The following is a 57,671-nucleotide window of genomic DNA, read 5'->3' as shown; positions in this document are numbered from 1 at the left end:
TACGGGTTTTGGCATCGGATTTGATGAACATCCGCAGCAATGTCTCCAGCCCGAACAATATAAGCAGGGCAGGCCAGAGGTACCCCAACGCCTGGTAAGTTATCACATCAAATTGGGCCAATGCGATGATTACCCCCAAGATGATGCAGCCCAAGGCTGCGGTAAAACTGCCGATCTTCCATCTTGCCATTGTTATTTCCCCATTTCTCTATACTTTTGGATTTTTCTTCAGCATTCTCAGCCCGTAGCCGATCAGGCCCAGCGACAACAGGATGGATCCGATATTCATTTCGGTAAGCAAATCCCAGAGCCCCGGGAAGGTGGTGACGATCAGCAGCAGAATACCCGCAGCTACACAGCCGAAACCGATCCAGACCGGATTCACATCATCGTTCGGATAAGCCGGACTGGCGGGCATCCCCATACCCCAGGGCATCCCGTAGGCGTCCGGATGGAACATCATGCGTTCATGCTCTTCGGCGGATATTTTCATCCAGGCTGCTTTCTGAAGGGCATCAAATAATTGATAGAACCACAGCGCAGCCAGAGCGAACGGGAAGACCATTGGCATCGAGGGAATAAAGATAATACATAAGGATGCTCCAATCATATACTCAAGCCCCAATTTTTTAAAGCCTAAATACAGATGCCCGAGTCCCGGAACCATTGCCAGAAGAAAGGTGAGCCAACGTCTTTTTTTAATCATAAAATATCCTCCTATTTGAAGTTGCTGAATAGATCCGTTTATTTATTTACACTGTCAGGGTTAAGCCAGGCACTGACCGATGTGGACATATGCCCGTTTATCTCAGTAATGCCGTAAGCCATATCTTTGAACACCCCAAGCTGCAGCAGCAGGAAAGTCAGGCCGACCGCGACTCCATAGTGTACCCATGAGGTTCTGGGGGCTGTCCGGCGTCTTGCCATAGTTGCCCTAACCGACCGTTCCCGGCGTCCTGTCTCCAGCTGTTCAACTTGGGCCATGACATCAGCAGTGATATCTGGAATATCCAGAAAATCCAAAGGCTCCTGTCCGCTCTCCATTTCATTCCATAAAGCAGACATTTGCTTCGCTTCCTCCAGCCACTGAGCGCAATCGGGACAAGACTCGATGTGCAGACGGATTCTCAGCTCCGCTTCGGGAGACAGCAAGCCATCGATATAATGCGGCATCCATTCTTTTACTGTTGCACAATTCATCGCCATTCCTCCCCGTTTTTACGCATCATTTGTCTGGCCCTGTACAGTTGTGACTCTACCGTTTTGACTGAAATGCCTTTCTGCTCGGCAATCTCCTGATAAGAGTGTCGCTGAAAATAATACATCTGCACGACCGACCGGTACGGTTCTGTGAGATGGTTCAGATTCTCGCCCAGCTCCTCCGAAGCTTCCTTGCGGAGCAGCACTTGCTCTGGCGTCTGCGATGTCACCCAATCATTCTCTGTATAATCCGCCGTACTGCGGTGCCGCCACTCCCTGTCATTGGCCCGTTTCCAGTCCAGACAGGTCCGGTAAGCAATCCGGTACAGCCATGTGGAGAATGAAGATTGCCCTCTGAAGGAAGGGAGCGCCTTATAGGCTTTGATGAAGACCTCCTGAGCCATATCCTTGGCCGACTCAGCCTCACCTGTAATCTTGATGCATACCCGATATACCATGCCTTGATAACGTTCCACCAAATGCCCGAAGGCCTGATGCTGCCCGCTAAGCACGGCTGAAATCCATTCTGCCTCTTCCAGTATTCTCCCCTCCTTCAGCTACATAATATTAGACGCAGGACTTCTCTTTTCCCCTGCAAAGGATTTCAACTATTTTTCCGGGGAGGCAGAAGCCTCCCTATTTGAAGGAAATACTGTCTTCCTGTCGAAAATACATAACTAGCAAACCGTATATCCGTTTCTTAATTCCAACAGCCTTATTGTACCCGGAGTTCAACCTTCCTCCAAGCGGTTTGTCTGCAGCATGATAATCCTAAAAGAAGTGGTGGGATCGGAATGATACAAGCTCTGCTGGTGGATGATGAGCGGCTTGCCCTTATGAAATTAAAGCTGATGCTGGAAGAATTAACAACGGTAAATATCTTGGGCTCCTGCACGGACCCGGTCGAAGCCGTCAGCATCGCTACCCAGCTTCAGCCTGACGTTATTTTCCTGGATATAGATATGCCCGAAATGAATGGTGTGCAGGTTGCGGAAGCCATGCAAAGCCTGTATCCCGGCACCAGCATTGTGTTTGTGACCGCTTATAACAGCTATGCCGTGGAGGCTTTTGAGCTGTATGCCCTGGATTATGTGCTGAAGCCTGTCCGGCGTGACCGCCTGCTTAAGACCATCCACCGGCTGGAAGAACGAATCAGCAAGAAGGAAGGATCTGTCCATAAGCCTGAACAAGAGATCATGATCCGCAGCTTTCAGTCTTTGCGCTTTGAGCGTGCCGGCCAGCCGCTTCCTGCTATCCGCTGGCGCACCTCCAAAGCACAGGAATTATTCGCTTATTTGTTCCATAACCGCAACCGTTTTGTCAGCAAGGACAGCCTTATCGAGCTGCTGTGGCCGGATTTCAATCTGAAGCGGGCTTCAACTCACCTCTATACCACCATTTATCAGATCCGCCAAAGTCTGAAGCAGGCTGATATCGGGCTGCAAATCAGCAGCGCCAGCGGCGGGGAAGGTTATACTATGGAGACAGGCTCTCTGCTGGTCGACAGCTATGAATGGGAAAAGGGTATTCTCACTCTCGGGCCTATAGACGCGGAGAACTGCGAAAAGCATCAGCATCTCTTCTATTTCTACTCAGGTGACTATTTGAACGACTACGATTATTTATGGGCTGAGAGTGAGCGTCAGCGTCTTCGGACGATCTGGCTGCATCATGCCATGAGAATGGCTGAATTCTATGCTGCCAGGGGAAGAATTCCCGAAGCGGTAACGGTGTATCAGCGGGTGGTTCAGCTTCAGCCTTATTTTGAGCAGGGCCACTTGGGGCTGATGAAGGTGTATGACAGCATCGGAGAACGTTCGGCAATCGAGGAGCAGTATCAATATCTGGCAGACCTTCTGAAGCGTGAGCTGGACGTAGATATGCCCGATAACATTAAGACCTGGTATGAGGAATGGAAACAGCATAATTTCAAAAGCCTGTAGAGGCTGCCCGCAGCACTGAACAGTGAGGCCTGATCATTTAATTAGAATGCACTAAAAGACACCCTGGACTGATGCGCCCACGGGTGTCTTTGGAATGAATTTTAGTTAATGGTTACTTCGATTTTTTGTGGTTCTTGAACCTTCTGGACATGACGGCTCCCAGAATCATTAAGCCGCCGCCTGTCAAGTAAAGCGGTAATGGACTGTTTTCTCCGGTCTGCGGAAGTTGGCCAGGCAGCCCATTCCCCTCAGTGTCCGGTGTACCGGTTACAGTACCCTTCGGTACTTCATCTACACCTACTTCAATAGTTACTTCATCCTCATTGCCGTCTTGATCGGTAACGACAATTGTAAATTTGTCTTTACCGGTATAACCGGGATCAGGGGTATATGTCCATTTGCCATCCGGTGTAATCTTCACGGTACCATGTGCCGGCTCTTCACCGATGCCGGGAACCCCTCCCAATGGAATCTCCCCATCGATAGGAACATCCTCAACGGTGGTGAGTGCTGTGGGCTGCGGAGCAGCCGGTGTGCTGCTTACCGCTGGCGTCTGTACCGGTGAGGCAGCCGGCGTTGCCACTGGTGTCCCTGTTGGTGTTGCTGTAGGCGTTGGCGTCTCGGTTGCCGATGGTCCAGGGGTGACTACTGTTCCGGGCACCGATGAAGTCACTGGTGTCGGAGTTGAATAGTCGATCACTGGCGGCGTAGTCGGCGTTGGCGTTGCTGTCGGTGTTGCCGTTGCTGTCGGTGTTGCCGTTGCTGTCGGTGTTGCTGTCGGTGTTGCTGTTGGTGTTGCTGTCGGAGTTGGCGTCTCGGTTGGCTTCACAGTCGGTGTCGGCGTTGGCGATACAACCGGAGATGCCGTTGGCGACGCCGTCGGCGTTGCTGATGGTGTTGGTGTTGCTGCTTTTTGGTTATAAACTTTGAATTCTTCCACTATGGCTGTTGTGGAATCGAAAGTAACAGATTTTTTGCCCGAATCCAGAATATATCCGGAAGGTGCGCTGATTTCCTGCAGCAGATACTTACCCGGCCACAGGTTTTTAAATACAGCCTCTCCATTGGCATCTGTTGTAAGAGTATTAAAGAGCACTTCGCTTGAGCCTGACTTGCGGTACAGCGCAAAGGTTGCCCCGCTCAGCTTCGATTGATCCGCACCGTCAGCTTTGATAATTTTCAGTGCTTTTCTGGTGCCTGTGCCCACTCCATCCGCCGAAGACAGCGCAACTGTAATATCTTTGGTGCTAGTCTTCGTAATGGTTGTTGAATTCTTGCCGGTCAGCCCGACTTTGTTGGTTACCTTATCGTTATTGTTCGCTACAATCAGCGATTCGTACTCCAGAATATAAGCTTTTTCAATAGGTGCTTTGAATTTCAGCACAAACTGCTGTTTTCCGGTATCGGGGTCCGTAGTGATTGCCAGTTCATAATCTTTTCCATCAACCAATGGTGTTCCTGTTGTTGTTACATCTCCAGCAGGATTTACCGTAGTCGCATAGAGCTTGAAAGAATCCGATTGGAGGATTTGATTATCGCTGGGATCATCCGTGACCACCGCATCTTCGATATACGACTGGCTGTAGTTGATGTTGACGGTCCATTTGATCTTAGTATTGCTTTGGCTGCCGCTCTTCTGCACAAATTCATTAGCCTTGGGAATCGTCAGCGAAGCCGTAAGATCCTTCGATTCCTCCTTGCCTTCATTGTACAGCTTCGCAGTATTCGTAATTGTAGGACTGTCGACCAATTTTCCCTTTAGGCTTGTTTTGAAATGGATGATGTATCCAGATTCAATCTTCTTAGTGAACTTCACTTTAAGCAGCTTCGTGGTCTCGTTGTAAGAGACTGTATAATCCGTGTTAAGAGTGAGCTTGGCCGTTCCCTGACTGTAGTCGCCATTTTTGGCCACAATCAGATTGTAGATTTCTACAGACCCCGGAACATATACCTGCTTGCCTTCTATAGTATCGGTTACCTCGGCGCTGTTAAGCGGGTTGCGGTTATAATTGACCCCTATGGACCAGATAATTTCCTTGCCGGATGCATTATAGGAGCCGCTTTTGTAGCCGTTGGCTTTTTCTGCCGGTTGAGGATCAAAGGATGCGGTAACGGTTTTGGTGTTCACATCCGTGGAGCCCGGTTTGGTCCATTCCACTGCCGCCTGGTTCACAAACTTGGCATCCGTGGTCAACCAGTCGCTGCTGAGCCATTTATTATCAAAATAAGTTTCATAAGTAATGGTGTACGGTCCGGTAATCTGCGAATTAAACTTCACATCAAAACCGGTATCCGGTATTTCATTCTCAATCGAGAAGCCCGTGGTAATCACTGTATCGCCTTTCTTGACCACGATGCTGCCAGGGATGATTTTCAGCCCTTTGTTAGGGAAAATATCCTTGACGACTACATGATCCATCTGATAGCTGTCGGCATTGATGGTCACGGACCATTTTACTTTTTTGTTGGCATAGTCGATACCGCTGCTTGGCAGCGTTTTGGCAATAATCACCTGATTGATGCCGCGTGTGCCAGTTTCATAAGTGTCCCCGGAGTAAACGGTATTCGTGATGGTTGTATCCTTCTCAACACGGCCGATGGCCTGGGTCTTGTATTTGATTTTGTATGCACTGTTGATGTCACTGGTGAACTTCAGCTCAAAGCCGCTTTTCCCGCCAGGTGCAGCTGAAGGAGAGATCAGCGTATAATTGCCCGCAGGGGTGTCGCCTACTGTTCCTCCGGCATTCGTCAAAAAGTTAACCGGGAATACCTGCAGAGAACCTGCCACCAGCTTCTGTGTGTTGTCAAAATAATCCTTCAGCACAGCATCCGCCTGGGCAATCGGTATTTCATTGTAATTGTAATCAATCTCCCAAGTAGTGATCTGGGTATTAGGATCATATGCACTGGAGGTTTTCTTCAATGGTGTTCCATAGCCCACATTGACCGTTGCCGATGACTTCGATGCCGGCAGTCCGGTACCACTTAAAGAAGCTTCATTGGTAAAGCTTTTTTTCGCAAGATCTGTAATATCAGTAGTAAATTGAATACGGTATGCGCTCGTTATGGGAGATTGCTTGAAGGCTACCTTCAGATTTCCGGAAGGATCTGTCACAGTATACTGAGAAGCAGGGATTTCCGCTCCCTGTACCGCCGATCCGTCCAGCTTCACATTCAGCGCATACATTTTTACATCCAGCGGGTCCGTTAAAGCAAGGCCAGCCGGGAGGACATCCGTGACAGAGGCGCCATAGACACTCGACAGCACCTTGTTCACGTCGACCGCCCAAGTGATCTGCTTCGCATTCAGCCCGCCTGCATTGGTCCCCACAGGAGTACCGCTTTTCTGAAGGATTGAAGTATTATCAGGAATAAAATGAAGCGTTACAGTCTGGTTGCCTCCGTTAACCGGAAACACGATCTGCTGCTCAGTCGTTTCAGTAAAGCTGGCTTTATCAAATTTCGTTTTAATCGAGAAAGAGCCATGCACGCCAAAATATTTATCAATATCCTGGCCAAAGGTCATGATAACTTTATTGGGGTTACCCTTAAGCACATCAAAATGTCCCAAAGTAAGGCCGTCCGCCTGCAGCGGTGTCCCCATAATGTCGCTGGCCAGCACAAAGTGGTCCGGCAGCTCGAAACTGTAGGTATCCCCTTCCTGATAAGTATTATCCGGCAGCTCCCAATCATAAGTAAGCTTCACTTCTGCGCCCTGCTTGTAAACCACATCGGTTACGGGAACCCCGTTATCATACACGGCCATTGTCACGCTGGTGATGATATTATCCGTAATTTCCGCCGCATGTGCTTGTGTATTGAAGCCAAACCCGTAAGCAGTTTGTACTATGATTATAAGAACACTGAGTATGGCTGCTATTCTTTTTTTGAGCATCGTTACAGTAAACCTCCATTTCGATTCTAAAATTATGATTGTTTGGTTGGTTAAAAATTTTGCCCCGTCAATCCCCCATTCACTGATATGTATGTTGGCCTTCAATTACGTTTCTCCAGTGCATGTCTGATTGTATTCCCCCCTGTTGAACAATTTCTGAACAGATCTATCCCATTGGCCCTAATCCATAGCTTTTTTCGTAAATATGTCTTATAAAAGACAAAAAAAACGTGTAAATTCGCAAATTCGACAATATTTTTAGTAATTAAAATCACTGATTAATCGCTGATAAAAACCTTTGCAGACCTGCCGGACATGACAAAAAAGCTGCCCAAACCCTAGATTCCTCTACGGTCTGAACAGCTTAAATATGCGTAATGATTCAAATGTAAAAAGTTGCGGGAAAGGCTATCTTTGTATTAGCTCCGGTGGTTTTACAGGTTGGCGTGATCACGTCTGGTATAGGTTTTCCGTTTCTCCAGCAGTTTGTTCAGCGCGTTCAGATATGCTCTGGCGCTCGCCTCCAGAATATCGGTACTGAGCCCGCGGCCCTGCGCAGCAACCTCGCCCTGAGACAACACTACGTGAACCTCGCCCTGGGCGTCTTTGCCTCTGCTCACGGCCTTGATGGAATAATCGCCCAGCGTAACTTCCTCACGGGTCGCCTGATCAATGGCATTGTAGATAGCATCAACCGAGCCATTGCCTTCAGCAACCGCAACAATCGGCTGCGGCTCCGGCCCTTTAATCGTTATCTTCGCTGTTGGAGTGGCCTCATTGCCGTAAGTAACATAAATCGTCTGCAGGCTGAATACCTCTGGTGTATCGATCAGTTTTTCCTCCAGCAGCGCCAGAATGTCCTCATCAGATACTTCCTTTTTCTTATCGGCCAGATCCTTGAATTTGGCAAACGCAACGTTCAGCTCCTCCTCCAAAAGATCATAACCCAGATCGCTAAGCTTGTCGCGGAACGCATGGCGCCCGGAATGCTTGCCAAGCACCAGCTTGCTCTCTTTGAGCCCGATGGTTTCAGGTGTCATGATTTCGTAGGTGGTTTTCTCCTTCAGCATGCCGTCCTGGTGGATTCCGGACTCATGTGCAAAAGCGTTCGCCCCCACAATCGCCTTGTTGCCAGGGACGACCATGCCTGTCAGCTTGCTGACCAGGCGGCTGGTACGGGAGATTTCGGACAGCACCAGGGATGTCTTGGCATCAAAAAACTCGCTGCGTGTCTCCAGCGCCAATGCTACTTCTTCAATAGCGGTATTCCCCGCACGTTCGCCGATCCCGTTGATGGTACCTTCGATCTGGTCGGCACCATTCTGAATGGCAGCGAGCGTGTTCGCTGTAGCCATGCCCAAATCGTTATGACAGTGGGCGCTAAGCTGAACTTTCTCAATATCCGGCACGGTATCCTTAAGAAACTTGAAGATTGCACCATATTCTGATGGGTTCAGATAGCCTACAGTATCCGGAATATTGACTACATTTGCACCTTCCCGAATCGCCATTGCCACCATTTCAGCCATGAAGTCGCGTTCGGTGCGGCCGGCATCCTCAAGTGAGAATTCCAGCTTGGAGAAATATTTTTTGGCATAACGGATGGCTGCCTGTGCAGTCTCCAGCACCTGGGCCTTTTCCATACGCAGCTTATGCTGCCGGTGAATCGGTGAAGTCGCCAGGAACAGATGAATGCAGGGGTCTTGTGCCCCTTGAAGCGCTTCACGAACTGCATCAATGTCGCTTTCTCTGGAGCGGGAGAGGCCAATCAGAGTTACATTCTTCACAGCTCTCGCCACTGCATTCACTGCAGCCAGATCCCCTGGTGAAGCTGCAGGAAAGCCCGCCTCCATCCGGTCGATCCCCAGCTTCTCAAGCTGGTAGGCAATCTCTACCTTTTCCCGTGTATTGAGGTTCACCCCCGGCGACTGCTCCCCGTCACGCAGCGTCGTGTCGAATACATATATTTTCCGCAAAGCTGAGCACCTCCCCAACAAGATTGTGCTACAACCCTCAAATGCGGCCCGCAAAATACGGCCGCATCTGAGAATCACACTATAGTACGTTCATCATTGTAAGTATATGAGCCTATTTCTTAATCCAGTGCATCATTTCACGCAGCTGGCTGCCTACGACTTCAACCGGATGAGCGGCCTCATTGCGGCGGGTAGCAGTCAGGAATGCACGGCCGGATTGATTCTCAAGGATAAAGTCGCGGGCGAATTTACCTTGCTGGATATCGCTGAGCACTGCTTTCATTGCTTTTTTGGTTTCGTCAGTAATGATGCGTGGGCCTGTTACATAGTCACCGTACTCAGCAGTGTTGCTGATCGAATCGCGCATGGTAGCAAGTCCGCCTTCATACACAAGGTCTACAATCAGCTTCATTTCATGCAGACATTCGAAATATGCCATTTCAGGAGCATAACCTGCTTCAGTAAGCGTCTCGAAGCCGGCTTTGATCAGCGCGGATACGCCGCCGCACAGAACTGCCTGTTCACCGAACAGATCGGTTTCGGTTTCTTCACGGAACGAGGTTTCGATAACCCCTGCACGTGTACAGCCGATGCCCTTGGCATAAGCAAGGCCAATCGCCTGGGCATTGCCCGTTGCATTCTGTTCAATCGCGATCAGGCCGGGAACGCCGAAGCCTTCTACATAAGTGCGGCGAACCATGTGGCCCGGGGATTTCGGTGCTACCAGCAGCACATCCGCATCCTTAGGAGCCACGATTTGGCCGAAATGAACGTTGAAGCCGTGGGAGAACATTAACGCCGCGCCGTTTTTGAGGTTCGGTTCGATTTCATTTTTATAGACGGATGCCTGAGTTTCGTCTGGCATCAGAATTTGCACTACATCCGCACGGGATACTGCTTCAGCTACCGGCAGCACTTCAAAGCCGTCATTCTTGGCGGTTTCGAACGATTTGCCTTCGCGCAGGCCGATGACAACCTGAAGACCGCTGTCACGCAGGTTCTGTGCCTGGGCATGCCCTTGGCTGCCGTACCCGATTACTGCAATTGTCTTCCCTTTTAGTACACTAAGTTCTGCATCCTGTTCATAGTACGTTGTCACTGCCATTGTCAATATCCTCCTTTAATTTGGGACCCATCGTAAAGAGCGGGTGCTTCAAGAGAGCCTTCAGCGTTGAAAATGGGCCGGCTGCTCTTCAAGCCCCCGCTCTTTCGCGGGAATTGCCATACCATCATCTTATCAAATTAATGCTAACAAGCAGCAATTCGTTAAAGCCGCAAATTATAACGATCAGGCATTTCCCCGGATCATTGCTGTAACACCGGTACGGGACAGCTCCTTGATGCCATAAGGCTTAAGCAGTTCAATCATGGCATCAATCTTCTGCGTATCTCCAACCACCTGCACAAGCAGGCTGGTTGTGCCGATATCCACCACGGAAGCGCGGAAGGTTTCAACAACACCCATAATTTCCGGACGTTCGGCTGGTTCCGCTTTGACCTTAATGAGTGCCAGCTCACGGGCAACCATCGGCTTGGAGCCAAGGTCCACTACCTTGATCACATCGATCAGCTTGTAGAGCTGCTTCTCAATCTGCTCAAGCGTGTGCTGGTCGCCAAGTGTAACGATGACCATCCGGGACAGGCCGGCCTCTTCGGACTGCCCGACGGTGATGCTCTCAATATTGAAGCCACGGCGGCCGAACAGGCCTGACACCCGCTGCAGCACGCCCGGCTGGTCATTCACAAGCACAGCAATCGTATGTCTCATCACTGTCATTCATCCCCCATCAGCATTTGATCGATGGTCGACCCTTGAGTTACCATCGGGTAGACATTCTCGTCCTTAGGAACAACGAATTCTACCAGAACGGGTCCCGGCGTTTCCAGTGCTTCTTTCCACGCAGCGCCTGCTTCTTCCTTGTTCGTTGCCCGAAGTCCTTTTACCCCGTATGCTTCAGCCAGCTTTACGAAATCCGGGCTGCCTGCGAGGTCGGTATAGCTGTAACGCTTATCGTAAATAAGAGTCTGCCACTGCCGGACCATCCCCAGCACTTCGTTGTTGATGACCACGATTTTGACCGGGATATTATGGATCGCGCAGATCGCAAGCTCCTGCGAACACATCTGCATGCCGCCGTCACCATTAATGGAAACAACCAGCCGTTCAGGATGCGCCATTTGCGCTCCGATCGCCGAAGGGAACCCGAAGCCCATCGTTCCAAGTCCTCCGGAAGTAATCCATGAACGGGGATGATTGAACTTGTAATACTGGGCAGCCCACATCTGGTGTTGTCCAACATCGGTTGTAACAATAGCTTCACCTTTGGTGGTGTCATTAATCATCTGAATCACCCACTGCGGTTTGAGCTCTGTCTCGGAATCGTTGTAGCGAAGCGGATAATCCAGCTTCCACTGGGCAATCTGTGTTCTCCAGGCATCAGCATTCGCTGCACGGCTGACCTCAGGAATCAGCAGCTCCAGTACGGTCTTCACATCTCCGACAATCGGAATGTCAGGCGACACGTTTTTGCCGATTTCCGCCGGATCGATGTCGATATGAACGATCTTTGCTTTTGGCGCAAAACCGTCCAACTTACCGGTCACACGGTCATCGAACCGGGCCCCGATGTTGATGAGCAAATCGCATTGCTGAATGGCATTATTCGCTGTATACGTTCCGTGCATGCCGGGCATTCCCATCCACAGCTCTTCCGCACTCGGATAACAGCCCAGTCCCAGCAATGTAGTTGTAATCGGGATTTCTGTCCGCTTCACGAATTCATACATTGCTTCGTGAGCTCCGGAGTAGATCACCCCGCCGCCTGCAAGAATGATCGGACGTTCCGCCTCCGAAATGGCCCGGACCAGCTTATCCAGCTGGAGCTTGTTCGGAACCGTACGCGGGTTATAGCCGCGGAGGTTAACGCCCTGCTGCTTCACTGGACTATACAGTGTCTTGGCAGCCGATACATCCTTCGTAATGTCGATCAGTACAGGACCTTTGCGGCCGGTGTTCGCGATATGGAAAGCTTCATGAATGACGCGCGGAAGTTCTTCAACATCACGAACCAGGTAGCTGTGCTTCGTAATCGGCATCGTAATGCCTGTAATATCCGCTTCCTGGAAAGCGTCGGTTCCAATCAGGCTTGAGAAGACATTGCCGGTGATTACCACAAGCGGAACCGAGTCCATATAAGCGGTCGCGATTCCGGTTACCAGATTGGTTGCTCCCGGACCGGAGGTTGCAATACACACACCCGCTTTGCCGCTTGCTCTGGCATAGCCGTCAGCCGCGTGAATCGCGCCCTGCTCATGGCGTGTAAGGATATGCTTGAAATCCTTGAAGCCATGAAGCGCATCATAGATATACAATACTGCACCGCCCGGATATCCGAAGACAGTGTCAACCCCTTCCATTACAAGACTGCGCAGCAGGACTTCAGAACCCGTAATCACCTCGGGATTCTTCCATTTCTCACGTAACTGCTCTATAGACCGCACTTCAGGTGTTGGCGCGCTCATCAGTATTCCTCCCTTCAAAAGTTAACATTCAATATGGGAATGACAGACCGTCCATTAATTCAACTGTTAAGGTTCCTGGCAACAAAAAAACCTTCCGCCTCCCACGCGCAAAAGACAGCGCGTGAGGGACGAAAGGTTGATCTTCCGTGGTACCACCCATGTTTGCATTGCATCTCACGATGCAACGCCTTATCAGGATACAAAAATCCATCGATGTAGGCAGGGCCCAAATCTTTGTACCTGAAGTCCCTAACGCGGACCAAACGATTCCCCCTAATAATTCCGCCACTCTTGCCGGTGGACCTTTCAGGAAAACAGCTCCGAGGTGAGCTCGTATATAAGGGATTCTGGTGGAGGTTGCAGCAATTCCTCTCACTCTCTGAGCAAAAGAGCCCTTAAAACTTCGTCCTCATCATTGCCGATGACTTTATGTTCGTAAATGTTTAGACACATTATATGATTCCTCACACGGTTAGTCAATACCCTTCTTTTGGGCAATCGTCACAAAATGTTGTTCTTTCCTTGCCGGAACGCCCACACCCCTCAGAGCATATGATATACGACAATGCGTGAAGGGGGCGCTTTATGATTCGCTACCGCAGACCCAAGCAGGATGACGCCGTGATTCTTGACTTGATTGAAAAGCAACTGGTTCCGTTATCACATCTTCCACAGACCGTTATCAACCAGATCAGAAAAGATCTGCCCCGGCGTCTGGGGCAAGGGGTCACCCTTGTAGCTTGTCCGGATTATGAGTGCGATCCGCTGGGATTTGTACACTTTATGCTGCATGGGGATTTACTCTATATTGACATGCTGGCTATAGCCCCTGCCGCGAGACGCAAACGCTGGGGGAATATGCTCATGGACAGAGCAGAGCGCTTTGCACTATCACGCGGTTGTCTAAGGGCTAAGATATCTGTGGACGCCGGCAATGCGCCAGGCATTTCCTTTTATCAAAAATTGGGCTACAGCGTAGCCCGTTATCAACCGCAAAACTTCTGCTATGAGTTCGAAAAACTGTTAGCCAATAGATTCAGAGCTTAAAAGAAGCCAAACGGCGGAACGCCATATCCAGGTCCGTAGCCGCCATAGGGTCCAGGTACTGGGCCTGGCCCATACCCGCCGTAAGGGCCAGGGGCTCCTCCATAACCGTAGCCTCCGCCGTATGCATAAGGAGCCGTACCCACGGCCAGCAAATCAAACAGCACCAGCGGAATCAGTGCTTTGGTTTGCACTTTTTTACCGCTGATCCGTTGTAAAACCAGACGGTTGCCCGACACGCGGAGCAGCTTGCCCGACACGTTGGTGCCATCCTTTTTCACTGCGACAATATTTTTGCCTACCAGCTTCATCACCTGTTTCTTCGTCACCGGCTGTGCCATATTATCCCTCCTAAATATGAAGACTCAATAAAACCCGCTGCAAACTGCGCTAAAGTTTCATCTTCACAACAGTCTATTCGCACGCATAACGCTTCGCCTGTACACCTGTCCCTGTAAGCCTCACTAGCGGCTTCAACAAAAAAACGCATTCCCGGAAAAGACCGGAAATGCGTTATACATGCTTGTTCTAGCAGAGAATAGTACCCTCTAGCGTTTGCTTGGGTCGTAAGGTTCGCCCAATGCCTTGGGAGCCGAAGAACGTCCAACCGCACTCACCAGAACGATAATGGTTAACACATAAGGAATCATGAAGATAAATTCCTGCGGGATGTCTTTGGACCATTCGAACAACTGGACATAGTTGCGGATCGCCTGGGACAGTCCGAAGAATACGGCTGCTCCAAAAGCGCCAAGCGGATTCCATTTCCCGAAGATCATCGCTGCAATAGCGATAAACCCCTGACCGGAAACCGTGTTGTGCGCAAAGGTGCCCGTGGTCGTAAGCGTAATGGTCGCTCCGCCAATACCAGCCAGCAGTCCGCTCAGCATAACTCCGATATACCTCATCCGGTTTACGTTGACACCGAGTGTATCTGCAGCACTTGGATGCTCACCTACAGAACGCAGACGAAGGCCAAACGGAGTTTTGAAGAGCACAAAATAAATCACAATAACCAATATAATCGCAAGATATGTCGTGGGATAGGAATTGAATATTCCCTCACCGATGACCGGAATCTTGGAGAGTCCAGGAATGGCCACTTTATTGAACCCATCCAGCAGCGGCGTTTCGCCGGCTCCCTCAAAGATCAGCTTGACTACATAAAGTGTGCTGCCCGCAGCCAGAAAGTTGATGACCGTACCGCTAATCGTCTGATCCGCCTTGAATGTAATCGACGCCACCGCATGAATGAGCGCGCCAAGCACGCCTACAACCATTGCACACAATACGCCGATCCATGGAGCCCAGTCCCCCATACCGGCATCCTGAGCGTAATATCCGCCTACGGCTGCGGCAAAGGCACCGAACATCATCAAGCCTTCAAGTCCAATATTTACGACACCGGAACGTTCAGAGAAGATGCCACCGAGGGCGGCAAATATCAGCGCTGTGGAAAAAACTAGCGTTGTATTGAGCAATTGGCCTAATATCTCCATCTATAACACCTTCTCTTTCTTGCGCTTGAAGTAGAACGGCTTGAGTACCCAGCGCACAATTCCTTGTGCCGCTATGAAGAAAATAATTGAACCAATAACGATTCGGATGAGCTCAGGAGGAACATCTGCGCCAAAGCTCATTCCCGCTGATCCATAGGTCAGCGTACCATAGAGAATCGCAGCCAAAATCACTCCAAGCGGATGTGTCAAGCCGAGCAAAGCAACAGCAATGCCGTCAAAGCCATAACCCGGGGAGGCCGCAAACACAGATTGATAGTGGAACACGCCAAGCACTTCCCCTGCGCCGGCAAGACCGGCAAAAACACCGCTGATGAACATGGCCTTAATCACATTGCGGCCAACATTCATCCCTGCGTATTCAGCGGCATGCGGGTTCAGGCCGACAGCGCGCATTTCATATCCTTGTTTGGTCTTCCACAGGTACACATAGAAGAACACTGCTGCAGCAAGCGCGATAGCTGTTCCCCAGTGGAGCCGGGCATTATCAAACACGGAATTCAGAAATGTCATTGAGAGCGAAGCCGGAATATCTTCAGAGCGGTTCTGCCCTTGAAGCAGCAGAAAGGATCTGACAATATAGTTAGACAGGAACAGCGCAACCCAGTTGAGCATGATGGTAGTAATAACTTCATTGATTCCACGTTTCGCTTTCAGGTAGCCGGCAATGCCTGCCCAGAGGCCGCCACAGACTCCAGCAATAATAACAGCCAGCGGTACAAGCACGAAGTTCGGCAAGGCCCCGGCAAACTTGATGCCAACCACAGATGCGGCTGTCATGCCAATGAGTACTTGACCGTCAGCGCCAATATTAAACATCCCTGAACGGAATGCAAAGGCTACTGCAAGTCCTGTGAACATCAGCGGTGTCATCTCACGGATAGCCTCACCAAAATCATACGGGCTGCCAAATACGCGTTTGAACAGCGCAGAGTATGCGGCGATAGGATCGTATCCGCCCACCAGCATAACGATAGCTCCCACCAGAAAGCCCATTACAATTGCAACTAGCGGAACGATGTAGCTGTCGGTCGCAAATATTTTTCTGAGTTTAGACATCCGCATGGCCTCCCCGTTTCAAGCTTCCCGCCATCATCAGACCCAGTTCCTGATCGTTGGTATCCTGCGGGAATACTTCACCTACAATCTGGCCTTCGTAAATAACGGCGATTCTGTCGGATACATTCATGATTTCATCGAGTTCAAAAGAAATCAGCAGTACCGCTTTGCCCTGGTCCCGCTGGGCAATCAGCTGCTTCTGCACAAATTCGATTGCGCCGACATCAAGACCGCGCGTAGGCTGGGCCGCAATCAGCAGTGTCGGATTTTTGTCTATTTCCCGCGCAATAATCGCTTTCTGTTGGTTGCCGCCTGACAAGGAGCGCGCTTTGTTCTCAATGGAAGGCGTACGGACATCAAACTGCTTGACCAAATCCTCAGCATGCTGATCAATGATTTCTTTGTTCAAAAATCCGTTCTGGTTGTATGGACTCTTATAATACGTCTCCAGCACCATATTCTCGCTGACTGTAAAGTCCAGTACGAGACCATGCTTGTGACGGTCCTCCGGAATATGGGAAACGTTCATTTCAGAGACTTTCCGCGGGCTTAGGTTGGCAATCTCTTTGCCTGATACCGTGATGGACCCTGAATCAATCTTACGAAGCCCCGTAATCGCCTGAATCAGTTCGCTTTGTCCGTTGCCGTCGACTCCTGCTATACCGAGAATCTCGCCAGCCTTCACCTCAAAGCTGAGGCCATTTAAAACAGCCACACCCTCTTTGCTCTTGCTGCTGACATTTGTCAACTTAAGCACGCTTGAGCCAATATGGGGATTCTGCTTGTCCACCTTGAAGGTTACTCCGCGTCCGACCATTTTTTCGGCCAGTTCGTTGGGATTGGTGCCGGCTGTCTTCACAGTATCAATAACTTTGCCCCGGCGGATGATGGTAACCCGGTCAGAAATCTCCATGATTTCTTTCAGCTTATGTGTAATCAGAATGATGGACTTGCCCTCTGCAACGAGCCGCTTCATAATCGCCATCAGTTCCGTAATTTCCTGTGGCGTTAGCACAGCGGTAGGCTCGTCGAATATTAGTATATCCGCACCGCGGTACAGGGTCTTCATAATCTCTACCCTTTGCTGCATGCCGACCGAAATGTCATGAATTTTGGCATTTGGATTGACTTGAAGGCCATACTGCTCCGATAGCTTGCGAACCTGCTCCGCTGCGGATTTATAGTCGATTTTAAGGCCTTTTTTCGGTTCCATGCCCAGAACAATGTTCTCGGTTACCGTAAAAGGCTCTACAAGCTTGAAATGCTGGTGAACCATTCCAATGCCAAGCTCAATCGCTTTATTGGGGTTATCGATAATAACCGGTTTCCCGCCGATTTCGATGCTGCCCTCATCGGGCTGATACAGTCCGAAGACGATATTCATCAAAGTGGATTTGCCTGCTCCGTTTTCACCAAGCAGTGCATGAATTTCTCCTTTTTCGAGCGTAAGACTGATTGAGTCGTTCGCAACGATACCGGGAAAGCGTTTTGTGATTTGCTTCAACTCTACGACAGGAGCCGCAGCACTCATGGAATCACCCTCATCACAGAATATTATTGCCTTATAGACACGGCTGTACCGCCCCCTGAAGGACGGTACCCCTTTAAACCTATTGCCGGATGCGTGTCTCTAACAAGGAACAAGGCCAGCTCAATAACCGGCCTTGTCCCTTGTTCATTATTGTAATGCAAGAAACGTCAAGTTAGTATTACTCGGCAGGAACTTTGATTGTTCCATCGATGATTTGTTTGGTATATTCGTCCACCTTGGCAAGAATATCAGCGGATACGTTAGCCTTAGAAGTTTCAGGAAGACCTACACCGTTGTCTTTCAGACCCAGTACAGTTGTAGTGCCGCCTTTGAAGGTTCCGTCAACAACCTGCTGGGAAACTTTCTTAACCGCTTCGTCTACACGTTTGATCATGGAAGTCAGGGTTACATCATCGCCAAACTCCAGGGATTGGTCTTTGTCTACACCGATTACCCAAACTTTAGAGCCGCCTGCTTTGTTGCGGGATTTAGCTTCGTTAAATACACCGTTGCCAGTTGCGCCTGCAGCAGGGAAGATGATGTCATTGCCATCATTGTACAGGGTCGCAGCCAGAGATTTACCAATGTCCGGCTTGTCATACGCACCAGCGTATGTGATTTTCACTGTTGCCTTAGGGTTAACAGCTAATACGCCAGCCTTGAAGCCAACTTCAAAACGTTTGATAACCGGGCTTTCCATGCCGCCGATGAAACCTACTTTGTTGGTTTTCGTAGTCAGACCTGCAACCACACCAACCAGGAAGGAACCTTCATTTTCGGAGAAAGTTACGGATTCAACGTTAGGAGCATCTACCACGCTGTCGATGATTGCAAGGTTGGCATTCGGATTCTCAGTAGCAACCTTCTTAATAGCATCGCCAAGGTCAAAACCGATACCCCAAGTCAGGTTGTAGCCGCCTTTAACGAATTGGTTCAGGTTCGGCTCATAGTCTGCATTGGATTTACTTTGCAGATACTTGATTTCAATACCGGTTTCCTTTTCAAGAGCCTGCAGAGCTTCCCAAGCGGATTGGTTAAATGATTTGTCATTTACGCCGCCTACGTCGGTAACCATACCTACTTTAACGTCGGTTTTCGGAGCATCCGTTGGCGCTGCTGTTGCTTCAGCTGGCGCATTGGTTGCTGCTCCGGCGTTTTTGCCTCCTGCGTTGCCGGAGTTGTTGTTATTGTTTCCGCAGCCTGCCAGAATGACAGTGAATGCCAGCAACATAACAAGAGAAAGTTGGTAAAGCTTCTTCATCGAGTGTGATCCCCCTTAAGAAATTGGATGTCTTCTGTGTTCTGCTTGGACATACCATTAAGTCAAATTATAACTGGTAAAAAACCTAAAATCCAGTCCATTAATGACCTCAGGTCAATAATAATTTGCATTTTTCCACAAGAAATCGCTTACCATTACATTGTATGTCAATAAAATGAACAAACTATGTCAGAAAGGCTCGGATTGACTTGATTTACTTCGGTGCATTATATATATTATTGCACAGTTATGAGTTTTCTATTATCATGGATGATTACATATTGTAAAAAAGGGAGTACTGTCTAATGGATGATCAAAACCAACCCCAAGCTGCACCCGTCTTCAAATACTGCCGGGAATCCCGCGTGTTCAAGACAAGCCGTGTATTCCCGAATGATGTCAATAATCATAAGACGCTGTTCGGCGGCAAGCTGATGAGTACGATTGACGAAGTGGCCTCCATCTCTGCAATGCGCCACTGCCGCACAAATGTCGTAACAGCCTCAGCGGACTCTGTTGACTTCCTCCTGCCCATTAGGCCGAGTGATTCCGTGTGTTTTGAATCCTTCGTCTCCTGGACGGGCAGAACCAGCATTGAAGTCTTTGTCAAAATCATCTCGGAAAACCTATATACCGGCGAACGCGCAGTTGCCGCCACTTCCTTTCTCACCTTTGTAGCCGTCCATGAAGACGGCACTCCGGCCCCGGTACCCGCGATCATCGCAGAGACCGACGAAGAGAAGCTCATCAGCGCCTCAGCAGACCAGCGTTCCGAGCTGCGCAAGATCAGAAGAACAAGCAGCAAATTACTGGCATCCCAACTGAGTACAACGAAATACTGGGAGTAATTGCTCACAGCACTTTCAAACGCCCAAAAAAAAGCACCGTCGCACGGGATATCCCGCAGGCGGTGCTTTTCGGTTACTTCTAATGCTTACGCGTTGATCTTCTCTTTGGCTACTACAGCCAGGGAGTTGAATGCATTAAGGTCGTTTACTGCCAGGTCAGCCAGCATCTTGCGGTTCACTTCTACGCCAGCCAGTTTCAGACCGAATACCAGCTTGCTGTAGGAGAGGCCGTTCAAACGGGCTGCAGCGTTGATACGCACGATCCACAGTCTGCGGAAGTTACGCTTAGTCTGACGACGGTCACGGTATGCGTACAGCATCGATTTCATTACCTGCTCGTTGGCAGTTTTGAAAATGCGGTGCTTGGAACCAAAGTAACCTTTTGCCAGTTTCAATACTTTTTTATGTCTACGACGAACTACAAATCCGCCTTTAACTCTTGCCATATTAATAAACCTCCCAAAAATGTGTGATAATACTATTTCAAGTTAGCGAGTCCTTGTTTCAAGCGTCTTACATCCCCAGGGGCCATAACCGGATTGCCGTTCAGAACGCGTTTTGCGCGTTTGGATTTGTGGGAAAGCAAATGATTCTTGTGAGCTTTATAGCGCAGTACTTTGCCGGATCCGGTAATCTTGAAACGGCCTTTCAGACTGCTGTGGGTTTTCATTTTAGGCATGGTGTTTCCTCCTTGAATATTATGCGGCGCCAAATTGCTGTGCAAGTGACTCCAAATTTATTGGGCTTTGGGAGCCAGGATCATAATCATGCTGCGTCCTTCCAGCTTAGGCTGGCGCTCCACAACAGAAATATCTTCCACTTCGCTCTTTACACGTTCCAAAATCTTCTGGCCGATGCTGGCGTGGGTAATCTCACGTCCACGGAAGCGGACAGAGCATTTCACCTTGTCACCTTCGCCCAGAAACTTGATAACGTTGCGGAACTTGGTCTGATAATCATGTTCCTCGATGTTGGCACGGAACCAGACTTCCTTGATATCCACGATCTTCTGGTTCTTGCGTGCTTCCTTCTCTTTCTTCTGTGTTTCATAACGGAACTTGCCGTAATCCATGATGCGGCATACCGGCGGTTTCGCCTGCGGTGCTACGTTGACTAAATCCAGATTAAGATCAATCGCCATCTGCAACGCTTCGCGGATCGGTTTGATACCGATTTGCTCGCCTTCCGCTCCAACCAACCGAACCTCTTTGGCCCGAATTTCATCATTGATCATATGTTCCTTACTGATAATACTCCACCTCCGGATCTACTTGGGAAATCAACTCTGCGGTTCTCCATAAAAAAGGGGTGCCGGTAACTCCCGACACCCCGTTTGATCAACGTTCATGAATTATAACATCCATAAAGCATTGAGATCAAAACCAGCTGGCGTAGGCCAGTCAGGTGAGAAGCCGGTGCTTCTGCTTGCAATCCCTATGTTTTGCATACTTGAATAATATACATCACTCTACAAGCTGTGTCAAGAACTGCAAGTACATTTCTTGAAAAATAACTCTAATTAGGAAACCTGCTTGCTCTGAACTTCCTCAAGCCGTACGACACGCGTATGCTTTGTATGGCTCCACTGCTTGTTGTTCTGCGTAAAGAACGCATAGAACGTAATGGGATACCAGGAAATCAGATAAACCGGGAAGACCAGCAAATACAGGTAGACTTTCTTGAATTTGACCTTCTCCAGCGCCATTGCGAGCAGGAAGGTCAGGATATTGGCCCCGACTGCAAAATAGCTGAGCCACAAAGGCAGCTTGCCATAAATGTTGGCGATATGCGGACCTCCGAACATGGAGTTGTCGACCCACATTACAGCCGTCATCAGGAAGGTCAGCAGCACGATATAGACATTGGCACCGTACAGTGCCAGGTCAAACTTCGTGAGGCTGCGTTCTTTTATACTCTGCCACAGCAAAGGAAAGAAATATCTCCGTGCAACTGTGAAGTGCCCCTGCATCCAGCGCAGACGCTGTCTGGAGGAAGCCTTGAAGGTCAGCGGCTTCTCGTCGAATACCTTCGCGTCATAATTGAATTTGGGATAGACGCCCTTGGATGCGCTCCGCATCGTGAATTCCAAATCCTCTACCAGGCTTGTCGCTCCCCAGCCCATTTCTTTAAGCAGATTGGTTTCGAAACACATGCCCGTTCCGCCAAGGAAGTTCGCCATATTCAGATTATGGCGCGACAGCTGCCAGAGCCGGTTGATGTACCAGTAAGATACACCATAAGCGGCCGTAATCCAGGAATCCTCCGGATTCTTAGTATCGATGTAACCTTGAATAACCTTTGCGCCGGAGCAGAGATCATTGTTCATCTCTGTCAGGAATTCCGTATGAGCGAGGTTGTCGGCATCGAACATTACGACAGCGTCGTACTGCCGCGGCATGGCCCACAGCTCCTTGAGCATCCATTCAATCGCATATCCCTTGCCGCGCAGGTTGGTGTTGGTGCGGATACAGGCATTCATGCCGTGCTCTCTTACAATTTTTGCCGTACCATCCGTACAGTTGTCGCAGATGACAAATACATCGTACAGTTCCCGGGGATAATTAAGCTGCTTCAAATTCTCCATCAGCGCGCCGACGACTTCTTCCTCGTTGTGTGCGGCAACCAGTACAGCAAATGATTTTTGCGGAGCAAACTGTGCCTTGTTCTTTTTCTTGTGCAGTCCAAATAACGAAAATGTAAACTGATAGACTGCAATTGCCGCCAAGATCACTTGGAGCGTAACAAACAATGCGTCTGTCATGACCTTTTGATGCCCCCTTTTCGAATCTTGATGTTCTTTTGTTTTTTTCTCTCTCTGGCATTGCTGACGTTCTTTCTGACCCTTTTGTTGCATTCCTTACAGTAAGACCACTAGATTCCCTTTTGGCTAAGGCAGGCATGCCTGTATATTTATCACGTCAAAAGATGTTGTCCGGATGCCGCAGCTGCGGCTCCCTATTTCTCTGTTACCTTTTAAACGCGTTCCGCCTGCTTGAATCATTGTAAGGTGTAAGTGGCTATGAAGTCAAAACTGGCATTTTTCGAGCTTACCCGAGCTTTTCCTTGAAATGGACTACCTTAAAAAAGTATGATAAAGACAGCTTTATGGCATAGACCGGATTGCTGCAGCTGCGCCTATTATCTTCAGCCGGACTATCGGAGGGACAAGATATGAGACATTTATTCATGAAATTGCATCTCTTGGAGCGGCGCCTGTTCAAGTGGATCAATGGACGATTGCATAACCCATTCCTAAACTTCTGGCTATTCTATTTGACCCATCTGGGCGGGGCCACAAGTGCCATCGGCATTAATCTGCTGATCTGGGCGCTGTCTCCCCAGCCTTTGAGAACTGTAGGGCTGCAGGCCCTCATTGCCTTGGCCATCAGTCATCTGCCTGTTGCCATCGCCAAGAAGCTCTACCCGCGGGTGCGGCCGTATCTGGCGCTGCCGGGCACGAATACGTTCCATAATCCGCTCAAGGACCACTCATTTCCTTCAGGCCATACTACAGCTATCTTCGCTTCTACCGTTCCTTATATGGTGGCCTTTCCTGTCCTTACCGCCATACTGCTGCCGCTGGCCTGCATTGTCGGATTTTCGCGGATCTATCTTGGACTGCATTATCCATCAGACGTTGTTGCAGGTGCGGTTATAGGCTCTGGCGTCGCTGCGGGCACCATTGCCCTGTGGTTCTAACGCCTGCGCTGGAACGGCGAATATCATTCACGGAAACAGGTGGATTATACATTGCGCAAAAAAAGAGTACTATTGCTGTCGGAAGGTTTCGGCGCAGGGCACACGCAAGCAGCTTACGCATTGTCGAGCAGCCTGCGCAAATTGTCGCCTAATCTGCAAACAAAGGTGCTGGAGCTTGGGAGCTTTCTAAATCCCAGATTGGCGCCTCTGATTGTATCGGCATACCGGAAGACGGTGACCTCCCAGCCCAGGCTGATGGGGTATGTGTACCGTCACCAGAAATCATTCAATCGTCTTACCACACTTGCCCTGCACCGCATTTTTTATACACATACGCAAAATATTATGAAGCAGCTGAAACCGGATATTATCGTCTGCACCCACTTCATTCCCAGTGCCGTGGTTTCCCGGCTCAAACGGCTGGACCCGGCCTTCAAGGCCCCGCTGGTCACGGTCATCACTGACTACGATGCACATGCCACCTGGATCAGCCCTGAAGTGGACCGGTATCTGGTCTCCACTCCTGAGGTCAAAACCAAGCTGCGCTACCGCAGCGTCTTTGCAGCCAAAATCCAGGTCACCGGCATGCCGGTCCACCCGAGCTTCTGGGAGCATCCGGGCAAAGCGGATATTCTGAAGCAATTCAGCCTGCAGGTGATGCCGACCGTGCTCGTTATGGGCGGAGGCTGGGGCTTGATGAACGATGAAGTCATCAACGCAGCTTTGGCTGGATGGCGTGATCAGATCCAGATTATTTTTTGCCTGGGCAAAAATGAGAAGCTGCTCCGCGGGATGCAGGAGAATCCGCTCTATAGCCATCCCAACATCTCCCTGATCGGCTTCACGCGTGAAATTGACAAGCTGATGGAAGTCTCCGATCTGCTGGTCACGAAGCCGGGAGGAATGACCTGCAGCGAAGGCCTGGCCAAGGGTATACCCATGCTGTTCTATGACCCGCTGCCCGGCCAGGAAGAAGAGAACTGCCGTTATTTCACGGCCGCAGGACTGGGCGAACCGGTATCTTCACTGAAGGTGGTCGACAGATGGATGGAACGGCTGCTCTACAGCTATGATGAGGTACAGGCCAAACGGCAAAGCCACCTGGATAAAATCGCCCGCTTCCATCCCTTGCAGAGCGCCCAGAGCATTATTGATATGCTGGAATAGCGCCAGGAAGAACACCGAATCCTAAGCAATTATATAGTTTATGAACAAGCAGAAACGGCTTCGCCGTCCTTTTAAGGGAGCCTATGCTTCCGGAGCAGCGATACAGAGTATCGCTTTCAGGTACCGTTTCAGCGAGAAATAGAAGGACAAAGGATATCGTACAGCATATACTTTCTTATATTTGATCAAAACGGCTGCACCCTCCTTCGCTGGACAGTGCAGCCGTTTTTGATTTTAATCTTAGGTTGCCTGATGCCCCTGTAATCCGCTCCCACCATGGCGAAACGATTCTTCCCCATCGTCCAGCCGCCCTGCTTGGATCATAACAAACTCAAGCGGAACCAGGGAAATTAAGTTCCACTTCCCGCTTACCAGCAAGTGATAGTTGGAATTAGGATAACTAATTTGCCCCAGCACCATTTACTCCTTAGCGTCCACTCCATCAATTACAGACGGTACTTGTCCAGGCGGGTGGCCTGGTAGCGCGCCAGTGCTTCCGCACCCACAATGGCTTCGCAGCGGTGAATATTCACTCCGCGGCCGAAAAATTTGGTTTCATATTCAGTCATGACATGCTCCTCGTTCATCACTCCGTCCGGATGCAGATCAAGGGAGATATTCTTCATTTGCAGACCATAGTCAGCAAAAGCATTCAGTGAGAACTCAAACAGGCTGCGCGAGTCTGTCTTCAGATGAATTTCGCCAAGCGGGCTGAGCAGGCCGCGGTATTTGTCGAGAAATCGCGGATGGGTCAGGCGGCGGCGCGCATGTTTGCTTTTGGGCCATGGATCGCTGAAATTCAGGTAAATGCGCTCCAGCTCCCCCGGCGCAAACACTTCCTCTGCATAGTTAATATTGGCGAGCGCCACTCTAAGATTAGGCGGCGTCTCCTGTCCTGCCGGTTCCCAGGCTGCCCGGGCCTTTTCTGCCGCACGGCGGATCAGTTCATCGTACATATCAACGCCGATAAAGTTAATATCGGGATATTTGAAGCTCATCTGGCTGATGAACTGTCCCTTGCCCATGCCGAACTCCACATGAATGGGATGATCGTTGCCGAACAGTTCAGACCACCGCCCCTTCAGGCTGCGTGGATCGAGGATGACCAGATCGGTCTGCTCCTCCAGACTTTCACGTATTCCTTTTCTTCCGCGTAAACGCATAAGGTATTCCTCCGCTTTCTCTAATACGTACACTGTCACTTGCAATATTGTGCCGAACTTGTCCGCAAATGTAAAGGGATTTCACCGAAAAAAAAGGAATTCTCCACCTGGCCTGGTACGGCCGGATGAAGAACTCCCTTTTGTTGTATTTGGAATTGGGGTCCATGGTTTCATGCAATTCTTAGTCTACTTGGCAGAAGACTTAAAATCAAATGTCTTCTCGAAGGCATTGCGGATCTTGCGCTGTGCTTCCGTCTTGATCTTGTGATTGCCGTTAAATTCAACGCCCGTAAGCGCCAGCGCTTCGTCGGGAGTCAGCTGCACATCAATGGAGCCTTTGCCTTCGGCATAAGCCGTTTGAGAATTCATCGTGATCACCTCTTGAATTTATTATGAACCTTGCGACACGAAATTATGAATTCATGATATAAAAATTATGTGGGCTGCAGCGGCTTTTTTACATTTTAAATATAACATAAGGTGTAAGCATTATCAAGATGAAAACGCTATTATTCCGGCCTATTTTCCGCCTCAATTCCAGCGGCCTTCATGTTACGTTCACCGCTGATTTTTGATACAATGGAAAGGTTAAGTAGAAACGGCTTCGCCTTTTTGCAAGGGCGTTTCGTTTCAGCGAGAAATATAAGGATGATTGATGGCGCGGGACAGATAAATCCTTATATTTTAGAGAAAGGAGTACCGCATGTCCAACCTTCTACAGACCTCTTCTCCACTGCTGTGGGGGGATAAACGTTTCCATACCTGGAATTATGAAATGCGTGAGCATATGGACACCAAGGTGTTCAAAGTCATGCTCGATGCCGGCTTTACCTGTCCCAACCGCGACGGCTCCATCGCCAAGGGAGGCTGTACCTTTTGCAGCGCCAGAGGCTCCGGGGATTTCGCCGGCAGCCGCCGCGATGATCTGGTGACCCAGTTCAATAATGTACGGGACAGGCAGCATCTGAAATGGCCGTATGCCAAATATATCGGTTACTTTCAGGCTTATACGAACACGTATGCTCCAGTCGAGGAACTCAGAGAATATTATGAAGTTATTCTGCAGCAGCCGGGCGTAGTCGGCCTGTCTATCGCTACGCGTCCCGACTGCCTCCCTGATGATGTGGTCGAATACCTGGCTGAGCTGAACCAGCGGACCTATCTCTGGATCGAGATGGGCCTGCAAACCATTCATGACTCTACCTCTGAGCTGATTAACCGGGCGCATGATACGCAGTGCTACATTGACGCCGTCCAGAAGCTTCGCCGTCATGGCATCCGTGTCTGCACGCACATTATTCACGGCCTGCCGCAGGAAACTCATGAAATGATGCTGGATACAGTGTCCGCAGTGGCGAACATGGACGTGCAGGGCATCAAAATCCATCTGCTGCACCTGATGCGCAAAACGCCGATGGTGAAGCAATATGAAGCCGGCCTCCTGCGTTTTCTGGAGCAGGACGAATATGTGAAGCTGATCGCCGATTCCCTTGAGCTCCTTCCGCCGGAAATGATTGTGCACCGCCTGACCGGCGATGCCCCGCGCGACCTGCTGATCGGGCCGCTGTGGAGCCTTAAGAAATGGGAAGTGCTGAACGCCATTGATGATGAATTGCTTGCCCGGGATACCTGGCAGGGTAAATACTGGAGGAAGAGCTAATGGGCTTTATGTCGGTCCTTAGCTTTGCTCATAAATTAACGGAGGGCCGCCTCCAGCCGGGCGGCCGGGCGATTGACGCCACCGTGGGCACCGGTGCCGACACGCTGTTCCTCGCCAAGGCGGCCGGGCCGCGCGGCGGGGTGTACGGCTTCGACATCCAGCCTGCGGCGCTGGCTCTGGCCGAGGAGCGCCTGCGGCTGGCCCGGGAGGAAGCGCAGGCGGCGCTGTCTCCCGTAACGCTGCTGCTGCAGAGCCATGCAGCAATGGCGGAAGCCGTTCCGCCGGACTGGCGCGGAACGGTCTCGGCGGTGATGTTCAATCTCGGCTATCTGCCCTCGGGCGATGCCGACAAGACCATCATCACCGAGCCGGCGGGCACGCTGGCCGCGCTGGAGGCCGCGCTCGCGCTGCTGCGGCCGGGCGGCATCATCACGGCCGTCCTCTATCCCGGCCACGAAGGCGGGGACCGGGAAGCCGCCGCCGTGGAAGCCTGGGCGGCAGGCCTTCCGTCCCGCCAGGCGCAAGCGATCGTCTACCGCCAGCTGCAGCGGGCCTCCGCCCCTTACACGCTGGCGGTCGAGAAGAAAAAAGGAGCTGATCTGTAAGTGGCCGTAACCAAGATGGAGCACATTGGCATCAAAGTGAACAATCTGGAGCGTTCGCTGCAATTTTACCAGGAGGTCATCGGGTTAACCTTGCGCAGCATTCTGGGCGAAGCGGGGGACGGGTTGCGCCTGGCTTTTCTAAGCTTTCCCGGACAGGCCAGTGTAGAGGTAGAATTGATTGAACGGGTGTTTGAAGGCCTGCCCCAGGAAGGAAGAGTAAGTCATGCCGCCTTCACGGTAGATGATATTGAGGAAGAGCACAGAAGAATTGCCGCACTCGGCATACCTGCTCTAACCGGGATCTCAACGCTGGCGAACGGCAGCCGCTATTTCTTTTTTGACGGGCCGGATGGAGAGAAGCTGGAATTCTTCGAATCTGCACAAAACAGGTAAGTAAGCACATTATTCTATAATCGGGAAGGAAGATGCAGTGATGACTAAGCCTTATCCTCTAAAATTTCAACCGGAGTTCAAAGAACGTGTATGGGGCGGCCGGGCCCTGGAAAAATTCGGCCTGGAGCTGCCGGAAGGCCACATTGGCGAAGGATGGATGATAGCCGATCATCCCAACGGCACCTCTTCGGTGCTCAATGGCGAGCTTGCCGGACAAGGATTGGATCAGATCCGCGAGCAGTTCGGCCAAGAATGGTTCGGCAGCAAGGGCAGCCCGAAGGACGGCGGCCGGTTCCCGCTGCTGATCAAGCTGCTGGATTGCAACGATAATCTGTCAGTACAGGTGCATCCTACGGATGATTATGCAGGATTGCCAAAGGGAGAACTGGGCAAAACAGAAATGTGGTACGTGCTGGACGCCAAACCGGGCGCCAAAATTATCTACGGTCTTAAAGATGGTGTAACCCGCGAAAGCCTGCGCGAGGCGCTGGAAAGCGGTACGGTCATGGACAGCATGCAGGAAATCACTGTCTCCGCCGGTGACGCCTTCTACATCCCGGCCGGAACGGTTCACGCACTCTGCGCCGGAGTGGTTGTAGCGGAAATTCAGCAGAACTCCGACACTACATACCGGATTTACGACTACGACCGTCCGAATCTGGATGGCAAACCGCGTGAGCTTCATATCGAGGATTCGCTTAACGTAACCGCATATGAAGGTGCAGGCGCAACCTCCATGAAGACAGATGGTGCCGTGGCCGGAGAGTGGCTGCAGATTGCCGCTTCCCCCTACTTTATTGTAGAAAAAGGGGTCGTAAACGGAGAATGGAGCCTCTCCACCACACCGGACAGCTTCACCATTCTCGTGGTCTGCGAAGGCAGCGGGCATCTGACCTGGGAAGGCGGCTCCCAGCCTTATTCGGCTGGAGAATGCTACCTGCTTCCATCCACCCTTGGGGCTTACGGAATCGAAGGCCACTCCACGGTGCTGCGTTCTTATCTGCCATAAGCCAGGCCTGGGTCCGCATATTAATTAACGGGTAAGACTCAAACCCAGGTCCATACCTCCGAAGCGGTTGCAGGAAAATTTTATTGTGTGTCCGCTTTACTGTTACATTATTGCTCAATCTCCAAGAAGTATGGCTCACAGAACCAAGCCTATGCTTCCGAAGTAAGTTTTGTACGCAGCAATCTCCAAGAAGTATGGCTCACAAAACTTTTAGGAGGAACGGTATGAGGGAAAACACTTTTAAGATGACCGATCCGCTGGGGGTCGCCATTCATGTGTATGAATGGCTGCCGGAACCGGAGGCTCCGGTCAGGGGGATTGTCCAGATTGCCCACGGCATGTGTGAAACAGCCGCCCGGTATGCCCGGTTTGCAGCGGCGCTCACAGGAGCAGGCTATGCGGTGTATGCCAATGACCACCGCGGCCACGGGCTAACCGCAGGCCGGGTTGAGCTGCTCGGCGATACCGGCGAGAATGGATTCTACTGGATGCGGCGCAATCTGCTCCAGCTCGCCGGAATCGCCCGCTCCCGGCATGAGGGCCTGCCGATCTTTCTCCTGGCCCACAGCATGGGCTCCTTTCTGGCACAGAAGCTGATGTGTGAGGAGGGCCGGGACATCTATGCCGGATTCATTCTCAGCGGCACTAACGGGCCGCGCACGATGCTCCGGCTCGGAGAATCACTGGCGGGTCTGCAATTCAGGCTGCAGGGGATGCGCCACCGCAGTGTTCTGCTGAATGGGATTGTGTTTGGTCCATATAACCGGTCCTTCACGCCGGTGAGGACCGCTTTTGACTGGCTGAGCAGTGATACGCAGGAGGTGGACCGCTTCATCGCTGATCCATTCTGCGGAGCGATTTGCACCACCCGGTTCTTCCGCGATTTCTTCCGGCTGCTGCGGGATATCCATTCCCGCGAAACACTGGTTACCCTGTGCAAGGATAAACCTGTATACTTATTCGCTGGAGCCAAAGACCCGGTCGGTATGAACGGTCAAGGCGTGCTGCGACTGGCAGAAATCTACCGGGAGCATGGAATTTCAGATGTGGAATACAGGCTGTATCCGGAAGGCAGGCACGAAATGCTCAACGAGGTCAACCGGGATGAGGTGACTGCGGATGTGCTGGACTGGCTCGTCCGGCATCTTCCGGCGGAATCCCTGATGCTTCAGCCGGTTGCTCCTTAGCTATCAGGTAAAAACGTATAAAAGACAGGCTCTCCGTCCGTTACGGAAAGCCTGTCTTTGTATTTTTCCGCTATAAATCTACTAATGCTCCATTTTTTAACATACTAAATGTGATATGATTCTCTTGTACAACAATGTTCATGAGCAGCAGGCGCACTCCCTGGGGGAGGTGGAGGTAATGGACGTTAAAGATGCTATTACCCTAATGTTCATGTTCGGTATGTTCATATTGGCACTGCTCGGCTACATTAAAAAGAAATAGACCGCCCCTGTAAGGTAACGGTCTACTCCAACCAAATAAAACGGGACGACCGGCTGCTCTTCAGCAGTGGTTGTACAACGGGGCTGTGCTGGTGACACAGCTCCTTTTTTATTGTATTATAGCACAAGCCATTTTATTACATAAATTCCGAGGCTGAACGAACCTCTACCATTGGCTCTCCTAATCCATATTGAAGCACTTTCTGCGGCCCCTTGTGCCCGCTGCGGCGGAGCCCTTTATCAAGAAAGCCTGCTCTGGAGTAGAGGCTTGCGGCAGCAATATTCCGCTCGTTGACAGCAAGTACAATTTCGCGGATCAATGGAAAATGAGTTCTGATGAAGTCCGGCAGCAGCACCAGCGCAGCTTTGGCTATTCCCTGGCCTTGGCTGGCATAGTTAATCAGGAACGCACGCAGCAGTATGGCCCCGGTTGTATTCGGGTAAAAGTCCGCAATCCCCTCTCCACGGTGAAGAATAAAAAAGCCCACAGCCTGTTCCTTCCGGGCAATGACGACAGCCGATTTATCGGGGTTGGCTAAAGCTTCAGACAAGGTCTCTTCCGGCAAACCGGTGAACTCCGCCTGCTCCGGCGGCAGCTCAAAGGCAAGCAGGTCTTCCTTGTACTTTTCTTCATATAAACACAAAGAAACAGCAGTGTTCATTCTCTCTCCCCTTCCCTGCCCAAGCGGGCCTGCCTACAAAGGCAGCGCGTAATATTGCGCCCGCTGGCTCTCGTCCTGCTGGTACATGACGACCAGCAGGGTGCTTCCACCGGCATCCGGCAGAGCTTCCGCCAGAGCGGTGGAACTCTTGTCCGCTGCCGCAAGCGGCATCTCAGCTAACGCTGCCGTATTCGCAGCCCCCATCTTAGCCGCAGCAGCTCCCGCACCTGCCTCCATGCCGCCTGCCGGACTGAAGTTGTCCGGCATACCGTCAGCATGTCCGGCCCCTTCAGCAACAGCCACGGCTTCCGGGTCAAAGCGCAGTCCGCTGATCGAGTCCAGCACGGCTTCCAGACGGAACGGCAGCACTTCGAGTACAGTGAACTTTTGCAGCTCCCGCTCGCTGAAACCCGCATCTGCCAGCCTGGCAGAGAGACGCTCCGGATGACCGGCGATCTTCTGCATATAATGGGACCACTCCGATTTGTCCAGCGTAATATCCCACCAGATTTTACGCGGCTTATATTTGTGGCCCAGGAAATAATCCAGCTTCATCAGTCCCGTGATGATGGGCATGGAATCCGTTCTGCGGTCCGTCAGAAAGGCATGGAGCCGGGTGAACAGATCTTCCAGCTGATGGCCGATCTTCTGCCAGCCCCGCGCCTCCCAGTAATCGCCGAACTCCTGGAAGAAATCGAACGGCGATTTGAACACATGGCGGATCAGGTATTTCACCGAGTGATCCAGCCTGTGGCTGTTCCAATACTTCTCCAGCACATCCTCCAGCCGCTTGAGGCGGATAATGTCGGAGAACGGCATCACATGGCTGCTCAGAATCTCATATGGCGCGTGCTCCATATACGTATAGTTGTATTTGGCCGCCTGGGCCCGCAGCCCGGTGCCGCGCAGCATTTTGAGGAACCCGAGCTGAAGCTCTTCCGGCTCCATGGCAAATACATCATTGAAGGTTTTGCGGAAGGTGGCATAATCCTCCTGCGGCAGCCCGGCAATCAAATCAAGATGCTGATCGATGTTGCCGCTGGCTTTGATTTTCATGACGGTGCGGGACAGCTTGGTGAAGTTCTGGCGGCGTTTGACCAGCTCATTCGTCTCATCATTGGTGGACTGCACGCCTATTTCGAAGCGGAAAATGCCCGGAGGTGCGTTCTCAGCGAGGAAATCCAGCACCTCGGGACGCATAATATCCGCTGTAATCTCGAACTGGAACACACAGCCCTGATGGTTGTCGATCAGGAACTGGAACATTTCCATCGCGTAATTGCGGTTGATATTGAAGGTGCGGTCGAGAAATTTGATGACTTTGGCACCATTCTCAATCAGATAGAGCAGATCCGACTTCACCCGTTCAATATCATAGTACCGCACACCCACCTCAATACTGGACAGGCAGAACTGGCAGTTGAACGGACAACCCCGGCTGGTCTCAAAATAGACAATCCGCTTGCCGAGATCCGGCAGATCATCCGGGAACCGGTGCGGGGACGGCAGGGTGTTCAGATCGCTTTTGGGACGCGGCGGATTGACGATCAGCTCTTCGCCTTTGCGGTACGCAGCTCCATAGACAAAATGAAACTTGCGGTCATCCCGCAGCTCCTGGAGCAGATGGTGGAAGGTCTCTTCCCCGTCGCCGTTCACGACAAAATCAATCCCGGCCTCCCGCTGCATCCAGTAAAGCGGCTCATACGATACTTCCGGCCCGCCCAGCACAACCGTAACCTCAGGCATCACTTGCTTGAGAATCCCGATCACCTTGACGGTCTCTTCAATATTCCAGATATAACAGGAAAACCCGATCACATCCGGTTTCTTCTGGAAGAGGTCGGACACGATATTCATCACGGGATCTTTGATGGTATATTCCGCCAAATGGATATCCTTGAACTCATGCTCACTGTACGCCTTCAGAAGGCGGATGGCCAGCGAGGTATGAATATATTTGGCATTTAATGTAGCCAGGATGATTTTCATGCCTGATAACCCTCTTTACATTTCATTTTGAAAAAATTCCAGGAACGGCTTGCCGTATTTGCGGTATTTCACTTCACCGACCCCTTTGACTCTCAGCATTTCCGCTTCAGTCTGCGGGCAAACCACGCTCATCTCGCGCAGGGTCGCATCATTGAAAATAATGTAGGACGGCACATGCTCGCGCCCCGCCAGCTCGCGGCGGATCAGGCGCAGCTGCTCGAACACCGTCTCATTCACCGCCGACGGCGACAGATCGCGCACGCGGCTGCGGTCACGCCCGCCGGAGCTGCCTCCGGTGCTGCGCACCCGGGCCACCCGCTGCAGGACCTGCCGCTGGCCCCGCAGCACTTCGGCAGCCAGCGGCTGCAGCCGCACCACGGGATACTGGCCTTCCGACAAGGCCAGATATCCTTCCGAGATCAGCACATTGATGCTCTCGGTAATCTCCTTCTCGGTGCGGCTGGACATCGCCCCGTGGGTAGGCAGATTCTCGAAGCCGTACTGCAGCACCTTCTGGTTGCGCGAGCCTTTCAGGACAGAGGATACCAGCGCGACGCCATAGCGTTCACGCATACGGTGGATGCAGGAGAATATCTTCTGGGCATCCACTGTCATATCCACCAGCTCGCGTTCATCTGTACACGAGCTGCAGATCCCGCAGGGCTTGTCCCCGTGCTCCTCGCCGAAATAATCCAGCTGGGCGCTGCGCAGACAGCGGGTCGTATAGCAGTAGTCGATCATCTGCTGAAGCTTGCGGTATTCATTGGCCTTGCGGTCCGTGTCCTGCGGATTCTGCTCGATCAGGAACTTCTGCGTCATAATATCCTGCGCGCTGAAGAGCAGGATACACTGGCTGGGCTCTCCGTCCCGCCCGGCACGGCCCGCTTCCTGTACGTAGGCTTCCATATTTTTGGGCATATTGTAATGAATAACGTAACGGACATTCGACTTGTCGATCCCCATCCCAAAAGCGTTAGTGGCAACCATGACGCGGATATCGTCATAGAGAAAACCTTCCTGACTCTCCGCACGCTCCTGGTCGCTCATCCCCGCATGGTAACGTCCGGCTGCGATGCCGGAAGCCTGCAGCCGCTGGTACAGATCATCCACCTCTTTGCGGGTGGCCGCATAGACAATGCCCGGCTGATGGGAGTGCTGGTTCGTATAATCCAGCACGAACTCGCGTTTGTTCTCCCCGCGCAGCACCGACATAGCCAGATTATCACGGCCCAGTCCGGTCATGAATACTCCCGGCTGGCGAAGCCGCAGCAGCCGGACCATATCCTCCATAACCTCGGGCGTAGCTGTTGCGGTAAAGGCAGCAAGAATCGGCCGTTCCGGCAGCTCGTCCACAAAAGGGGAGACCGCCAGATAGCTGGTCCGGAAATCATGCCCCCACTGGGAGACACAGTGGGCTTCATCCACCGCGACACAGGAGATGGACAGGCCGGCCATTTCCAGGCGGAACCAGTCCAGCTCCAGCCGCTCGGGGGCCACATAGAGCAGCTTCAGTTCTCCCCGGCGCGCAGCGCGGATGCGTTCATTTACTTCTTTGCCGCTCAGTGTGCTGTTGATATATGCAGCCGGAATTCCCGCCGTAGTCAGCGCGTCCACCTGATCCTTCATCAGTGAAATCAGCGGGGAAATGACCAGCGTAAGCCCCGGCAGCAGCAATGCGGGAACCTGATAGCATATGGATTTCCCGCCGCCCGTCGGCATAATCCCGAGCGTATCGCGGCCCTCCAGCAAATTCATGACAATTTTTTTCTGGCCCTCCCGGAAGTCGGGATAGCCATAATATTTTTGCAGTTCAGCCTGCGCCTGTTCCATGGTAGGTGCTTGCATCTTCATCTCTATCATAACTCCTTAAGACTTTCTATCTTTAGTTTACCGGGCAACGGGGTATTGAGCAACCGCCGGAAGGATAATTCCGGCCTTCCCTTTCAGGTTCCGCCTCTCCGATTTACATAAAAAAGCCTTTTCTAAGCAACACTTTATACTGATCTTCCAAACGGTCAGCCCCAAGGAGGCTGTCAAATGCAAGCTTGGAAAGAGAAATATGCTTCAATATCCCTTCTGATCATGGCTTGGCGGATTATTGTGTCATAGCTGATCAACAAGACATCCTCCCCTTTCCCGGCTCTCCATAGTATTTCTTTATCGCTCATGGTATATTGAGGAGTACATTATTAGAGGACGGAGAATGCTTCCATGAATACAAGACGAAATCCCAAAGAGGGTTCCAAACGCGGCGTGAGGCCCGGAATGAATGCCAAAACCCAGCACAAGCGCGGTACAAGAGGGCCAAATGGCAAACCGGGCGGTACACCGGGAGCAGCGGCCAAAGCACCGGTGCCCGTTAAATCGTATACGGTGGAGGAGCCTGCCGAGCTGCTGGCTTTTTTGCTGAAGACCCTTGTAAGCCGCGGACGCAATTCCATTAAGTCCATGCTCTCCCGCGGGCAGGTATCGGTAAACGGCAAAGCCGTAACCAAACATAATTTCCAGCTGCATCCGGGCCAAACCGTAACCATTGATTTTGAAAAGCCAATCCAGGCGAAGGAAATGATCGGTCTGACCATTGTTCATGAGGACGACGATCTGATTGTGATTCAAAAGGAAGCCGGGCTGCTCTCCATCGCCACCGGCGAAGACAATGAGCTGACTGCCTACCGCCAGCTGATGGAGCATGTCCGCCAGAGCAATCCGCATAACCGTGTCTTTGTGGTGCACAGACTGGACCGCGATACTTCCGGTGTAATGATGTTTGCCAAAAGCGAACAGCTGCAGCAAACGCTGCAGAATACATGGAAAGAAACGGTGAAGGAACGCTCCTATGTGGCATTGGTGGAAGGCGTTGTCAAAAAAACGGAGGGAACCATCAGCTCCTGGCTGAAGGAAACCTCAACGCTCAAAATGTATTCCAGTCCCCATGAAGGGGACGGCCTGCATGCCGTGACCCGCTATAAGCTCATTCAGGGCAACCGCCACTTCTCTTTGCTGGAGGTGCACCTGGAAACCGGGCGCAAAAATCAGATCCGCGTGCATCTGTCCGATATCGGACATCCGATTGTCGGAGACAAGAAGTATGGTGCGGAGACAAAAGCTGTCGGCCGGCTCGGGCTGCATGCCCGCCTGCTCTCCTTCGTACATCCGGCCTCCGGGGAACTGCTCACGTTTGAGAGTGCCATCCCCAAGACATTCCTGAAATACTCTGCACCGGCACCTTCGAACTGAACTCACTGATTCTACCAGGGGGAACTCCGTCAGCAACATTTTTCACTATAATTACGTCATGATACAATATAGAGAAACGTAAGAAGGTGCGGTTTATGTTCCATCCCACTGTATTTGACAACATCAAAATTGCTTTTGAAAACCAGATTTACGATTACGATAACCTGGATGGAATTCTTACCGTGACGGACCGTGCCGATCTGCTGAACCTGGCGCTGATGTCCCGCGAGTTCAGCCTGTCCTTCAAGCTGGCCGGCAGCAGAAATGTGACGTCACAGGTAGTTCTGCTCTCCTCGGTGAAGGAGCTGAGCGACGAAATTCTGGAAACTTCCGGCAGTGATCCCGGCTGCGGCCTTGTCTTGCGCTTTTTTATGGAGATCCGGAATGTGAACGGCCAGTGTGCAGCCGCCCGGCAGATCCTCAGCTCGATTTGGGGGCCTGATCTCCAGCCCGTTCAATCCCTCACTTACCGGTACGGCCAGGAAGACGACACGTACAACAACTGCATCGAGCTGAAGTTCAACAGGCAAATTACCGAAGAGCAAATGGAGGATATCCCCAATCTTCTGAAGTTTCTCTTGCAGAGTGCAGAGGAATTGGAGAACATCTATTAACGATAACGGGGTGAAGAGTTCATGGACTTCCTGCCAACCGCCAAAAGCAAACGCTGGTCCCTCTGGATTCCTGTGTATGCGCTTGTTCTCTGGCTGCTGCTGATGCTGAACCGTTTTGTCTTGCTGGACAATGATTTCAGCCCCCTCCTTCTTGCGAGGTATGCCGCTCTTGCACTTGGTGCATCTATAGTTGTGAACGGCTTTGGCTGGCTGGGCGCACGGCTGGTCTGGGTGATCACTACAGCAGGCATTGTAGCCGGGCTGGGGCTTATGATGGTCTATACGCACCGGGAAATGTCCGGCTGGGAGGATCTTGCGGGTTTTCTTATGTTTGTAATGTTTGCACTGGGCGGATTTGCGGCCGGGCTGCTCGCAGAGGGAATCTTTTGGCTGATCAGACATCGGCGCAAGCCTTAGAACCAAATACGCTGCATCAATTCAATATATCACCAGCATCACATAAGGAGGTGGATACCCGTGTCCAATTCCCTTTTGACCAAAAAAGCACTCGCCCATTCCCTGAAGACCCTGATGGAGCATGTTCCGCTGAACAAAATCTCCGTCAAGCATCTGGTGGACGATTGCGGTCTCAACCGTCAGACGTTCTATTATCATTTTCAGGATATTTTTGGGCTGCTCGGCTGGATTTACCAGACGGAAGCCGTGGAGAGCATCGCCCAGTATCGCAGCTATAATACATGGACGGACGGGTTTTACCGGATTTTTTGCTACATCGAAGCCAACAAGGCCTTCTGCTGCAATACGCTGGACTCCCTGGGCAGAACGCATCTGGATGCATATCTGTATGATGTGACGAACGATCTGATTATGGGTGTGATTGAGGAGCTTGCGGGTGAGATGGAGGTTGACGTTGAGGATAAGCGGTTTATCGCCAATTTTTATACGCTGGCCTTTACGGGCCTTGTGATCCAGTGGATGCGCGGCGGCATGAAGGATGATCCGAAGGTGATGATCGGTAAGCTCAGTGTGCTGATTGAAGGGAATTTTACGAAAGCGCTGCATCAATACGAGAAAAAGCTGTCGTGACCGTTTCCGGTCCGGCGGCTTTTTTCGCTTCTCCGCCCTTCAATAGTTGTCGGAAAACCTTACACTTTGCTCCAAGTGACCAAAATTCATACACTCGCAGATTATTGGCCATACCCTGTGCGGCAGCCTTGGTTTACATTAGGGACAGCAACATCAAACAGCAACCCTATGGAGGCGACACACAGTGAAAAAAGAGTACGGTAACAGCCAGGTTTATTTTGTCGGCGGCGGCATTGCATCCCTTGCAGGTGCAGCCTATCTCGTCAGAGACTGTGACTTTCCCGGACAGAACATTCACATTATTGAAGAGATGAAGATCCTCGGCGGCAGCAATGACGGCGCGGGCAGCGGGGAACAAGGCTATGTCATCCGGGGCGGCCGGATGCTGAACGATGAAGCCTACGAGAACCTGTGGGAGCTGCTGAGCACCATTCCTTCAATCGACCATCCGGGGCAATCGGTGCGGGAGGAAATTACCGCCTTCGATGACGCTAATCCCACACATGCCAATGCCCGCCTGATCAATAAGAACGGTGAAGTCGAAGATGTGCTGTCGATGGGCTTCGATATGGCCGACCGTCTGGCCATGGGCAAGCTGATTATCACGCCTGAGGACAAAATGGGCAAAGCACGGATCAACGACTGGTTCGCTCCGCACTTTTTCCAGACGAATTTCTGGTATATGTGGGCAACGACGTTTGCCTTCCAGCCTTGGCACAGTGCGGTTGAATTCAAAAGATATATGCTCCGCTTTATGCATGAATTTCCGCGCATTCAAACACTTGAGGGGGTTACCCGTACCCCTTATAACCAATATGATTCGATTATTCTGCCGCTGCACAAGTATCTGGAGCCTTTCGGCGTAGACTTCACTCTGAAATGCACCGTCACCGATCTGGATTTCAAAGACGGCGACGGCATTACGGTTACGAAGATGCATGTGCTGCGGCAGGGCGTTCCCGATGTCATTGAGATTGCTGAAGGGGACCGTGTGATCGTTACGAACGGCTCCATGACCGAAGGCTCCAGCCTCGGTTCCATGACAACCGCTCCGCGCCTGAACGGCAAGGGCAGCTCCTGGAAGCTGTGGGAGAATATTGCCGCCAAAAAACCGGGTCTGGGCAATCCTTCCTCCTTTGACGATCATGTAGACGGCTCGAAGTGGGAATCCTTCACCGTAACGTTCCAGGACTCGGTCTTCTTTGATCTTATGGAAAAATTCACACGCAACCGGGCCGGTACAGGCGCGCTCGTAACCTTCAAGGATTCCAGCTGGTTCATGTCTGTGGTGCTGGCCTTCCAGCCGCATTTCCGCAATCAGCCGGAGCATGTCAAGGTTTTCTGGGGTTACGGGCTGTACCCGGACAAAGTCGGCGACTTCGTGAAGAAAAGAATGTGCGACTGTACCGGGGAAGAAATTATGCAGGAGCTGATCGGCCACCTTCATTTCGAAGCGCATAAGGAAGAGATCATGGCTACCGCTAACTGTATCCCTTGTATGATGCCATACATTACCGCCCAGTTCATGCCGAGACTGAACAGCGACCGGCCTAAGGTGGTTCCCGAAGGCTCCACCAACCTGGCTTTTATCAGCCAATTCTGCGAAATCCCGGATGATGTCGTGTTCACCGAGGAATATTCCGTCCGTGCAGCCAGAATTGCCGTATACACGCTGATGGGTGTGAACCGCCCTGTGGAGCCGATCAACCAGTATCAATATGATGTGCGGACGTTGTTCTCAAGCTTTGTGACTTCATTCAGATAATTGTGCTGCTTCAGACTCCAATGTAACATTCGCATTTGAAAAAGCCCCCTGCCGTCCGGCAGGGGGCTTTGGTGTGCTGCATTCAGGCTGCGCCAATCAGCCAAGGGGCCGGGCAGGCTGCCCAAGGCCGGGCATCTGCCCCTCAGATGCTGCAGGAGCCGTCATCGCAGCCTTCGGCATCCGGGGCTTTGGACTGAGGTTGTCCGATCACCTGAAGCTCAGGTGTATTCTTCTCTTCAGCCCAGACCGTATCCAGCACCTCGGAGAATACAGGACCCGGCTGAGCGCCCGATACGGCATATTTATTATTGAAAACGAAGAACGGTACGCCCGTGATATTCAGCCGCTGTCCTTCCGCAATATCGGCTTTAACAGCATCCGCGTAAGCGTCTGTTTTCAGCATCGCCGCAGCTTCTGCTTCATCGAGTCCAACCTCGGCTGCCAGGGAAGCCAGCTCCTCATGGTCCGCCAGGTTGTGCCCATCGGTAAAATAAGCACCCAGCAGCCGCTCGGACATCTCAGCACCTTTGCCTTTGGCGGCAGCATAGTGGGCCAGGCGGTGGCTGTCAAAAGTGTTCGTATTCTGCACGGTATCAAAGTTGAACTCCAGACCAACGCCTTTGGCTTGCTCTGCCAGTTGAGCGTTCGTGGCTATCGCTTTCTCACGGGTCATACCGTATTTGGCAGCCAGCATATCATACACATCCTGGGTGGCCTGCACCGGTGCGTTCGGATCGAGCTGGAAGCTGCGGAAGACCACTTCTACCTTGTCTTGTCCTTCAAACTGGCTCAGCGCGTGCTCCAGCCGTCTTTTGCCGATATAACAGAATGGACAGGCATTATCGGACCATATATCTATTCTCATGGGGATTCCTCCTGAATCTTAGTAACTAAATTTAGTTTACTTACAATTGTATAGTTAAAAATAGAAAATTACAAGTAGCTTTCATTTGTAAGGCCTTTTCCCAATAAAACGCAAACAAGCGCCCTGCTCCACAATCTAGTTACGGAGCGCAGAGCGCGGTTGACCGATCATCCGGTTACACACATGACACGACTATCTGCATGAACGGTTTACACAGGAGTACTCAGCTCCGGAGCGAAGCTGTCACCGCCAGTATGGGCCGCCGAAGGGTCAACACCTAAGCTTTCCTGCAGCAGATTGTACAGCCGCGCCCCGATGATCTCCTCTGAGTAGTCGGAGCGGACGATCTGCAGGGCAGCTTCCCCCATCTCCGCGCGCAGCTCCGGATTTCCGAGCAATGTATCCAGTGAAGCCGCCAGCGCGGACGGCTCCAGCCCTTCGGCGAGCAGCCCGTTTACCCCATGCTGCACCAGCCCGCGCACCCCCATCACATTAAAAGCAACCGTTGGCAGTCCACAGGCGCCGGCTTCCAGGATGACCAGCGGCAGCCCTTCATACCGGGAGGGCAGCACGAACAGCTCGGATATACTGTAGTAGCTGGCCAGAATATCCTTGTTGCGGATCGTGCCGAGGAGAATAATGCGGTCCTCCAGATTCTTTTCCTTGATCAGCGCCCTTAGGCTCTGCTCATCCGGCCCTCCGCCAGCGATCAGTACCTTCAGGTCCGGAATATGCCTGAGCTGCTCCACAGCTTGAACCAGCAGGGAATGGCCCTTCTGATATTCGAACAAACGGCCCACCGTGATCAAATACCTATTCTTCGGGTCCAGCCCAAGCGCCGCCAGCGCCTGCTCCTTGTCCCGCTTATAAAAAATCGCTGAATTCACAAAATTGGGCAGCAGCCGTATCCGTTCTGCGAGATGCGGGAAGTGGCTTACCATGCTGTTCTGCTCATCCTGATTAAGCGTTGTCAAAAAGGAAGCTTTGTGCAGCGTATGCTTCTTAATAGGCAATATCCATTTATGTATGCTGCCTCCGTGATATGCGGCAATGATGGGAATGTTCAGCTCCTTGGCCGTTGAAGCCAGCCGTTCAAAACGTCCGGATGCATATTCCTGGGCATAAATCAGGCTGATCCCGTCCCCGCGCAGAATTCCGGCCAGATCCTTCTGAATCGTGGAGATATATTGAGAGATAAATTTGCCGATGGGTGTCCGGTGGGAGAGCGGGATCAGGCAATACGACTTATAGAGTCTGCCCACAGGAATGAATTTAATGGTGCAATCCACAATACCATGCTGATAAGTGCGGACCTCATCGCCAACCCGGGTGAAATTGTAGATGGTGGTGCGGATGCCTTTGGTATGTAAGAGACGCGCATAGTCGAAAGAAAAATCGTTATGATACGAACTTACATATTCCTCTTCACTGAGACCCAGACCCTTTACGAAGAAATCTTCAAAGTAATTAGTATGCATAAAGATCCCGACATGCATAACGTCTCCTCCTTAAAGTTTTTTAGCATTTACTCCCTGCATCTGCTGCGTAAAAACTGGCTTCGGAAGCGTACACTTAAGTTTTGATAGCCTAAGTCTCCTAGATCCACTTCGCAAAACTGGCACCGGAAGCACTGAACCCATTTCGCAAAACCGGCACCGGAAGCATATACCTAAGCTTTGTCCACTAGTTCGTATTACTCAAAATCACCTGCAACTAATTTCCTAATTATTATAATCGCAAACGCTATAAAAAAAAGTAAACGAAAGTGGTATATACGTCCTACCTGAAGGGGGGTACACTTAGAGCAACGAGAAGTTTCGGTGCATTATATTATGGTAAAGCGGACGCCGAAGGCGTCCCGGAAGGAGTCAGCGGCATGCATGATGTGTCTATCGTAATTCCCACGCGCAACCGGATCAAAGATCTTACGCTGTGCATTGAATCTATCGGCAGGCAGACCGATCTTGAGGATGTCTCGATTGAGCTGCTGATTGTAGACGATGGTGATATTGAGGAGCAGGTGCTGGAGTATTTCCGCAAAGTGCTGAACCGGATGCCTCAGGCGGAGCTGCGTTATTACCGCAAAACCAAGCCCGGTGTCTGGCTCTCCCGGTATGAGGCGCTGGGACTGATCGATGGAGACATTCTGCTCAGCTTCGACGACGACGCCGAACTGGATGATCCGCTGTACATCCGCCGGATGCTGGATACCTACGCGGCGGACAAGTCAATCGTCGGGGTCGGAGGCATAGCCAAAGGCATGTCCAGCAGCAGATCCGGCAAGCTGCTCGGTATGCTGACCTGCCAGATGTCGGCTTCGCCAGGCCGATTGTCTGCCAGCACACTTGCAGGCTCCCTGCTCCTTTGGGGAGAGACAGAGGATACCTTTGAAACGGATTTTTTCCATGGCTGCAATATGTCATTCCGTGCTTCGGCGCTGAAGGACATGAAGCCTTATCCCTGGATGACCAGCTATGCAGTAGCTGACGATATTTACATGTGCCATCTGGCCAGCAAATACGGCAAGCTGGTGATCAATCCGGATATGAAGATTACCCACCACGAGTCACCAAGCTCCCGCGACAAGGCGGGCCGGGTCGCGCGGGCGACTGCCGTCAACCATTATTATCTGCTGAATCTGCGCAAAGCCCCGGTGAAAAATTACGCCGCCCTGCTGTGGACGCTGACGTATCTAACCGGCAAATCGACATTGAAGCGCAACTTCAATGCCGTTTCAGGCTACCTCAGCGGCATTCTCTTCGTACTGAACCCCCGCAAGAACAAGTACCGAGAGTATATGCTGGACTAGGCACGAACCGGCTGCATGAATCAGCTAGGCTTGGACCTGCTAGGCTTGGACCTGCTAGGCTATCCTTCATTGGATAGCCTAGCTGTTTGGAATTTAAGTTTTTGGCTACCCGGGAGCAAGCCAAGTAGAAAAAGTAAACTTAAATCTCCCTCCTCCCCCTTTTACAGAGGTATAGGATGGAAAAAGGATAACTAATTCTGCCGATTCCCTGGAACTCAGGAAATTCCGCCTAAATTAACTTTACTTTTTCCCACTATTCCCTCAGCAGAAAGCTTTTTCGCTGATTTAAGTGGACTAATTCCACTTCACTTCCCTCGCCTACCTGCAACCCCTGGAGACTACTTCCTTCCTCCTTCCTTCCTTCCTTCCTTCCTTCCTTCCTTCCTTCCTTACTTCCTTACTTCCTTCCTTTCTTACTTTCTCACTTTCTTACTTGCCTCTTACTTCCTTTCTTACATTTCTTGCTTTCTTGCGCCCTTTTTTCCTCCTTCCTTCCCCGCCTTCTGAATCCATGGCCCCTCGCGATTAAGTAGAATTTACAGCTCCTGAACGATTATATCCTTCTGCAGCTTGAGGCTAACTTTTACGCGCTGTATCTACATATAGAAGAAACATCATAATTTCCTGAACAACAAGAATAAAAAATAAAAAACTCCCGTTCCCCTTAGGAAGGACTGAAAAGCTAGCCTTTCAGTAACCTTCCCCTCAGGAGCGGGAGTTTCCGTAATATGTCTGACGTTTGTTCAGCTCCGCATCAGGGGGAACTCTTATTGTATGCCTGATCTTTCGATCATCTCGGCCCCTAGAGGCAAAGTCTTGCAGTATGCCTGAACTTTCGCTCAGCTCCGCATCAGGAGCGGAATCCTGCTGCATCCTGATCTTTCGCTCAGCCCTCCAGAGAATCTGACCCTTCACATATCCTTACTTCACCAAGGGTTGCCCTAGACCGCAAGCTCTTTAGAAGGTGCTGCAGTGCGCTTGTTCTGGCGTGCAAAGTACAGGAAGGTGAGCGCCAGGAAGATCACGGCGTAGATCAGCAAGTAGACAATTTGCTCTCTCATCAATGCGTAGTCTCCGCTGCCGATGATGGCCTTGTAGCCGACGATGCTGTGCGTCATCGGCAGCCAAGGATTGACCTTCTGCATCCAGCCTGGCAGCATCTCCAGCGGGAAGGTGCCGGCGCTTGAAGTCAACTGGAAGATCATCAGTACAATCGCCAGGAAGCGTCCCGGATTATCCAGCCACGTAACCAGTGCCTGAACAATCATCGTGAAGCTGAAGCTGACGATCAGCGTGAACAGGAAGAAGAGTGGTGCACTCTGAACCTCCAGCTTCAGGCCATATAACAAGACCACATCGGCAAGAAGCGATTGAAGGACGCTGACCATCACGAAGGTAAGTGTCCGGCTCAGGAATCTGCCCATCGGCGAAGCGCCCGGAACATTTGAATCGCGCAGTGAGAATACAGTACTGAACACCAACGCTCCCACGAACAGGGCAAGCGACAAGAAATACGGTGCGATTCCCAGTCCATAGTGATCCAGCTTATGATCCGTCTTCTCTGTGAGCTTCACGGGCTCGGCGAACATGTTCACCGTGTCATCCCCGGATTTCACGCTGGAAGTGTCCGCCGCGGCGTCGGTCAGCTTCGCCGCCAGTTCGCCGCTTCCGCTGGCCAGCTTGCCCGCGCCGTCCTTGAGCTCTCCTGCGCCATCCTTCAGCTTGACCGCGCCTTCAGAGAGGCCGTCTACGCCCCCCGCAAGCTGGGTCAGCCCTTGCCCCAGCTGGACGGCGCCTGTGTTCAGCGCCGCAGCCCCGGCAGCCAACTTGCTGCCGCCTGCGCTGGCCTGATTCAGCTTCTGGCCGAAGGTCTGCAGCCCTGTGGCCAGCTGGGAGCCGCCGTCGCTTAGCTGCTTGGCGCCTGCAGCCAACTGCTGCTGTCCTGCGTCCAGCTTCGTACTGCCGGCCAGCAGCTGCTCCTGTCCGGTGTGCAGCTGCTGGCTGCCTGCGGCAACCTGCCGGCTTGCAGCAAGCAGCTGCTGGAACTGCTCGTTCTCCTGCAGGCCGGGCGTTGCCACCATCATCTGCTCCAGCCCTTTGGCCACCTGGTCCGCACCGGCGGCAAGCTGGCTGCTGGCCGCTTCAGACGCGGTCAGTCCCTCCTTCAGCTGGCTGCTGCCCGTCATCGAGGCCAGCAGCCCTTCGTTCAGCTCTGCCGCGCCTTTCTGCGACTTCACAGCACCCGCCTGAAGCTGCTGCTCAGCCTTGACCAGCTGGCTTAATCCGCTGGCCAGGTCTGTCGTTCCCTGCGTAAGTGTACCTGTGCCCTGCTTCAGGCTGCCCGCGCCATTATACAGCAGCTTCAATCCGCTTTGCAGCTCGGTTGTGCCGCTGGCCAGCTTGTTCAGGTTGGTCTTCAGCGTGGACAACCCGCCCTGCAGCTTGCCTGCTCCATCCTTGAGCTTAGTTGCACCTTCGCCTGCATCTCCAAGGCCATCCGAGATCGTGTCCACCTGCTCGAACATGCTGCGGGTATAAGCCGCTGTAATCTGGGTGGACAGCTTCGCCTTCAGCTTGCTCATCGCACTGTTGCCGATTTGCCCGGCGACAAAGTTATAGTCACTGTTCGGCTCGAACACAATCTCAGCCTGAACCGGATGCTCCTCAGTCAGTGTTGTCGCATTTTCGGAAAAGTTGGCGGGAATCGTAATGGTCATATAATAGCGGTTATGGGCCATGCCATCCTCGGCTTCGGCCGCATTAACGAAATTCCACTTGAAGTCGTCGTTGTCCTTCAGCTCATCCACAAAATCCTTCCCCACTTCCATGGATTTGCCTTCATAGACAGCTCCCTTATCCAGGTTAACAACAGCAACAGGGAGCTTGCTTGTATTGCCGTAAGGGTCCCAGGAGGCATCCACCAAAAAGCTGCTGTACAGCATCGGCAACGCCGCAACACCCAGTAAAGTGAGCACAAGCATGGGCTTGGTCAATAGTATTTTCATATCCTTCAGAAATACAGTAATAGCTTTCATCGCCGGCACCTTCTATCTCTTGTTTGTAAATTCGTGAAAATTTTCATAATCAATCATAATAATCGGAAAAAAATAGCCCTTGCAGGCTGTGTGGCTGGGCTTTTAGACCAGTATGCCATTTGAAATAAACAGAATCATATGCTCCTTGATCCGGTTTTTGTCCAGTGGCTCATGCTCCTTGTTCCATTCCGTGGTCAAAGCCAAGTATAGCCGGAAAATCATAAACGCTGCCACGCTGGCATCACAAGGCTTCACTTCCCCGCGCTCCATTGCCTGCTCAATCTGCCGCCGCAGGAAATCCAGTGCATATTCCTCCATCCGTTTAACTCCTTCAAGCGCCTGCACCGTACCGATATCGCGCACTTCCTGAGCCAGCTTGACGAACAGCTCATGATCGGAGCGGAATTCCAGAATGGAGTCGAGCAGATTGAACAGCTTCTGGATAAAAGTGTTGTCCTCCGCCGCCAAACGGTTCATGACCGAGGTCAGCTCCTGGGAGGCCTTGTCCAGAATTTCTTCGAATAATTCTTCTTTTGTTTTGAAAAAGGTATAAATCGTGCCTTTGCCTACATTCGCGATTTTGGACACTTGATCCATAGTCGTGGCTTTATAGCCAAACTGTACAAAGGATTTGGTCGCCGCCTGCAGAATTAATGCTTTGCGGTCGATGGACATGGCTCAAGCTCCTTTCCTTCCTAATCAGGCAATAATTGACTAAATTTTATTTTTGGTCAGTCGGTCATCAATCAATTTAACATGTCTGCGCCGATATGACAACAATTTTAAGTAAATTTCTGCCCCTAGCTGAATCCCACTTATTATCTTATGCCCAAAATGTCTTGAAATAAGTATCCATTGCCTGCTGATCTGGGGTATTATAGTAAGGATGTGATCAAGAAACTAACTTTATGGATGGTGGAACATGCTCAAGAACAAAAAATCGACACTTCTCCTCGTCGTTGTCGTCATTATCATCGCTCTGTCAGTCACAGCCTGCGGCAGCAACAAGGACAAGAACAGCAGTCCGGAAGAGACCGCCGGCGGTGCCAAGATCTCCACAGATGGCGGAACGAAGTCCCTGGAGCAGACGTTTTATATTTATGATACCGTCGTGAATATCAAAGTTTTCGGCGACAAGGCCGAGCAGAAAAATATGGATGACATCCAGCAGATGCTGGAGCGCATGGATAAAGAGTTCAGCCGCACCAAGGAAGACGGAGAGTTGTATGCGGTGAATAAGGCTGCCGGGAAAGAGGCCGTTGCCGTCTCCGATGAAACACTGGATATTGTTAAGCAGTCGCTGAAATACGCCGAGGAAATGGACGGGCTGTTCGATCCGACAATCGGCCCGCTTGTGGATCTGTGGAATATCGGCAACGGCGGAGAATCGGTTCCTCCTCAGGCGGAGATCGACAAAGCCAAGGCATTGACCAATTATAAGGATGTTATTGTGGATGAGGCGGCGAAGACCGTCAAGCTGGCCAAAGAAGGCATGGTGCTGGATATGGGCGGGATCGGCAAGGGGTATGCAGCCGACCGCATTGCCGATTATTTGAAAGAGCAGGGGCTCGACAGCGCAATGATCAACCTTGGAGGCAGCAGCATTATTGCGCTTGGGAACAAGCCTAACGGATCGCCCTGGAACATCGGCCTGCAGGACCCGGATCAAAGCCGCGGCACCCAGCTGGGAACAATCAAAATTTCGGATGAGGTGATTGATGCCTCCGGTGTGTACGAACGGTTCTTCATGCAGGACGGTGTACGTTATCACCACATTCTTGACCCGCGCACAGGGTTCCCTTCCCAGAATGGGCTGAAAAGCATCACCATTATGAGCCCCAACGCAACCGATGCGGATGCCCTGTCTACCGGAGTGTTCCTTATGGGCCTGGAGGATGGCATGAAATATCTTGAATCGCTGCCGGAGAAGGTGGACGCCTTCTTTATCACGGACGACAACAAGATCTATGCAACTTCCGATTTGAAAAAAAGACTGCAGCTCACTGACCCGACATATACGTTTGCCAACTAAACAGCTGCTTCTGTGATCATCTGCAGAGGGACAGGCCCTCTATCTTCTCAAAAATTTAAAACGTCAAAAGAGCAGCGATTCTCCTCGTATTGGAGAATCGCTGCTCTGCGTTAATAAAGATCTGGAGAGTACACCCCATATTTTTAAATTAAAGGAAGCCCGCTGAATTCACGGTAGCTGGTGAAGATGTAGCTCGGCTTATGCTCCGTTCCCGGCTGTCTGCCCCGTGGATTGTACCAGCACACCTTCCAGCCTGCCTCAAGCGCTCCGACCACATCATTGTCCCAGGTATCCCCTACGTAGAGCGACTGCCCGGCCGTTGTCCCGGTCACCCGGTTCACGTGGGCAAAGATTGCCGGGTCCGGCTTGGCCAGTCCAACCGCATCCGAGATAAAAATCATCTCTTCAGGGATCAGCCTGTCGACGCCCAGTCCGCGCAGCTTGCTCATCTGATGGTCCTGCGGGCCGTTCGTAATGATCCCCACCTTATGTCCCAGAGAAATAAAACGCTGAAGCTGTTCAGCGGCCCCTTCGATCATCTCAATGCTGTACTGGCGGCCGATGTATGCTGCCTGAACCCTGGCCGCCTGCTCCCGGCTTAGCTCCAGGCCATATTCCGCAAAAGCCAGCTCCAGCCGCCGTACCCGCGTTTCTTCAAGCTCAAGCTCCCCGCTGAGGTACTTCGGCCAGAGCAGATCACTGTGATGCCTTACCTTGTAGAAGAGATCCGCATAATTCAAATGGCCCTCATCCGGCCTCAGCACCTCGCGCACCGCTTCCCGGAAAGGGATCAGATGGTCGTACAGCGTATCATCCAGATCAAAAAATATAGCTAGCTTATCATTGCTGTTATCCACATTAACGCACCTAACTTTCTTTTCCAAAAAACAAATGATAATAAAAAACTGAACTTGAGGTCTGCCCCTATTCCCTGGAATCGTAGAAAATATGGCGTGCGCTGATCTTGCCCTCCTTAATATCCAGGAGACCGAACGAGTATTGCTTCTCCCGCCGCTTATCTGTAGGTGAGCCGGGATTGAACAGCAGAATATCCCCCTCCTGCCGCAGCAGCGGCTGATGGGAATGGCCAAACAGGATGCAGTCCACCTCCTCGCCTTCAAAAGCAAGCAGCGCGTTGCCGTCGGTTCCCTTGCGGGAATGTGGCGCGTGTCCATGAATCATCCCGATCCGCACGCCTTCCAGCGTAACGATCTTGCGCTCTCCCAGCCGCCGGATAATCTCGGCCCCGTCGTTATTGCCGGCAATCCCCTCCACAGGGGCCAGCTCTGCCAGCAGATCATAGATCTCCAGCGAGACCCAATCACCCAGATGCAGAATCATATCCACCTTGCTGAATGCCTCCATAAGCACGGAGGGCAGCCCTTTGGCCCTGCTTGAGAGATGCGTATCCGATACCACTCCTACCTTCATTTGCTTCAACTCCTAATCTGTATAATCGCGAACCTCTACCGCAGCTTTGCGAATACTAATTTTCAGATAATTGTACGATCTGCAGGGGGCAGAAGCAAGTATACGCGGCTGTGCGTGAACATTCCGGGCTATCCCGTCTCCTATTTTCACTTATTCATTCCCCTCTCCTGCCAATTCCACAACCGTACCTCTCCGATCAAGATAACTTAACTTTTAGCGTTTGCCTGGAGGAGCCTTCATGAATCCAGCGGCAATTCCAAGTGGAAAAAGGATCACTAATTGGCCCCAGCACACGGATCTCCGCAGACTAAGTTGGAAAAAGGATCACTAATTCAGCTCATTTCGCCCCGGAGTGAGTAAAATCACCCAATTAAGTTTCCTTTTTCCACTTCGTTCTTCTATTCGCTGATTTGGAGGGGAAATAAGTTCCCTTTTTCCAACTAGCGGTTGTTCACCTGCTCTTCGCCAGCAAGGGTTGGAAAAAGTTTATCGAATCCGGCTGATTACCACCCTACCGGGTGAGATCCTAAATTCACATCTACCTATCCCCAACTCCATGAACATTATATTACATAAATGTAATAAATAGAAATTTCCTAACAATAAAAAAGGAGCCCACAGGCTCCCATCACATGCATGATAGTATTAGATCATTGCCGCTTAGTAAAATCCAATGGTCGAAGAAGCGTCCTTCATCCATTCCCGCTTGCGCCCTTTGTCCAGCTCGCCGCGCATTCCGCGGACAAGTGCCTCCACATCGGCCCGCCCGTTCTCATGCCATTCGAGCGCGGCGCTGACGTACAGCTCGCCGAGCTGGGTCAGGGAGAAATCCGCCGTCAGACGCGCGGCGAGGGCAACGCCCTCTTCACCAGCAAAAGCCGTGAAGCCGCGCAGCTTCAGATACTCCAGCCGCAGCTCCTCGTCCGGCATCTTGATTTCGTACGCACGGTCGAAGCGTCCTGCGCGGTTCATGAGGCCGGGGTCTATTTTCTCCGGATAGTTGGTCGTTCCGATCAGAAAAATCCCTTCCTTGGAGGTAGCCCCGTCCAGCGTATTCAGAAAAAAGGATCTGACCTCCTGCGGCATGGAATCGATATCCTCGATCACCAGCACCATCGGCGCCAGCCGGGCGGCGGCCTCGAATACCTCATTCACCGATTCACTGCTCGTGTATTCAGTAATCTGCCAATAGACCACCGGACCGGGCACACTCCCGGCGATCGATTTGACCAGTGTGGTCTTGCCGTTGCCGGGGTGGCCGTAGAGCAGAATCCCTCTTTTGTAGGGAATGTCATAGGTAACATAAAAGCTGCGGTCCGAATCGAAGAATTGGTCGAGCGAGCGGTATATTTCTTTTTTGATCCCTGCCTCCAGCACGACAGCCTCGCGTCCAACCGAACGTGTTATCGGCTCATCCTCACGGAAGATACCATTGCGTCTGTCGGTGAACACCGTCACCTTATTGATATTCTGCTCCCGCTGCCGCTTGCGCACATTGCCGAGAAAGCCCTGCAGCTGCCCGTCGGAGGCGGCAAACACATAGTCCTGAAAATTGATTCCGTTCTCTTGAAATACAGGAACCCGCGCCAGGGCCACGCCCATGTCGGGATAAGCCAGCACGTTATTGCGGATCGACAGGTGAATGCTGTATTCCGGCTGCTCCTTATCATCGTCATACACAAACGTCCGGTCCTCCAGACGGTCGAAAATCCGCGCCACATGCTCCACACCGGGATGCCCGCTTTGCACATCATTCTCCAGCAGCTTCCAGTATTCACTGTTCGGATCGTCACTGGCATACAGCTCGTAGCGGACGCCATACCGGCTGTGCAAAGCCTCAAGAATTCCATCCACCAAGCGTGCATAGGCATCGTAGCCCTTGATCATGCCTGTGGTATTTTCGTCGTATTTGTAGATTACAGTATGTGTCTTGTTCTCTTTCTCCATTGTTACTTGGTCCCCTTTATCGCTGCGAGCGGCTTGCATTTGGCCACGACAGCAGCCAGTCCGGCGCCCGTAACGCTTGCTATGATCTCATCTACATTCTTATAGGCTTGAGGCGATTCGTCAATGATAGATTCGAGGGAATGCTGATTGACGACAATCTCATCCTCTTGGCCAACCCTCAGCGACTTCGAAAAATCATTGACCGATACCAGCCGCTTCGTGGCCGAACGTGAGCGGATGCGGCCGGCGCCATGGCAGATGGAATAATAATTCTCTTCCCCTCCGGGCTGGCCGACCATGATATAAGAGGCGGTACCCATAGAGCCAGGGATCAGCGCCGGATGTCCGGTAGCGGCATAAGGCCGGGGATTATCCGGATGCCCGGCCGGCAGTGCCCGGGTGGCCCCTTTGCGGTGCACGAATTTGGTCCCGGCAACCGTCTGCTCCTGCCAGGCATAGTTGTGCATCAAGTCATAGAGGGTCCGCAGCTCGCATTTCGGTCCGAACACATCGCGGAACCCTTCGCGGACTGCATAGGCGATGAGGTGGCGGTTCACCACCGCATAATTCAGCGCCGAGTACATCAGGTTGACGTAGCGCTGGGCCTGCGGATGCGCAAGCGGAGCATAGATCAGGCGCGGATCGGCGCTGCCCAGTCCCAGCTGGCCCATCACCTTGGCGAAGGCCGGGGTGCAGAACTGATTGACCATGCCTCCCCAGGCCCGGGAGCCGGAGTGGATCATTACCGCAATCTGCCCGTCCCGCAGTCCCCAGGCTTCAGCCAGTTCACGCTGCTCTTCCTCAATTTCAATCGCCTGGATCTCCACAAAGTGATTGCCGCCGCCCAGTGTTCCAAGCTGGCGGTGCCCCCGGTGCCAGGCCATCTCCGGCAGCTCATTGAGAATCTCTTCATCAAAATTAAGCTTGCTGATTTCGACATGCGACAATGCACTCGACTTCTTGGGGGTATAGCTGTCCGGCACATACTTGTTCGGCAGTCCGTGCAGCCCCTTGCGGACGATGTTCTCGAGGCGGATATCACTGTAAGTCCCCCGCTGCTGCTGCTCCATCGGCAAATATTTCTCTATAGCGCGCACCAGCTTCCGGCGCAGCTTCACTTCCCGCAGATCATCTTTATGCAGCGTAGTCAAATGCACGCGCATGCCGCAGCCGATATCGCTGCCCACAATGGATGGGGACACATAGCCGTCAGTGGCATCCCATACCGCCGTAGTGCCGATGCAGGTTCCGACGCCTACATGCACATCGGGGGTGTAGCTCATATATTCGATATTTGGGATTTGCAGATTGTTGTTCGCCATCTCCAGCACCTTGTAATCCAGTGCGGCAAACAACTGCTCACTGGCGTACACCTTCAGATCGCCGCCCGGCAGGGCAAGCTCATGCTTATATCGGGGGACATAGCCGCCCGCTTGCTGTTCATTAAAATTCATAATAGTAGTTCAATTCCCTTCAAAGTGTAAGCTATAAATGTATTGCAAGCATAAAGTGGGTACGCAAAAAAGAACCGCAGATCATCCTTCTGATCCACGGCTCTTCGCAGAGATTCCGTACATTTCACCCGGTTAAGGTCAATAACACATGCTATGCGGACCCGGACCGCACTAACTCAGCAGGCCAGGCCGATGCACATCATGTTGCCCGGACGGGGCCGATGAGATCAGATCTTCCATATGCGGTTGTAAGCTGTGTATTTCCAATCATAGCTCATCGGCCTCCCTTCAATTTGATAAAACCAATAATAAACGCCAGTTCTGCTCCATGTCAACCCTTTTATTGGAAACGTGATTATTTAAATTTGTGCCAATCCTGGCTGCTGTTCTCCAGCAAATGGGCAAAATCGTTCTCCAAACGTTTCTGCTCCGCCTTCCGCTGGTCTTCTACAGCCTTTCTGGCAGCCTCTTTCTTCTCGTTCTCTTCAGCCTTCAGCGCGTCCGATTGCGCCTTCAGCTTATCCAGTACATCACTGCTCAGCAGATCCTTCAGGGTTGCTGGGGCATCCGAAGCCACAGGACGCGGGGTTGGGATTGTTTTTTTCTTCTTAGCCATATTGATCATCCTTTCGGGTCTTTCGTTGTTTTAGTCACAGGTCTTTTCGTTTATAATGTACAGTAAGAGGTGAGCCTTATGAAATCTACAGATTTGTGTCCACGGTTACAAAAAAGCATGGATATCATCGGCAGACGTTGGACGGGCTTAATCATCTACCAGCTTCTCCAGGGACCGCAGCGGTTCAGCGTCATCGAAGCCGCCCTGCCGGTCAGCGGCAGACTGCTCTCCGAACGGCTCAAGGAACTTGAGCAGGAGGGGATTGTCCTCCGTGAGGTATTCCCGGAGACACCCGTCCGCATTCAATATTCTCTGACGGATAAGGGGCGCGCACTGGAATCTGTGATCCGTGACCTGCAGCAGTGGTCGGATTCATGGATTACCGCCGAAGAGTGCCAGCCTGAACCCATCCAACCGCAATAAACACCGTGAAGCGCCGTTGACGCCGGAAGCGCATTCCAATGGATTACAGCTTGCGGCCGATTATCACCAGATCACGCAGAACGCCATCCATCTCGGCAACGCCCGGCAGCAGGCCCCACTCTTCAAAACCAAATTTCCGCAGCAGCGACAGGCTTGGCTCATTGTGGCCAAACACAAAGCCGACCAGATTCTGCAGACCAAGGCGGGGGCACTCCTCCAGAGCTTTGGCCAGCAGCAGGCTTCCTGCCCCTGTGCCGCGGAATTTTTCATTTACATAGACACTGATCTCCGCAGTTCCGTTATAAGCCGGACGGCCGTAAAAAGACTGGAAGCTGAACCAGGCGGCGATTTCTCCGTCTTTTTTCAGCACCCAGAGCGGCCTGTGATGACTGTTATGCTCCTGAAACCACTTCTCTCTGTCCGCGACGCTCACCGGCTCAAGATCGGCAGTCACCATCCTGCCTGCAACCGTCGAGTTATAAATATCCACGATCGCCGCCAAATCTCCGGCTGCCGCATCTTCAATGCTGTAATTCTGCGCTGTCATTCCATCCATTCCTCCTGCAAATATATGAATTTCAAACGGTGCTCCAAGGGCAGATATATTTGCGTATTCAGCGTATTCAGCGTATTCAGCGTATTCAACATATTCTGCTTATTCCGCCGTCATACGGTTATAGCTGCAGCCCGGTGTGTTCTACGCTCCACTGCCACAGTTGTGCCGCTGCTGCAGCGTCCCGCGCTCTGGGGGACAGCTCCTGGATTTTCCGCCGGTAATAGTACTGTCCAGTCACTCCCCGCAGCTCCGGCGCTGTGGCCAGCCAAATGGCCGTGTCCACCCCCTGCTCCGGTGTCAGGAAGAAGTGGGACAGCAGCTTCAGGAGTGAACGGCCAAAACCTGTATCGCGGTTCACCCCGATGCTAGTGCCAACCGCGCCCGGATGCACCGCGTTCACCGTGACTTGTGTTCCCCGCAACTGTGCAGCCAGCTCCCGTGTGAACAGAATATTCGCCAGCTTGGAGCGGGCGTAAGCCTTCGCCGGATTATAGCCGCGGGAGAGCGTGTGATCCTCCAGATGGAGCTTGACGATCTTGTAGGCACCGGAGGCAACCACTACAATCCGCCCCTGTTCAGCCGCAATCAGCCGCTCCAGCAGCAGATTCGCCAGCAGAAAATGACCCAGATGATTCACGCCGAAATCCAGCTCGTATCCGTCTGCGGTGAGCTGTCTTTTGAGCGCAACGACGCCCGCATTATTGATCAGGACATCAAGCACTGGATAACCGCCTGTAAATTCCTCTGCAAAAGCGCGCACACTATCGAAGGAGGCCAGATCGCACAGCATCAGCCTGATGTTGTCCGACCCGCTCTGCCGCTTGGCTTCCGCCAGTGCCTCTTCTCCCCGCTTACGGCTGCGGCAGGCCATAATAACCTCTGCTCCCCGGCGGGCCATTTCAATGGTTGTCGCCAGCCCCATCCCGGAGTTGCCTCCGGTCACCAGTACTGTCTTCCCTACCATGAGCATTCCCCTCTCTTCACACTGAACCCGCCGGCGTCTGCCTGGCCCGGCCTTTTCAAAAGCACATGTTTATGATTATGTTACATCATATCAGGGGATGAAGAAAAGCCGCTCTTACCGGACACAAAAAGACTGGCCCTGCGCAGACTCAGAATCTGCGTACAGGCCAGCCTTTTTAAGGGTTTAACACAGACTGTTCACTTTATTTCAGTTGATAAAGTCTGTAAATCAATGCGGCGGCTTCCGCTTTGGTTGCCGTTTGTGCCGGACGGAAAGTCCCGTCTTCAAAACCTTTGAAGAGATCGGTGCGTTTGGCCAGTGCAACGCCTGCTGCTGCCCACTTGGCAATTTTACCGCCATCGGTATAAGCGGCGTTCACTGCTCCGGGATCGGCAACTGTCTTCGCCCCGTTATAGAGAGTAAGGGCGCGTGCCAGCATCGTGGCAATCTCCTGACGGCTGATTGTAGCCCCGGGGTCAAAAGCCGAAGCAGATTTGCCTGTAATAATTCCGGCTTCATACGCAGCGGCCACTCCATTATAGCCGGCGCTTCCGGCCGCGACGTCTTTGAATGGCAGGGTCAGCCCGCTGCCATCCAAACCATAGGCTCTGGAAATCCAGTTGGCAAACTGTGCACGGGTTACCTTGCCCGAAGGATTAAACTCCGCCGTCTGTTCCAGAATACCCTTGGTTAACAGGTAATTGATCTCTTTTTTAGCCCAATGATTGTCTGCTACATCCTTAAACGCGGCTGTTCCGATCATTACAGTATAACGGCTGAAGTGCCCTCTGAGCGCACTCACTGTTTGTGTAACCGGATCATATTTACCGCCAACGGCTTCCCAGGTCAGGCTGGTTTCATTGAGCACATACACTGTGAGATGCTCAAGGTTCTCTGCCGGGTATTTGGATGTATCCATTGCAGAGACATCAAAGGTCACGTTAATTGGCTTCTCAAAATTCTTGACCGCCTTATCTCCTACCCTTGCGCTGAATTCCATCACCGGCAGGGTAGCCAATGGTTCTGCCTGACTCGGCTTGCCAATCACAGCATTCTCCACGACCTCAGCCGCCAGGGTTATTTTCTGTCCCGCTTCTACCTTGCCGAATGTATCCGGTTCAATAGTGAATGCCGTTGTCCCCATCTGGAGCTTGAGACCATCCACATCATTGTCTTGAAGCACCTTCAGAATCTCCGAAGGCAGGGAAGTATTCAGCTTGTTCACACCAGCGCCCATCGCCGGGACCTCAACGGTCAGGGAAACCTTAAGTTCACTGGCCAGGCC

Annotated in this window: 54 protein-coding genes (2 of these 54 cut by a window edge); 19 read left to right on the top strand and 35 right to left on the bottom strand. The window is 51.8% G+C overall.

What is annotated here, in order from left to right:
• The 4 genes in view from BLQ82_RS10200 to BLQ82_RS10185 are tightly spaced (at most 38 nt apart) and all read right to left on the bottom strand, a layout consistent with a single transcriptional unit that may run on beyond the window.
• Window positions 1–190 carry the 5' end (the start) of a DUF4097 family beta strand repeat-containing protein gene (locus tag BLQ82_RS10200; RefSeq protein ID WP_062523937.1) on the bottom strand. 899 nt of this gene lie to the left of the window's left edge, so only the first 190 of its 1,089 coding nucleotides appear in the window; the start codon lies at window positions 188–190; the stop codon falls past the left edge of the window.
• A gap of 18 nt (window positions 191–208) precedes the next feature.
• A complete protein-coding gene (locus BLQ82_RS10195; protein WP_062523936.1) occupies window positions 209–706 on the bottom strand; it encodes a hypothetical protein in 498 nt (165 codons plus the stop codon).
• A gap of 38 nt (window positions 707–744) precedes the next feature.
• Complete coding sequence (locus BLQ82_RS10190) at window positions 745–1,200, bottom strand: anti-sigma factor family protein (RefSeq protein ID WP_062523935.1); 456 nt, start codon at window positions 1,198–1,200, stop codon at window positions 745–747.
• A complete protein-coding gene (locus BLQ82_RS10185; protein ID WP_280140361.1) occupies window positions 1,197–1,721 on the bottom strand; it encodes an RNA polymerase sigma factor in 525 nt (174 codons plus the stop codon). The genes BLQ82_RS10190 and BLQ82_RS10185 overlap by 4 nt, the downstream gene beginning before the upstream one ends.
• A 273-nt stretch (window positions 1,722–1,994) precedes the next feature.
• On the opposite strand from BLQ82_RS10185, the gene BLQ82_RS10180 reads away from it, so the two are divergent.
• The gene (locus tag BLQ82_RS10180; protein WP_062523933.1) at window positions 1,995–3,143 is read left to right on the top strand and encodes a response regulator; all 1,149 of its coding nucleotides are present in this window, start codon (window positions 1,995–1,997) and stop codon (window positions 3,141–3,143) included.
• Window positions 3,144–3,255: 112 nt separating this feature from the next.
• Here BLQ82_RS10180 and BLQ82_RS10175 read toward each other — a convergent pair whose 3' ends face one another.
• The 5 genes from BLQ82_RS10175 to ilvB all read right to left on the bottom strand — a co-directional run bounded on the left by BLQ82_RS10175 (window position 3,256) and on the right by ilvB (window position 12,536).
• On the bottom strand, window positions 3,256–7,038 hold the full coding sequence (locus BLQ82_RS10175) for a collagen binding domain-containing protein (protein WP_074648136.1): 3,783 nt from the start codon (window positions 7,036–7,038) through the stop codon (window positions 3,256–3,258).
• A 434-nt stretch (window positions 7,039–7,472) separates the two neighbouring features.
• On the bottom strand, window positions 7,473–9,014 hold the full coding sequence (locus tag BLQ82_RS10170) for a 2-isopropylmalate synthase (protein ID WP_062523931.1): 1,542 nt from the start codon (window positions 9,012–9,014) through the stop codon (window positions 7,473–7,475).
• A gap of 112 nt (window positions 9,015–9,126) precedes the next feature.
• Window positions 9,127–10,119, bottom strand: a complete 993-nt coding sequence (gene ilvC / locus BLQ82_RS10165; RefSeq protein ID WP_020427387.1) for a ketol-acid reductoisomerase — start codon at window positions 10,117–10,119, stop codon at window positions 9,127–9,129.
• Between the two features lie 183 nt (window positions 10,120–10,302).
• Window positions 10,303–10,791 carry an acetolactate synthase small subunit gene (ilvN, locus tag BLQ82_RS10160; RefSeq protein ID WP_020427386.1) on the bottom strand — a complete coding sequence of 163 codons (489 nt, stop codon included), beginning with the start codon at window positions 10,789–10,791 and terminating at the stop codon, window positions 10,303–10,305.
• The gene (gene ilvB / locus BLQ82_RS10155; RefSeq protein WP_062523930.1) at window positions 10,788–12,536 is read right to left on the bottom strand and encodes a biosynthetic-type acetolactate synthase large subunit; all 1,749 of its coding nucleotides are present in this window, start codon (window positions 12,534–12,536) and stop codon (window positions 10,788–10,790) included. The genes ilvN and ilvB overlap by 4 nt, the downstream gene beginning before the upstream one ends.
• 585 nt (window positions 12,537–13,121) lie before the next feature.
• Between ilvB and BLQ82_RS10145 the strand changes: the two genes are divergently transcribed.
• On the top strand, window positions 13,122–13,583 hold the full coding sequence (locus BLQ82_RS10145; RefSeq protein ID WP_062523928.1) for a GNAT family N-acetyltransferase: 462 nt from the start codon (window positions 13,122–13,124) through the stop codon (window positions 13,581–13,583).
• Here the strand turns inward: BLQ82_RS10145 and BLQ82_RS10140 are convergent.
• The 5 genes from BLQ82_RS10140 to BLQ82_RS10120 all read right to left on the bottom strand — a co-directional run bounded on the left by BLQ82_RS10140 (window position 13,580) and on the right by BLQ82_RS10120 (window position 18,948).
• Window positions 13,580–13,921: a hypothetical protein gene (locus BLQ82_RS10140; protein ID WP_062523927.1), complete on the bottom strand. Its 342-nt coding sequence runs from the start codon at window positions 13,919–13,921 to the stop codon at window positions 13,580–13,582. The two genes, BLQ82_RS10145 and BLQ82_RS10140, sit on opposite strands and share 4 nt — an antisense overlap.
• Window positions 13,922–14,128: 207 nt before the next feature.
• Entirely contained in the window at window positions 14,129–15,079 is a 951-nt protein-coding gene (locus tag BLQ82_RS10135) for an ABC transporter permease (protein ID WP_020427382.1), read from the bottom strand.
• Window positions 15,080–16,156: an ABC transporter permease gene (locus BLQ82_RS10130; protein WP_062523926.1), complete on the bottom strand. Its 1,077-nt coding sequence runs from the start codon at window positions 16,154–16,156 to the stop codon at window positions 15,080–15,082.
• A complete protein-coding gene (locus tag BLQ82_RS10125; protein WP_062523925.1) occupies window positions 16,149–17,687 on the bottom strand; it encodes an ABC transporter ATP-binding protein in 1,539 nt (512 codons plus the stop codon). The genes BLQ82_RS10130 and BLQ82_RS10125 overlap by 8 nt, the downstream gene beginning before the upstream one ends.
• Window positions 17,688–17,865: 178 nt before the next feature.
• A complete protein-coding gene (locus tag BLQ82_RS10120; protein ID WP_062523924.1) occupies window positions 17,866–18,948 on the bottom strand; it encodes a BMP family lipoprotein in 1,083 nt (360 codons plus the stop codon).
• A 305-nt stretch (window positions 18,949–19,253) separates the two neighbouring features.
• Here BLQ82_RS10120 and BLQ82_RS10115 point away from each other — a divergent pair, with 305 nt between their 5' ends.
• On the top strand, window positions 19,254–19,796 hold the full coding sequence (locus BLQ82_RS10115; RefSeq protein ID WP_062523923.1) for an acyl-CoA thioesterase: 543 nt from the start codon (window positions 19,254–19,256) through the stop codon (window positions 19,794–19,796).
• Window positions 19,797–19,882: 86 nt separating this feature from the next.
• On the opposite strand, the gene rplT is transcribed toward BLQ82_RS10115, so the two are convergent.
• The 4 genes from rplT to BLQ82_RS10095 form a co-directional block, all read right to left on the bottom strand.
• A complete protein-coding gene (gene rplT / locus BLQ82_RS10110; protein WP_025703419.1) occupies window positions 19,883–20,242 on the bottom strand; it encodes a 50S ribosomal protein L20 in 360 nt (119 codons plus the stop codon).
• Window positions 20,243–20,274: 32 nt separating this feature from the next.
• Window positions 20,275–20,475, bottom strand: a complete 201-nt coding sequence (gene rpmI, locus BLQ82_RS10105; RefSeq protein WP_019912828.1) for a 50S ribosomal protein L35 — start codon at window positions 20,473–20,475, stop codon at window positions 20,275–20,277.
• A 57-nt stretch (window positions 20,476–20,532) separates the two neighbouring features.
• Window positions 20,533–21,030: a translation initiation factor IF-3 gene (gene infC / locus BLQ82_RS10100; RefSeq protein ID WP_020427376.1), complete on the bottom strand. Its 498-nt coding sequence runs from the start codon at window positions 21,028–21,030 to the stop codon at window positions 20,533–20,535.
• A gap of 285 nt (window positions 21,031–21,315) precedes the next feature.
• Entirely contained in the window at window positions 21,316–22,557 is a 1,242-nt protein-coding gene (locus BLQ82_RS10095; RefSeq protein WP_062523922.1) for a glycosyltransferase family 2 protein, read from the bottom strand.
• Window positions 22,558–22,967: 410 nt separating this feature from the next.
• On the opposite strand from BLQ82_RS10095, the gene BLQ82_RS10090 reads away from it, so the two are divergent.
• Window positions 22,968–23,495 (top strand): phosphatase PAP2 family protein, encoded by a 528-nt coding sequence (locus BLQ82_RS10090; RefSeq protein WP_039839823.1) that lies wholly within the window; start codon window positions 22,968–22,970, stop codon window positions 23,493–23,495.
• Window positions 23,496–23,546: 51 nt separating this feature from the next.
• Complete coding sequence (locus BLQ82_RS10085; protein ID WP_062523921.1) at window positions 23,547–24,662, top strand: MGDG synthase family glycosyltransferase; 1,116 nt, start codon at window positions 23,547–23,549, stop codon at window positions 24,660–24,662.
• 446 nt (window positions 24,663–25,108) lie between these two features.
• On the opposite strand, the gene trmB is transcribed toward BLQ82_RS10085, so the two are convergent.
• Entirely contained in the window at window positions 25,109–25,825 is a 717-nt protein-coding gene (trmB, locus tag BLQ82_RS10080) for a tRNA (guanosine(46)-N7)-methyltransferase TrmB (protein WP_062523919.1), read from the bottom strand.
• Window positions 25,826–26,011: 186 nt separating this feature from the next.
• Window positions 26,012–26,194 (bottom strand): hypothetical protein, encoded by a 183-nt coding sequence (locus BLQ82_RS10075; RefSeq protein WP_025703415.1) that lies wholly within the window; start codon window positions 26,192–26,194, stop codon window positions 26,012–26,014.
• Window positions 26,195–26,528: 334 nt separating this feature from the next.
• Here BLQ82_RS10075 and mnmL point away from each other — a divergent pair, with 334 nt between their 5' ends.
• From mnmL to BLQ82_RS33180, 6 genes are all read left to right on the top strand, one after another.
• Window positions 26,529–27,485, top strand: coding sequence for a tRNA modification radical SAM protein MnmL/YtqA (gene mnmL / locus BLQ82_RS10070; RefSeq protein WP_062523918.1), 957 nt, complete (start codon window positions 26,529–26,531; stop codon window positions 27,483–27,485).
• Window positions 27,485–28,090 (top strand): tRNA 5-(aminomethyl)-2-thiouridylate-methyltransferase MnmM, encoded by a 606-nt coding sequence (mnmM, locus tag BLQ82_RS10065; RefSeq protein ID WP_062523917.1) that lies wholly within the window; start codon window positions 27,485–27,487, stop codon window positions 28,088–28,090. Before mnmL ends, mnmM begins: the two co-directional genes overlap by 1 nt.
• Window positions 28,091–28,483 (top strand): VOC family protein, encoded by a 393-nt coding sequence (locus BLQ82_RS10060; RefSeq protein WP_062523916.1) that lies wholly within the window; start codon window positions 28,091–28,093, stop codon window positions 28,481–28,483.
• Window positions 28,484–28,523: 40 nt separating this feature from the next.
• Window positions 28,524–29,492: a type I phosphomannose isomerase catalytic subunit gene (locus BLQ82_RS10055; RefSeq protein ID WP_062523915.1), complete on the top strand. Its 969-nt coding sequence runs from the start codon at window positions 28,524–28,526 to the stop codon at window positions 29,490–29,492.
• Between the two features lie 224 nt (window positions 29,493–29,716).
• A complete protein-coding gene (locus tag BLQ82_RS10050) occupies window positions 29,717–30,679 on the top strand; it encodes an alpha/beta fold hydrolase (protein WP_062523914.1) in 963 nt (320 codons plus the stop codon).
• A gap of 115 nt (window positions 30,680–30,794) precedes the next feature.
• A complete protein-coding gene (locus BLQ82_RS33180) occupies window positions 30,795–30,941 on the top strand; it encodes a putative holin-like toxin (RefSeq protein WP_425281114.1) in 147 nt (48 codons plus the stop codon).
• Window positions 30,942–31,077: 136 nt separating this feature from the next.
• On the opposite strand, the gene BLQ82_RS10045 is transcribed toward BLQ82_RS33180, so the two are convergent.
• From BLQ82_RS10045 to recQ, 3 genes are read right to left on the bottom strand one after another with little or no spacing between them, the layout of a single operon-like run.
• Complete coding sequence (locus BLQ82_RS10045; protein ID WP_062523913.1) at window positions 31,078–31,602, bottom strand: GNAT family N-acetyltransferase; 525 nt, start codon at window positions 31,600–31,602, stop codon at window positions 31,078–31,080.
• 33 nt (window positions 31,603–31,635) lie between these two features.
• A complete protein-coding gene (locus BLQ82_RS10040; protein ID WP_062523912.1) occupies window positions 31,636–33,591 on the bottom strand; it encodes a B12-binding domain-containing radical SAM protein in 1,956 nt (651 codons plus the stop codon).
• Between the two features lie 15 nt (window positions 33,592–33,606).
• Complete coding sequence (gene recQ, locus BLQ82_RS10035; protein WP_062523911.1) at window positions 33,607–35,442, bottom strand: DNA helicase RecQ; 1,836 nt, start codon at window positions 35,440–35,442, stop codon at window positions 33,607–33,609.
• Between the two features lie 360 nt (window positions 35,443–35,802).
• Between recQ and BLQ82_RS10030 the strand changes: the two genes are divergently transcribed.
• From BLQ82_RS10030 to BLQ82_RS10010, 5 genes are all read left to right on the top strand, one after another.
• The gene (locus BLQ82_RS10030) at window positions 35,803–36,828 is read left to right on the top strand and encodes an RluA family pseudouridine synthase (RefSeq protein WP_062523910.1); all 1,026 of its coding nucleotides are present in this window, start codon (window positions 35,803–35,805) and stop codon (window positions 36,826–36,828) included.
• Between the two features lie 95 nt (window positions 36,829–36,923).
• Window positions 36,924–37,442: a hypothetical protein gene (locus BLQ82_RS10025; protein ID WP_062523909.1), complete on the top strand. Its 519-nt coding sequence runs from the start codon at window positions 36,924–36,926 to the stop codon at window positions 37,440–37,442.
• A gap of 21 nt (window positions 37,443–37,463) precedes the next feature.
• A complete protein-coding gene (locus tag BLQ82_RS10020; RefSeq protein WP_062523908.1) occupies window positions 37,464–37,859 on the top strand; it encodes a hypothetical protein in 396 nt (131 codons plus the stop codon).
• 60 nt (window positions 37,860–37,919) lie between these two features.
• Window positions 37,920–38,489, top strand: a complete 570-nt coding sequence (locus BLQ82_RS10015) for a TetR-like C-terminal domain-containing protein (RefSeq protein ID WP_062523907.1) — start codon at window positions 37,920–37,922, stop codon at window positions 38,487–38,489.
• A gap of 184 nt (window positions 38,490–38,673) precedes the next feature.
• Window positions 38,674–40,254, top strand: a complete 1,581-nt coding sequence (locus BLQ82_RS10010) for an oleate hydratase (protein WP_062523906.1) — start codon at window positions 38,674–38,676, stop codon at window positions 40,252–40,254.
• A 142-nt stretch (window positions 40,255–40,396) separates the two neighbouring features.
• Here BLQ82_RS10010 and BLQ82_RS10005 read toward each other — a convergent pair whose 3' ends face one another.
• Both BLQ82_RS10005 and BLQ82_RS10000 read right to left on the bottom strand, forming a co-directional pair.
• A complete protein-coding gene (locus BLQ82_RS10005; RefSeq protein WP_062523905.1) occupies window positions 40,397–41,119 on the bottom strand; it encodes a DsbA family oxidoreductase in 723 nt (240 codons plus the stop codon).
• A 209-nt stretch (window positions 41,120–41,328) separates the two neighbouring features.
• On the bottom strand, window positions 41,329–42,615 hold the full coding sequence (locus BLQ82_RS10000; RefSeq protein ID WP_062523904.1) for a glycosyltransferase family 4 protein: 1,287 nt from the start codon (window positions 42,613–42,615) through the stop codon (window positions 41,329–41,331).
• Window positions 42,616–42,995: 380 nt separating this feature from the next.
• On the opposite strand from BLQ82_RS10000, the gene BLQ82_RS09995 reads away from it, so the two are divergent.
• Window positions 42,996–43,928, top strand: a complete 933-nt coding sequence (locus tag BLQ82_RS09995; RefSeq protein ID WP_062523903.1) for a glycosyltransferase family 2 protein — start codon at window positions 42,996–42,998, stop codon at window positions 43,926–43,928.
• A gap of 941 nt (window positions 43,929–44,869) precedes the next feature.
• Here BLQ82_RS09995 and BLQ82_RS09990 read toward each other — a convergent pair.
• Both BLQ82_RS09990 and BLQ82_RS09985 read right to left on the bottom strand, forming a co-directional pair.
• On the bottom strand, window positions 44,870–46,963 hold the full coding sequence (locus tag BLQ82_RS09990; RefSeq protein WP_074648108.1) for a YhgE/Pip domain-containing protein: 2,094 nt from the start codon (window positions 46,961–46,963) through the stop codon (window positions 44,870–44,872).
• A 102-nt stretch (window positions 46,964–47,065) separates the two neighbouring features.
• Window positions 47,066–47,638 carry a TetR/AcrR family transcriptional regulator gene (locus BLQ82_RS09985; protein WP_062523901.1) on the bottom strand — a complete coding sequence of 191 codons (573 nt, stop codon included), beginning with the start codon at window positions 47,636–47,638 and terminating at the stop codon, window positions 47,066–47,068.
• A gap of 247 nt (window positions 47,639–47,885) precedes the next feature.
• Between BLQ82_RS09985 and BLQ82_RS09980 the strand changes: the two genes are divergently transcribed.
• Window positions 47,886–48,995, top strand: a complete 1,110-nt coding sequence (locus BLQ82_RS09980; protein WP_062523900.1) for an FAD:protein FMN transferase — start codon at window positions 47,886–47,888, stop codon at window positions 48,993–48,995.
• Window positions 48,996–49,138: 143 nt separating this feature from the next.
• Here BLQ82_RS09980 and BLQ82_RS09975 read toward each other — a convergent pair whose 3' ends face one another.
• From BLQ82_RS09975 to BLQ82_RS09955, 5 genes are all read right to left on the bottom strand, one after another.
• Window positions 49,139–49,852, bottom strand: coding sequence for an HAD family hydrolase (locus BLQ82_RS09975; RefSeq protein WP_062523899.1), 714 nt, complete (start codon window positions 49,850–49,852; stop codon window positions 49,139–49,141).
• Window positions 49,853–49,919: 67 nt separating this feature from the next.
• Window positions 49,920–50,426, bottom strand: coding sequence for a metallophosphoesterase family protein (locus BLQ82_RS09970; RefSeq protein WP_062523898.1), 507 nt, complete (start codon window positions 50,424–50,426; stop codon window positions 49,920–49,922).
• Between the two features lie 660 nt (window positions 50,427–51,086).
• Complete coding sequence (locus tag BLQ82_RS09965) at window positions 51,087–52,373, bottom strand: ATP-binding protein (RefSeq protein ID WP_062523897.1); 1,287 nt, start codon at window positions 52,371–52,373, stop codon at window positions 51,087–51,089.
• 2 nt (window positions 52,374–52,375) lie between these two features.
• A complete protein-coding gene (locus BLQ82_RS09960; protein ID WP_074648106.1) occupies window positions 52,376–53,827 on the bottom strand; it encodes an RtcB family protein in 1,452 nt (483 codons plus the stop codon).
• 355 nt (window positions 53,828–54,182) lie between these two features.
• Complete coding sequence (locus BLQ82_RS09955) at window positions 54,183–54,443, bottom strand: YqkE family protein (RefSeq protein WP_062523895.1); 261 nt, start codon at window positions 54,441–54,443, stop codon at window positions 54,183–54,185.
• Between the two features lie 78 nt (window positions 54,444–54,521).
• Here BLQ82_RS09955 and BLQ82_RS09950 point away from each other — a divergent pair, with 78 nt between their 5' ends.
• Window positions 54,522–54,866 (top strand): winged helix-turn-helix transcriptional regulator, encoded by a 345-nt coding sequence (locus BLQ82_RS09950; RefSeq protein ID WP_062523894.1) that lies wholly within the window; start codon window positions 54,522–54,524, stop codon window positions 54,864–54,866.
• Window positions 54,867–54,909: 43 nt separating this feature from the next.
• On the opposite strand, the gene BLQ82_RS09945 is transcribed toward BLQ82_RS09950, so the two are convergent.
• The 3 genes from BLQ82_RS09945 to BLQ82_RS09935 all read right to left on the bottom strand — a co-directional run.
• Window positions 54,910–55,413, bottom strand: a complete 504-nt coding sequence (locus BLQ82_RS09945; RefSeq protein WP_039838207.1) for a GNAT family N-acetyltransferase — start codon at window positions 55,411–55,413, stop codon at window positions 54,910–54,912.
• A gap of 127 nt (window positions 55,414–55,540) precedes the next feature.
• Window positions 55,541–56,386, bottom strand: a complete 846-nt coding sequence (locus BLQ82_RS09940) for an SDR family oxidoreductase (protein ID WP_062523893.1) — start codon at window positions 56,384–56,386, stop codon at window positions 55,541–55,543.
• A 202-nt stretch (window positions 56,387–56,588) separates the two neighbouring features.
• Window positions 56,589–57,671, bottom strand: the 3' portion of a protein-coding gene (locus BLQ82_RS09935) for an S-layer homology domain-containing protein (RefSeq protein ID WP_062523892.1). 4,197 nt of this gene lie beyond the right edge of the window; 1,083 of the gene's 5,280 nt are visible here — the last part of the coding sequence; the start codon falls outside the window, past its right edge; it ends in the stop codon at window positions 56,589–56,591.

The sequence above is a fragment of the Paenibacillus jilunlii genome (assembly GCF_900102965.1).
In the GTDB taxonomy this organism is placed as follows: domain Bacteria; phylum Bacillota; class Bacilli; order Paenibacillales; family Paenibacillaceae; genus Paenibacillus_AQ; species Paenibacillus_AQ jilunlii.
Note: the sequence above shows the minus strand (reverse complement) of the source record. Positions and strands in the feature narration are given on the sequence as shown.

Excerpts from the sequence above, each read along its gene's own strand:
- BLQ82_RS10195 (WP_062523936.1), bottom strand. The coding sequence starts at position 706 with ATGATTAAAAAAAGACGTTGGCTCACCTTTCTTCTGGCAATGGTTCCG.
- BLQ82_RS10190 (WP_062523935.1), bottom strand. The coding sequence starts at position 1,200 with ATGAATTGTGCAACAGTAAAAGAATGGATGCCGCATTATATCGATGGC.
- BLQ82_RS10180 (WP_062523933.1), top strand. The coding sequence starts at position 1,995 with ATGATACAAGCTCTGCTGGTGGATGATGAGCGGCTTGCCCTTATGAAA.
- BLQ82_RS10175 (WP_074648136.1), bottom strand. The coding sequence starts at position 7,038 with ATGCTCAAAAAAAGAATAGCAGCCATACTCAGTGTTCTTATAATCATA.
- ilvC (WP_020427387.1), bottom strand. The coding sequence starts at position 10,119 with ATGGCAGTGACAACGTACTATGAACAGGATGCAGAACTTAGTGTACTA.
- ilvN (WP_020427386.1), bottom strand. The coding sequence starts at position 10,791 with ATGACAGTGATGAGACATACGATTGCTGTGCTTGTGAATGACCAGCCG.
- ilvB (WP_062523930.1), bottom strand. The coding sequence starts at position 12,536 with ATGAGCGCGCCAACACCTGAAGTGCGGTCTATAGAGCAGTTACGTGAG.
- BLQ82_RS10145 (WP_062523928.1), top strand. The coding sequence starts at position 13,122 with ATGATTCGCTACCGCAGACCCAAGCAGGATGACGCCGTGATTCTTGAC.
- BLQ82_RS10140 (WP_062523927.1), bottom strand. The coding sequence starts at position 13,921 with ATGGCACAGCCGGTGACGAAGAAACAGGTGATGAAGCTGGTAGGCAAA.
- BLQ82_RS10135 (WP_020427382.1), bottom strand. The coding sequence starts at position 15,079 with ATGGAGATATTAGGCCAATTGCTCAATACAACGCTAGTTTTTTCCACA.
- BLQ82_RS10130 (WP_062523926.1), bottom strand. The coding sequence starts at position 16,156 with ATGTCTAAACTCAGAAAAATATTTGCGACCGACAGCTACATCGTTCCG.
- BLQ82_RS10125 (WP_062523925.1), bottom strand. The coding sequence starts at position 17,687 with ATGAGTGCTGCGGCTCCTGTCGTAGAGTTGAAGCAAATCACAAAACGC.
- BLQ82_RS10120 (WP_062523924.1), bottom strand. The coding sequence starts at position 18,948 with ATGAAGAAGCTTTACCAACTTTCTCTTGTTATGTTGCTGGCATTCACT.
- BLQ82_RS10115 (WP_062523923.1), top strand. The coding sequence starts at position 19,254 with ATGGATGATCAAAACCAACCCCAAGCTGCACCCGTCTTCAAATACTGC.
- rplT (WP_025703419.1), bottom strand. The coding sequence starts at position 20,242 with ATGGCAAGAGTTAAAGGCGGATTTGTAGTTCGTCGTAGACATAAAAAA.
- rpmI (WP_019912828.1), bottom strand. The coding sequence starts at position 20,475 with ATGCCTAAAATGAAAACCCACAGCAGTCTGAAAGGCCGTTTCAAGATT.
- infC (WP_020427376.1), bottom strand. The coding sequence starts at position 21,030 with ATGATCAATGATGAAATTCGGGCCAAAGAGGTTCGGTTGGTTGGAGCG.
- BLQ82_RS10095 (WP_062523922.1), bottom strand. The coding sequence starts at position 22,557 with ATGACAGACGCATTGTTTGTTACGCTCCAAGTGATCTTGGCGGCAATT.
- BLQ82_RS10090 (WP_039839823.1), top strand. The coding sequence starts at position 22,968 with ATGAGACATTTATTCATGAAATTGCATCTCTTGGAGCGGCGCCTGTTC.
- trmB (WP_062523919.1), bottom strand. The coding sequence starts at position 25,825 with ATGCGTTTACGCGGAAGAAAAGGAATACGTGAAAGTCTGGAGGAGCAG.
- BLQ82_RS10075 (WP_025703415.1), bottom strand. The coding sequence starts at position 26,194 with ATGAATTCTCAAACGGCTTATGCCGAAGGCAAAGGCTCCATTGATGTG.
- mnmL (WP_062523918.1), top strand. The coding sequence starts at position 26,529 with ATGTCCAACCTTCTACAGACCTCTTCTCCACTGCTGTGGGGGGATAAA.
- mnmM (WP_062523917.1), top strand. The coding sequence starts at position 27,485 with ATGGGCTTTATGTCGGTCCTTAGCTTTGCTCATAAATTAACGGAGGGC.
- BLQ82_RS10055 (WP_062523915.1), top strand. The coding sequence starts at position 28,524 with ATGACTAAGCCTTATCCTCTAAAATTTCAACCGGAGTTCAAAGAACGT.
- BLQ82_RS10050 (WP_062523914.1), top strand. The coding sequence starts at position 29,717 with ATGAGGGAAAACACTTTTAAGATGACCGATCCGCTGGGGGTCGCCATT.
- BLQ82_RS33180 (WP_425281114.1), top strand. The coding sequence starts at position 30,795 with ATGATTCTCTTGTACAACAATGTTCATGAGCAGCAGGCGCACTCCCTG.
- BLQ82_RS10045 (WP_062523913.1), bottom strand. The coding sequence starts at position 31,602 with ATGAACACTGCTGTTTCTTTGTGTTTATATGAAGAAAAGTACAAGGAA.
- BLQ82_RS10040 (WP_062523912.1), bottom strand. The coding sequence starts at position 33,591 with ATGAAAATCATCCTGGCTACATTAAATGCCAAATATATTCATACCTCG.
- recQ (WP_062523911.1), bottom strand. The coding sequence starts at position 35,442 with ATGAAGATGCAAGCACCTACCATGGAACAGGCGCAGGCTGAACTGCAA.
- BLQ82_RS10030 (WP_062523910.1), top strand. The coding sequence starts at position 35,803 with ATGAATACAAGACGAAATCCCAAAGAGGGTTCCAAACGCGGCGTGAGG.
- BLQ82_RS10025 (WP_062523909.1), top strand. The coding sequence starts at position 36,924 with ATGTTCCATCCCACTGTATTTGACAACATCAAAATTGCTTTTGAAAAC.
- BLQ82_RS10020 (WP_062523908.1), top strand. The coding sequence starts at position 37,464 with ATGGACTTCCTGCCAACCGCCAAAAGCAAACGCTGGTCCCTCTGGATT.
- BLQ82_RS10005 (WP_062523905.1), bottom strand. The coding sequence starts at position 41,119 with ATGAGAATAGATATATGGTCCGATAATGCCTGTCCATTCTGTTATATC.
- BLQ82_RS10000 (WP_062523904.1), bottom strand. The coding sequence starts at position 42,615 with ATGCATGTCGGGATCTTTATGCATACTAATTACTTTGAAGATTTCTTC.
- BLQ82_RS09995 (WP_062523903.1), top strand. The coding sequence starts at position 42,996 with ATGCATGATGTGTCTATCGTAATTCCCACGCGCAACCGGATCAAAGAT.
- BLQ82_RS09990 (WP_074648108.1), bottom strand. The coding sequence starts at position 46,963 with ATGAAAGCTATTACTGTATTTCTGAAGGATATGAAAATACTATTGACC.
- BLQ82_RS09985 (WP_062523901.1), bottom strand. The coding sequence starts at position 47,638 with ATGTCCATCGACCGCAAAGCATTAATTCTGCAGGCGGCGACCAAATCC.
- BLQ82_RS09980 (WP_062523900.1), top strand. The coding sequence starts at position 47,886 with ATGCTCAAGAACAAAAAATCGACACTTCTCCTCGTCGTTGTCGTCATT.
- BLQ82_RS09970 (WP_062523898.1), bottom strand. The coding sequence starts at position 50,426 with ATGAAGGTAGGAGTGGTATCGGATACGCATCTCTCAAGCAGGGCCAAA.
- BLQ82_RS09965 (WP_062523897.1), bottom strand. The coding sequence starts at position 52,373 with ATGGAGAAAGAGAACAAGACACATACTGTAATCTACAAATACGACGAA.
- BLQ82_RS09960 (WP_074648106.1), bottom strand. The coding sequence starts at position 53,827 with ATGAATTTTAATGAACAGCAAGCGGGCGGCTATGTCCCCCGATATAAG.
- BLQ82_RS09955 (WP_062523895.1), bottom strand. The coding sequence starts at position 54,443 with ATGGCTAAGAAGAAAAAAACAATCCCAACCCCGCGTCCTGTGGCTTCG.
- BLQ82_RS09950 (WP_062523894.1), top strand. The coding sequence starts at position 54,522 with ATGAAATCTACAGATTTGTGTCCACGGTTACAAAAAAGCATGGATATC.
- BLQ82_RS09945 (WP_039838207.1), bottom strand. The coding sequence starts at position 55,413 with ATGACAGCGCAGAATTACAGCATTGAAGATGCGGCAGCCGGAGATTTG.
- BLQ82_RS09940 (WP_062523893.1), bottom strand. The coding sequence starts at position 56,386 with ATGGTAGGGAAGACAGTACTGGTGACCGGAGGCAACTCCGGGATGGGG.